Source organism: Plesiomonas sp. ZOR0011 (assembly GCF_000800945.1).
In the GTDB taxonomy this organism is placed as follows: domain Bacteria; phylum Pseudomonadota; class Gammaproteobacteria; order Enterobacterales; family CAMTGL01; genus Plesiomonas; species Plesiomonas shigelloides.
This window is the reverse complement of the sequence record NZ_JRKB01000021.1, coordinates 57,672-115,342: the sequence shown is the minus strand read 5'-3', so window position 1 is coordinate 115,342 and position 57,671 is coordinate 57,672. Positions and strand designations below refer to the sequence as shown.

Sequence of the window (57,671 nt, the reverse complement as noted above, 5' to 3'; positions counted from 1 at the left end):
TTTGCTGACTTATTCTGGGGTTTTTGTTTTCCCGAGCGGTTTCCCATTATGGATGGTGACGGTTTGGGTCGGGTTTATTCTGGCGCTGCCACATGGGTTGGGCTGGTTATTTGAATTTCACCTAGGCTGGCAAATCCTTTTTGGCGCACTCGGGGGCGCACTCTCCTATTTTTCTGCATATGCTTTGGGAGTAGTCCGTTTTGGTTATCCGTTCATGCTGGTGATCATCGGCATTGCCGCCATCTGGGCGCTGCTGCTGCCGTTGCTGATTCACTTGGCCCGGATCATTTCAACGAGGTATCCCGATGCCGTCTCTGACTGATTATCGCCAAACGCTGTGTTTTCGATGCCAGTTTCGCTTCCTATCGATTAGCCTTTTGGCTCTGGGCTTGTTCGTGGTGTGCGGATTTAGCTCTGCGCTCTATGCATTACCCACGCAGCAATTAAAACCAGTAGGCCAAGGCACCATGAATTGGCTATGGGCCGATATTTACAGCGCAACCTTGCTCAATCGCAGCGGCGTTTACCAACCCAATGTCTATCCCGTTGCGTTATCCATTTCGTATTTCACGGATATCGATGATGAAGATTTGATCAGCGCTACCCGCGATGAATGGGAGCGCCTCGCGATCCAAACGCCAGCCGTGCGCGAGCGCTGGCTCACGCAACTGGAGCACATCTGGCCGGATATTCGCGCCTATGACACCCTCACGTTTTATGCCACTAGCGCGGATAGCGCTGAGTTCTACCATAACGCACAACGCATCGGCCAAGTTCGCTCACCACAATTTAGTCCCTCGTTTTTGGCTATCTGGTTATCGGACAACAGCTTAAAGCCGGCGTTAACCCGGCAACTTAAAGGAGAAAAACCATGAAAGCACTTTCCCTGTTGCTGGCAGCCGGAATGGTGGTCGGCTGCGGCGTCAAACCGGAGAACTATGCTGGCAAAGCGCCGGAGTGGGATCTGCCTACTTTCTTTAATGGCGACTTGGTCGGCTATGGCATCGTAACCGACCGCAGCGGTGAAGTGCAGCGGCGTTTTAGCGTTACCATGCAAGGGATCTGGAGCTCACCGGAAAAAGGAGAGCTGCATGAACAGTTTTTGTTTGATGACGGTAAAAAACAAGAGCGCATCTGGTATTTGCAGAAGGTCAATCAGAAGTGGCAAGGCACCGCAGGCGACATTGTCGGTACTGCTGGTGGTAGCACCTATGGGTTTGCCATGAACTGGAACTATACCCTAGCTCTGGAACTCAGCAGTGGTCAGCGTGTGAACGTGAAATTCGATGACTGGATGTATCTGATTGATCAGCAGCGGCTGATTAATAAAGCCGAAATCACCAAATTCGGTTTTAAAGTCGGCGAAGTGATTATCTATATAGAACAAAAGCCAAAAGCTTAAATAGATACATGACTTGCGAACGAAAAAAAGGAAAAGCCGCAACACCTGATGCGGTTTTTCCTTTTATACGCACATTTACGCGCATATACATGCAGCGCCCAAACAAACAGAAAGCGCATACATGCAAAGCAATAACATTTAGCATATAGAGCCGTAAGCAAATTAAAATAACCTGACTTACGGCGCTACTCTGACACTATTTATTTTTTACCGTTGCGATGCGTGAACATACTGGAATATTAGTCGCATCCAATCCTGGTTTTGTATTATGGAAATCGAATTCCAACTCAACACTTGGTTTAAATACCAAGCAGTGAGTAGAACCACCGAAGTGGAACATGCCTAACTCATCGCCTTTATTAATGTGCTGGCCTTCTTTAACGGTAACATCACAAGAAGATACTTCCGCCATACCGATAGCAATGAAACACATTAAACCAATTTTTGGATTATCCGACTCAATGAAGATCAACGAACGTGTCGCAACAGCAGATAAGAATGGCTGTGAATTATTTGGTGCACTGTCATCTGCGCCATTTTCATTCTCAAAACCTTGGTTACGGTTACCTAAATAGTAAGAGCCGTTCACCATTTTGACTTTTTTGACGATACCGCTTACCGGGCTATTCCAGCGGTGATAACTCAAGGCGCTCAAAAACGCTTGGTAAACAGTACCCCCAACAAACTCCGCTGCTTCTGGCTCGAAGTCCATCATGTTTTCCAGTGAATACTCTTGCCCTTTCAGCCAGAAATTCGATGACTGTTTAACATTTTTGACCACTTGCAACGGCGCGGATTCACAGGCATTGGCAATCACATCGTCACCTTCAGCGACCGGTCTTACGCCAGGCACAAAGGTACGGGTGAAGAAATCATCCCATGATTTAAAACCGTAGTACTTATCACTTGGATCGCAATTGAAGAAGTGTTCGAACGGTTTTTGACGATTTGGTGAGTTAGCCGGCTCAGCTTGGCAAGCCACAGAAATCATTTCGGTACGCGCATTTTCACTCAGCCAACCAAATACTTTTGGTGTCCGCTCAGGGAAATTATCGACCAATACAGAGCGAGATGCTTCGGATGATAAATACTCACTCCAATAAGTCAGGATTTTTTTGAACTGCTGGTTCACTAATTCATTCGCGAAAAATGCATAGCCGGAGTTAGTCGCCATCGGCCAATCCAGCAACGCGTTAATCGGGAAACCAATTAGACCACACGGCTCCAACGCACCGGTTTTAGGATCCAAATACTCAGTGCACTCAGGTGCTTGAGTCATAACTTGATTTAACAGTTGGATAAACTCGTTGAAGTCTTTAACTTCTGGGGTACCAATGGGTGTTAATTTTTTCTGCGCTAATGCTTCCGTGAACATGGCGGCAGCAAGACGGGAGAGTTCAGGATCACCTTGCACTAATTCTTGGAACTCTTTAACCGGCTGAACCAGCTCTGCATTTTTATCAATTCTGGTTTTTTGATCTTTTATCCATGCTGCGATGTGATTTTTGTTTTTTGGCAACCAGTTACCACTGTGACTTTTTTTATTAATGCTCATAACGATGCCTCTTCTGATGGCGCGTTTAATAACTGCGCCTCTATATGACGGTAAATACTAACTTTTAAGCAGTATAGGCACAGTGAACAAAAAGAAACCAAGCCAAAACAAACACGCATTGTATCTCTGTGTTTCGTGGTGTGTATATGAATGCAGCAGTCATAACTAAATATCAAATCATGAAAGCGGGCCGAATTTAGAGAATAAATCGGTGTGGGAGTTCTGCCGGTAGAGAGCGAGAGATCGGGATGAAGGGATAACACAGGCCCAACGCATGATGCGATGGGCCACAGAAGATCAGCGCTTTTTACGTCCGCCCGCTTTGCCCAGCGCTAACTGACGCGCGCGCTGTTTATCCGAGCCTCGGCGCCGCGCCGGCGCAACTTCGCGGGTTAAATCGGGTTCAAACCCCGGATACCACTGCTGTGGCAAACGTGTGTCGAGCAAGTCTTCGATCGCAGTCAACAAGCGCTGATCGGCATCATTGTATAAGCTGATCGCTAATCCGCTATGCCCTGCACGACCGGTACGGCCAATCCGGTGCACATAATCTTGCGCGCTAAACGGCAACTCCAAGTTGATCACACACGCTAACTGCGCAATATCTAAACCGCGCGCCGCCACATCGGTCGCCACCAGCACGCGAACCTCACCGGCTGCAAAATCGGCCAGCGCCTTGTCGCGCACCGCTTGTGATAAATCCGCATGCATTGGCCGCGCCGCAATAGACTGCTGTTGTAACCAAGTGGCCACTTTGTCACAGCCTTCACGTGTCCGGCTAAATACCAGCACTTGCGGCCAGCTCTCGGTTTGTAGCAAATGCGCCAGTAATCCCAACTTACGCTCTTGATCTACCACATACACGCGCTGCTCAATACGCTCGATTGGCGTGCTGTTATTGCTGATATCAATGCGCTGTGGTGAGCGCAGCATCTTACCGGCCATGCGATGAATATCATCACTCAGTGTGGCGGAAAACAGCAGTGTCTGACGCTCAGTAGAAACCTGACGAACCACATCACGGATTTCATCCCGAAAGCCCATATCGAGCATCCGATCGGCTTCATCAAACACCAAAAAGCGCACATCACGCAAATGCACCACACCCTGTCGTAGGTAATCCAGCAAACGTCCTGGCGTTGCAATCAGTATATCCGCGCCGGTTTTCAGCTCACGCGATTGCGTGGCCAAACATGCGCCGCCATACACCACCACACAGCGAAGCGCGGTATGTTGGGTAAAGGCTTCCATATTATCTTGCACTTGACGCGCCAGCTCACGGGTTGGCACCAAAATCAGCGCACGCGGCGCCTTAGCCGCCGGTTGTTCCAGTAATTGCTGAATAATCGGTAGCGCAAAGGCCGCCGTTTTACCGGTACCGGTTTGTGCGCTCGCGAGAATATCTTGCCCTTGTAAAATCAGCGGGATCGCCTGCTGCTGGATAGGCGTTGGTTGGTGATAGCCTAATTGCGTCAGCGTCTGCAATAAAGGAGCCACCAGATTCAGGGAGGAAAAAGACATGCGCACACTTCTCGGTCAGTAAAACAGCGCGCGATTGTACCTGTCTGCACGCTGCGATGCCACCGCTAGACACAGCGCACTCGGCCAGTATTCATTTGCAGATACATTTATTAGCATCTGTTTATTTGCTATTACGCTAACAGATTATGATACTTTCCGATCTGTTTGTTTGCCGATATTCAGCATGAATTTTATCTCCTTTCGTGAGGAGTTCGCCGTTATCCGGCGTGAACTGCTCATCTCCTGTGAAAAAATAAAAGCCCTCGACTTTTCCTACAGCAACGTATTATCGGCGGTCTTGTCGGTCGGATTGGCTATCTTGATCTGCCATCTTCTGCGCATGGAATATTCCACGTGGGCGGCCTTCAGTGCCTATGTGATCATGCGGCCAGTCTTTAAGCAAACCTGGCACCGCGGGCTGCTGCGAATCGCCGGTACCTTACTCGGTGCGCTGTGCGCAATTGGCTTTTTACTGTTGTGCCGCACCGAGTTGAGCTTGGCTCTGTTATGTGCTGCCATTTTGCTGGTCAATACCGCAACGGCCTATTACACCAATGTGGCGTCTGATGAGTACAATTACGCGATTTTGTTTTTTGGGCTGACCTTTACCCTGATTGTCAGCTATGCCTATGTTTATCCAGATACGGACATTTTCCATATTGGCATGATGCGTACTGGTGATGTGATGATTGGCTCACTCTCTACCATTGCGGTGGGCATGCTGATCCAACGTATTTGGCCGGATCCGGCTCCAACTGCAACTAACACGAAGCCGCATTCCGAATCCACAACTTCGGCGCCCAAAAACACCGCCGTGATTACCTCTGTCAGCGCGCCAACTAAAGTGGTGAGCTGGCCGTTTTGCCATTTGCACTTTTTGTTTGCCCTACTGGCTGGCGTCACTATTACACTGATGCCGCTATCGACTCTGATACATCACAACTCGCTGTTTATTCAAGCGGCGGTGAGTATTTTGGCGGTATCCAACCAGCCACGCTCGGTACAAGCCGATGATTTGCCGATCTCTACAGCACGCAAGCTGATTTACCGAGCAACCGGCTGCTTTTTAGGTGGGGTTGCCGGCATTATCTGTAACCTGATCAGCGTGGCCGCCGACTCGTATGCCCTGTTGGTATTCTTGACCTTACTGGGAACTGCCTTTGGCCGCATCATTCAAGACAGCAGCAAAACGGCCTCGTATGTCGGTACCCAATTTACCGTAGGTTTGCTGATGGTGTGCGTGCATGACACCACCCAATTAGTGAATGACAGTTACGGGGTATACCGCTTCGCCGGTGTCTTTATGGGCTTCCTGATTTTTGTCCCTGCGCTGTTTATTCTGGCCAGTCTGTTTTACCGCTACGGCAGCAAACCGCAGCACCCCACAGAGGCGTAACACCTCAGCTGACGGCGTGCAAAGCGCCGTCATTTCCCCGCACTCAAAACCTATCTCGGTTCAAAATTCAAAAACAGCGCGATTCACTGTTATTCAATAACCGTCTATTCAATAAACGTCGCTTAGTCCTTGTCGCCACGCCGGCTGCTCATCGGCAAATGCCCAGTAAGTGGTAATGGCACAAATCTGATTGGCGCGAAACGCAAACAACGAAGTGGCAAAAAAATGGTCATCACAATCTGGGCTAATCACATGCGTAATGCTCAAAACCTGCCCGTTATCCAATGCATTGATAGTATGCGGCAAGAAGCGCCACTGTCCGGGGAATTGCTCATTCACGTGGATAAAAGGCGCGCGACCGGCAAACAATTCGCGGCTAGTAGGCCAAATCACACTCACATCGTCGGTTAATAGCGTTCCGGCTAAGTGAAATTGTCCGTGGTCAAACGCATCCCAAAACTGCGTGACTAACGCCACTTTCTGCGTTGCATCCAGCATTATCTTTCCTTCCCTGTCCTTAATCGCGCCTAGTATTTCTCGCTGATTGTGGCACAGCACTCACGGCCTTGCTCAAGCAGGATTCCGCTTTGTTTTGTCGCTCCCAAAAAAGCGCTCCGAAAATAGCGCCAGCGCACATAGCCATTCTCTCTGTTTATTGGCGCAAGAGCCGCAGACTCATCTGCATGAAAACGCGACATGTATTTTTATCCTGTATATCCCTGCCTGTTAAAGGGAGATAAGCTGTATTCGTACCTTATTGACGATCAATGAATTACCACCTGACCGCGCATTTTATCTACGGTCACTAGCACGGATATCTTATGGATAAGCATTACTCTGCCGCGTTAACCACTCACTCGCCGACACACAGCACCAGCGCTGAGCATACTCACCTGAAATTTTTGGGATGCTTACTTGGCGGCGCGATCGGCGATGCGTTGGGTGCGCCGGTCGAGTTTATGAAACGCAGCGCTATCTTGTCGCAATTTGGCCCAGAAGGGATCACCACCTACGCCCCAGCATTCGGCGGCTTAGGGCGCATAACTGACGATACGCAAATGACTTTGTTTACCGGCGAGGGATTACTGCGTGGTTGGGTGCGCAGTTGTCTGCGCGGTATCAGCGCTGATCTGCCGGCCATTACCGCGCACGCCTATCTGCGCTGGTTGCAAACACAAGGTGAGCGCCCGTATTGTCAAAGCGATCTGGGCACGGAGTATTCCGGTTGGCTGGTCACTCACCATGACCTGCATGCACAGCGCGCCCCAGGACATACCTGCATTTCAGCGCTACGCCTGATGACCGGTTTTGGACAACCGGCACAAAATAACAGCAAAGGATGTGGAGGCGTCATGCGCGTCGCGCCTGTCGGTTTGTATATGCAGCGCTTACATCAAGCACAGCATCCAGCCCAGACATTTGAGCTTGGCAGCCAACTGGCAGCACTGACCCACGGGCATCCCACAGGCATCTTATCCGCTGGCGTATTTGCGTTATTAATCGAGCAATTAGCCAATGGCGCAACGCTGTCAGAAGCATTAACCGTGGCCATGACGCACCTTTGCCAACACGCCGGACATGAAGAAACGTTGCATGCCTTGCTGCGCGCCCAGCAGCTGACGGCACAACCGCTCGCTGCAGCGGAGGCCATCGCACAATTAGGCGAAGGCTGGGTGGCCGAAGAAGCGCTGGCGATCGCCGTGTATTGCGCTCTGACCGCCGAGAGTTTCACGCAAGGGATAATCCACGCGGCTAATCATGACGGTGACTCTAACTCCACCGCCGCCATGACCGGCAATTTACTGGGCACGCTGTATGGCGCGCAAGCACTGCCTTCGGCGTGGTTAGAACCGCTTGAGTTGCATGATGTGATAGCCGAGCTGGCCGAGGATTTGTACCACTTTCCGACTTGGCCATTAACTGATACGTATTCATCTGCGCAAGAGCAAACCCAATGTGATTATTTGTGGCAGAAATACCCTGGCTACTAGCTGTATAAGCGGCTCGCCATAAAAAAAGAAACTCCCTATACCGACACATTTTTTCACGCTTACTTGCAGAGAAAAACGGTAGGGTTCGGTATAACGCTCCACTCGGATTGGTTGCCTCTTAACACGAGCCTTAACACGAGCATTGGCTATGCAAGACATTTACATCGCGACTTTTATTTTTCAGAAAAAAGAGTATGACGACGAGTTTTACGCGCTAGACGATAAAATCGCCGACTATGCCAAGCAAAGCGAAGGTTATCTTGGCGACGAGAGCTATGAAAATCCACAAACCGGACAGCTGATTAACCTGTATTACTGGCAGGGTAAACAAGGCATGGAAGATGTCATTCACAACAAGCTGCACGGTGAAGCGAAATCCAAGCAAGCTCGCTGGTTAAATGGCTATCAGGTCACCATTTCCAAGTTGGAAGCCGCTTACAATGATGGCGTATTGCCACATCCTCTGGCGCATATCAAACCGCGCTAATCGGTATGTATGAGATCGCATGCAAAAAGGCGCCATGTAGGCGCCTTTTGTCTTGATTACACGACTATTTACGCTTTGAACACAATGTCATGCAATTCATGTAAGCTGCGAACTTGGTAATTTGGCGTGATATGCGTCGGTTGCGCTTGCTCGGTGCGGTTCAACCAGCAAGTATGCAGGCCCGCATTCAGACCGCCAAGAATATCCGAGTCAGGGTTATCACCCACCATCAGAACTTTGTCGCGTAGCGGATCACCCATCAGTCGCAAAGCATGGTCAAAAATTTTACGGTCAGGTTTCGCTACGCCCACCTCTTCCGACACCACCAAAATATCAAAGTGATCCTGCAAACCGGTATTTTGCAGGCGTACCTGCTGTAACTCGGTAAAGCCGTTAGTAATGATGCCTAAATTAACGCGCCCTTTTAGGGTATCCAGCAGCTGAACCGCCCCCTCTAGCGGCGTGCAGATTGTTGCCATCGCTTGCTGGAAAGCATCATTCAGCGTCTGCGGAGTCACGTCTAACCGCTCAGCCCATTGTGAGAAACGGCGCGTTTGTAAATCCATCGACGTGATCGTACCGTTTTGGTATTCCACCCACAGCGGCTTATTGCGTAACTCATACTCGGCATAATCTTCACGGGAAAAATCAACACCGAAACCGGCGAACATCTGTTTCAGTCCGCTGAATGAATCAAAATGAAACAAGGTTTCATCAGCATCAAACAACACCCATTCATACTCAGCAACCATGATCTTTTCCTACTTCGCCGCGCTCTTCGCTAAAGCCGTGAGGATATGTCAACCCACACGGAAATTCAAACCGTGCCTCACAGCAAAACATGTGATTAGCAACCGGTTGCCTAACTTACTGTGATGCGTCTAACACTACCTGCGCACTAACATACGGCATAGCCTGCAATCCACCCATCAGCTGCGCCACTACGGCATGTAGCGTTTCGCGCTCAGGATGACATTTGGCGACCGTCACCAAGCCTTGAATGCCAGTCATCAAATACAAGGTTAATACCTCGATATCTCGCTCGAGCGGCACTTCACCTAACTTTTGCGCGCGTAGCAGCAATGCACGAAAATCGTGCTCCATATGGTGATAAATCAGCGCTAGCTGAGCGCGCAAATCCGCATCTTCGCCGAGCTCCAATAAGCTGCGAGTCACCAGACACACACCCTGCACCATCTCACCGGCCACCAAATTTAAATAATGATGCAGCGCCGCAAGCGGCGAAGGATCCGCCGTCAGCATCTGCTGGCGAAAACGGCTACGTTCAGCCACATAATGTTCAATCGCAGCCAAAAACAGACCGCGCTTATTCCCAAACGCGGCATAAATACTGCCCGGGTGCAGGCCGGTGGCAGCCACCAGCTGCTGCATCGTGGTTTTGCTGTAACCATGGGCGCGAAAAGTTTCCATCGCCTGAACTAACACGGCATCGCGATCAAATTCAGCACTGCGCATTGATCCCTATCCTTCCATTCACTTATCGGTATGGGGTTTCGCTTTCAGTTTTGAGTCAACATTGAAGCAAAATGTGATGGTGATTTAGCCAGTTACGCCTGCAGGCGGTTCTCGCGCTCACCGCCTGCGCCTTAACCCAGACGATGTAGCTCTGCATCAACCATTCAAGAGCCTTAGTTTACTCCAGCCGCATAGCCAAACCAACCTATCTTGAACAATCATTCAAAAATCACTTGCGCGATATCAAAAAAAGATCTTGAATATACGTTCAAGAAAGGTAACCCATCCTGAATGGATGAAGAATTGCGAGTGATAGACAATGAATATGCTGCTAGAACCCTACACACTGAACGCCAGCCTGACTCTGGCCAACCGTTTTGTGATGGCGCCAATGACCCGTTGTATGGCCGCTGAAGGTTTACTGGCCACTCCTGAAATGGCGGCTTACTACGCCCGCCGCGCAGACATGGGGTTAATCATTTCGGAAGCAGTGCTGATCCGCCCTGATGCGCAAGGCTACCCTAATATGCCGGGGATTTTTACTGACGAACAGATCTCAGCTTGGCATGCCGTGACCGATGCCGTACATGCGCGCAACGGTAAAATCATGGCGCAATTGCTCCATGTCGGACGCGTATCGCACAGCTATTTCCACGGTCAAACCCCGGTCGCCCCTTCCGCGATAGCATTAGAAGGCACGCTGCCACGGATGCGTGAGCTGACCTATCCGGTTCCACGCGCCTTAACCGCCGATGACATTGTACAGTTGGTCGAAGATTTTGCTGTGGCAGCCGAAAATGCCATCGCCGCCGGTTTTGATGGCGTTGAAATTCACGGTGCCAATGGCTATCTGATTGATCAATTCCTGCACTATGACACCAACCACCGTGACGATGCATACGGCCAAACACCTGAGAACATGAGCCGCTTTGTGTTGGAAATTATCGATGCGGTCAGTGCACGGATCGGCGGTGAACGGGTCGGGCTGCGATTGGCACCTGCTGCGTTCGTACTGATTAAACCGGATGCTCGCGATCGCGCGGTGTTCGATCACTTGTTACACGAGTTGGATCAGCGTCCACTGGCCTACTTGCACGCTGCCATCAACGATGACACCGCAGAAATCGATTATCTGGGTGGGCGTGTTAGCGATTATCTGCGTGCCCGCTATCACGGCACCCTGATTGCCGTCGGCAACCTAACCCCTGAAGCAGCCGAGCGCGCCGTGGATAGAGGCCGTTTTGATCTGGCAGCAATCGGTCGCCCGGTGCTGGCAAACCCTGACTACATTGATCGTCTGCGTAGCCAAGCGCCACTGGCCGACTTCCAAGATAGCATGCTGGCCACCTTATACTGAGTGCGGCTTCAGCGTGAGTCGGTATGACTAAGGCTCAACGCACGTATACCCAGCAATGAAAATCGGCAGACCGGTTATTCCCCGGCCTGCCGATTTAAGTTCACTTAACGTGCGTGACAATGTGGGCAACACGAACGGTATACCGTACCCAACAGGTTTAACGCCCAGCTCGCATCAAGGTTGTAGCGTTTGCAAGCAGGTGGCATTTTCCTTATTCACCGCAATCACTTTGCCATTTGCGGAAATTTTCAGGTATTCGGTCAACAAAGCGGCATCACCGGCCCGACATTGGTTGCCTGCCGCAGAGAGCTGGTTATCACGCAAAATCATGACTGGATAGCCTTGTTCCACATCTTGCACAAAGAGCGCACTGGTAGCAGCATCGCGACTGGTTCCCCCTAATACGAGCTCTTCTGGCTCGCTCGGCATTTCATGCAATGCAGCATCCACCAGCAATACGGTCCGTGATTCGGTATCCCCATTCACCGATAACCAAATACGGCTGCCATCCTCAGACATGCCATAAATTGGCAAATAGACATCCGGCTCAGCAATCACATCATGCAGATTTTTGCGCCCCTTGGCATTAAAGCGCCACAATTGCGGCATCTCAAATGATTGCCCGGGCTTCAGCGCGCTATAAGCGAAAGCTTGTTTACCGTCTCGCGATAACCCCGCAGAAGACTCCATCCCATCCAGCAACTCAACGCCTTTGCCAACTTGCCATAAGACCGCTTGCGTGCTCAACGGCGTAAAAGCCTCGCTGGCCGACATGCCTGCCGCCTTAATAATACGCTGGCGGAACGCCGCAAAATCGGGCTCAGCGCCATTTTGTGGTTTTTCCAACAACCCGGCACTGTCCAAGTCAGCAAAACCATTATCGGCTATCCACAAAAACGGCTGCCAGACCGGCTCGGCGGTATGCGCGACATAACCGGCAATCCGTTGGCCATCATGGCTAACCGCGACCACTTCGTAATAGCCGAACTCGTCTTGGCCATCAAACGGCATACTGTTCATGAATGCCTGCGCCTGCTGATTTTGCTGCAACGATTTCAACGTCGCACGGTAATGCTCACCGAGAACCACGTTACCATCGCCGCTGGTAAACACCGGTTCATTGAGCGTCGCCGGCAATGGCGTAAAGCCGCCGACTTCTGTCCACATAAAACCACGGGTCAGATCACTGGGTGAACCCTGATACCAACCGATGATCGTCCGGCCATCATTGCTCATATCCGAAACCCCAGAGATATGAGCCTTTCCTGCAGGAATTAACGGCTGTAAACCCTTCGTGGTTTGCCAACGCATTGCGTGTAATTGGCCGTTATGCCCCGCGGCTAACGCCAATACCGTACCATCATCGGACAAACGTGCCGTACTGGGTACATAGTAGCTACCCGCCGGCAATCCCAGTTTGCTCTCTTTGCCTTGCGCGCGAATCGCCAACTGTTCCGCGCCGCGCAATACCCACTGCTCATGCAGCGGCAACAATGTACGTAGCGTATTGGCTAAGGTAACCACTCCTGAAGACTGTGGCGCATTATTTCCCGGCGTATTAAGCAGTTGCACTGCTCCATCGTACGATAGCAGTTCGACTTGCCGGTCTTGCAGTACAGCGTCCACCGGTTTCACCACAGCGGTAGTGTCAGGGGTTTCTGACGCCGCCCATGCCACCGAATTGAGACTCAGCAGCAACGCCATGGCGAATGGCTTACGCGAAAAATGCAGCATATGAAAATCCATTTATTAATTAGTAATATAAATACACGCGTATTCTAACTGAGAAGCCACAGCCAGCAAGTGAACAATTTTGCGATTTGCAGATATACATCACGCCATCAGCCAAGAAAATTGCGAAAAAATCACGTGAATAAATAGCATCATCAGATTTCCATGCTGACAAGGTGTGAAGACCTTCTCAACATAATAAAAATGAATACTTTCTTTAATTCTTCGTTATAAAATAAATCACAGGAATTACCATTACCAGCAAGCGCTGACTGAAAATAACTCCCCCCTCATACTGACCCACCATATTAACAGCTGTTCACGCTCAACCATGCAGCATGAGAGGCGAAGAGCACGACAAACACACTCATCTGATTTCCCTATTACTATGATAGGTATTATTTATTATGCTTTGATATTACAAAATGTATAGTTGATGAGGTTTTATGGCTTTTACATTAAAAACAATAAAATAAGAATGGTAGTATGAAGGTTATCAAAAAAGTTTACTGCGGTTTCGCAATCCTCTCGTTAGTCATGGTAGGAGTTACCTTATTTGGTTTTTTCAAGATCAGCATTGCCGATAAAAATTTAGTTCAACTATCGGAAAACACCTCGATAGAACAAAAACGGGCGGTCGATTTACGTGGCTCGGTACATGACCGAGCCATTCTCATCAGAGATTTGGTGCTATCCAGTACCCCTAAAGAGCAAGCTTCGATAATAGAAAAGATCAATGCGCTTGCATTGATCTATCAGAAAGCCGATCAAGCACTTGATGTAAAATATGCGCAATACAGACATAGCGACAATGAAGTCTATTATCTGCAACAAATTAAAGAAACAAGCAAAATAGCTAGCCAACAAACTGCCCATCTCATCACATTAGTCGATAATCGAGAGATGCACAGCGCTATACCGTACCTATCCTCTGACACAGCTCAAACATACATTGAATGGTTAAAAAGAATCAATCAACTCATTGACTTGAAAGAAGATCTCATTCATTACGAAGTAACAAACTCATTAGCAGAAACTCATGGTTTTAAAAATGTAATGCTATTTGTAACGTTCTTCTCATTACTGATTAGCTTTATCGTAGCAAGGCATGTGGTAAAAAACTTAAACTCATTACTCGGTGGAGAACCTGAATATGCTTATGCCGTTATTACGTCCATTGCCTCAGGTGATTTAACCACGCAGGTGCAGTCTAATGGGAAAAACAACTTACTCGCCGCATTAAATAATCTTGTTGAAAACTGGGGTGACATAACACACAGATCAATACTTACCGCCAATGCTGTACTCACATCCTCTGAAGAGTTATTGGCTGGAGCAAAAAACAATCAACATCTAGCCGCTAAGCAAAAAAAAGCAACGGAACAAGGTGCACACTCGGTTTATCAAATGTCCACTACGGTAGCAGAGGTTGCTCGACACACCACCGAAGCCGCAATGCTTGCCAATATGGCGATTAACGATGTTAGGAAAGGGCAGGATGAAGTTCTTAAAACACAAAACAACATGAATGCATTAGCTCTTCAAGTTTCTGAAGCCACACAAGTGATAAACAGTCTTTCTCAAGACAGTAATCGCATTAGCTTTGTCATGGAAATTATCCAAAATATCGCTGAACAAACTAATTTATTGGCATTGAATGCCGCAATAGAAGCAGCAAGGGCTGGTGAGCATGGGAGAGGGTTTGCAGTAGTTGCCGATGAAGTCCGCAATTTGGCGCAGCGCACCCAAGACTCAACACAAGAAATCAAAACGATCATCGAAAGCATGCAGAAAAACTCATTGGTAGCGGTCGATGTGATGAATACAGGAAGTAAACAAGCCCAATTAAGTGTCGAGCAAGCAAAAGCAGCCGAGTTATCGCTGCGTGAGATTAATCAAGCCGTATCAAAAATAGATGAAATGAACACCTATATAGCAACCGCAGCAGAACAACAAGCCAGTGTGGCGGCAGAGATTAATAATAACTTCTCACAGATAACGCAATCAGCTGCCAGTACAGAACAAGAGGCTGCATTACTGACAACCGCCAGCCAACATCTTGAATCACTAGCTAAAGAACTAGAACTAACATTTAAACGTTTTACTGTTTAAGTGTAATGTGTAGAGCTGCCTTTTATGCAAGCGACTCAATATACAAGTATCAAGTAAAAAAGCTCTATGTCTTAACTATTCAAGGTAAACCAACAAAAAAGGCCGCAAATGCGGCCTTTTTAAGCTTACGTTCTAACTCAGATATCACGCTTATGCCAAGCACGCTGAGCATAAGTTCAGTGTGGGATTAGTTACCCATTTGCGGCAGTGGCTGACGGAAACGGCGCGTCAACACGGCCATATACACGACGCCCACCAGCGCCCATGTCAGACCCAGCACCAATGAGCTTTCTTCCAGATTCATCCACAACACCCCTACGGTCATCGCACCGAGCAGTGGCAGGATCAAATACTGAACAGTCTCTTTCATGGTTTTGTTGCGCTTTTCACGAATGTAAAACTGCGCTACAACGGCCAAGTTAACGAACGTAAAGGCCACCAACGCACCGAAGTTAACCAATGCGGTTGCTGTCACCAAGTCAAATGATACGGCTGACAGCGCTATAGCCCCCACCAGTAACACGTTAATCGCTGGGGTGTGCCATTTCGAGTGTACGAAACCAAACACTTTTTCCGGCAGCACCGCATCACGGCCCATCACGTATAACAAGCGCGAAACCCCCGCATGGGAAGCCATGCCAGAAGCCAGTACCGCCACCGTGGTCAAACACAACACCACTGACTGGAACAGCTTGCCGCCTACATACAATGCAATTTCCGGCAATACCGCATCAGGATCGTGGAAACGTGAAATGTCCGGAAAATACAGCTGCAAGAAGTATGACACGGAGATAAAAATCACCCCGCCAATCAACGCCGTCAGGAAAATGGCCTTCGGCACCACACGTTCAGCGTTTGGCGTCTCTTCCGACAACGAACTGATGCCATCAAAACCGAGGAACGAGAAACATAAGATCGTCGCGCCTGTCAGCATTGGCAGCAAATGTGCATTTTCCGAGAAGAATGGCTTAGTACTGGCAACCGTTCCAAGGCCTTCACCTTGGTACACGCCATACGCTACCAACGATATAAACACCACGATAATGGCAATTTGTAACGTCACAATCATGCTGTTGAGATTTGCCACAACATTAATACCACGCAAGTTCATGAACGTCATAAGGCTCACGAAACCGAAAATAAAGATCCATGGCTCTACATTCGGGAACAGCGCAGTTAAATAAATCTTTGCCAACAAGGCATTGATCATCGGCATAAATAGGTAGTCAAGTAACGATGACCAGCCCACCATGAAGCCGATATAGGGGTTAAATGCCTTCTGCGCATAGGTATATGCCGATCCAGCAGAAGGAAAACGTCGCACCAGTTTTCCGTAACTGAGCGCAGTAAATAGCACACCAATCAGTGCAATCAGATACGATGAGGGTACATGACCATCAGTAATATCTGTCACGATACCAAACGTATCAAACACGGCCATAGGCGTAAGGTATGCCAAACCCATCATGACAACTTGCCATAATGAGAGCGTCTTTTTTAATTGTGGTTTTTGAGTCGCGCAGGTATTAGATGCCACGGACGTGTCCTCCTATCCGCTCAACTTTTTGGGTACTAACGACAGCCAAAAGCTGGGTGAACAAGAGAATACTTCGTTGCAGATCAGAAACAGAAAAACAAGAAAGGATACGGGAGAAAACACGGGAGCAGGTTACGTTCAGTCCTGCTCCGGCCCCATAATCGCTGCTGGTGCAGCGCATGAATGCGAATAATTGCATTACAGGTTCCTCGTACGGCGTTTTGGCGCACTAAATCAGATTATCATGTCCGGATGAACTCCGGCCTCGTCAACAAATTAAAAGCAAAAAAATAACCGACGCCTTACAACGTCGGTTATTTACGTGCGCATTTTGCACTAACTATTATATCGTTACAATCCCTTCGATACACTTATATAGCAACATGTTGATATTAAATAGAATATTTTGGATTTGCCGTTTTTTTGAACCAAAACATAACAACATCTAACTCATTGAGTTAGCGAAGAAAAAAATACGCCTTTAGCATGCATTTCTGGTGATTTATGATGGCATTGAACAGAACACCATGATCTATCACTTCACCCGACTTTTATCTTTTTATAAACAAACCAATTTGTTAAAACGTGCCGTATCACCCATCTTACTTTTCGAAACCTGTGCGACAAAAAATATGCCGCACAGGTTTGTTTTTTCACCGAATGCTTATTGCGCAGGATACTCCGCCCGTTTTTGTCCCGCCAAAACATCCATCAGCGAATAACGAGCTTCACTGCCTAAACCATCCGGTAGCCACTCCAGTACCAATATCTTCCAGTTAGGGCTAAAGGTAACCGATTTGGGCAGATCATCAGCCGAGAACGTCCCGATCAAGGTGCTGTAATCTGGCCGGATCATGGGAGCGATGGTGGTACTGTCTGCGGCTGAATACACATTCACACGCACCGCGTCAGGGCCTTTGAAATACAAGGTCAGCGGCTTATCAGTGGCCAAAGTAAAATTATCCGGTACCACTATGTCTGATGAGCTGGTTACTGGCGTAACCGGAACGGGCACTGGCACGGGTACAGGAACCGGAATTGGCGCTACCGGCGTGGGTTCCGGTTTCACAACAGGCTCCGGCGCGACTGGTGCTGGTGCTGGTTTAACAGTCTCCGGCACCGGCTTTACTACTACCACTGGTTTCGCCGTCACCGGTTTGGTCACAGGAGCAGGCTTGGTTGGCGTAGGTTTAACCACGGTCACGGGCTTTGCCGGTACGGGAGCAGGTTTAACCACCACAGCGGGTTTGACCGGCGTGGGCGCAGGCTTACTGGTTGTCGCAGGCTTTGCCGAGACAGACGCCGGTTTAGTGGCTGCCGCTGGTTTTGTCGACGGCGGTACAGGTTTGACGACCGGCGCAGATTTCACCGACGGCGTAGACGCCGATTTAACGCTTACCGCCTGCTTGGCGGGTGCAGATTTGCTTGGCGCGGTCGACGCTGGCTTAACGGGCGCCGTACTTTCTGCGGCGAGAGCAAACATAGCGCCACATGACATTATGAGTGCAACAATCTTAGGGATCAGCTTCATCATCGGCTCCTCTACTATTCCTGCCCTTGATACAAGCGATCAACTATCGCTCGCAAAAAGTGATACCAATCAGTGTCTTTTAGACCACTCGACTGGATCCATGAAGGAAACGCAGGGTAACTCAGCGTAATATCAATACGCTCGGCACTTTGTGACCAGCCATCAATGAAATTCATGGCCCATGGGAAACCGCGACTATCCACAAACTTCGATGTGGAGAAGATCGCCGAGTTATCATCTAATCGTCCATACAACGTGGTATCAAACAGCTCGGTACCGCCAAATTGCGGTAAATGCACCTGCCACTTCAGGCCTGGCTGGAAACCAATATTCTCACCGTGATAAATACCAGGGGTGGCGAAAATGAAAGGATCGTACGGTGCGCTGCCTAAACGCGCGCGGGCTATCGGTTTATCAAACTCCACCACCAACTGATACTGTGTATTAATATCCTCACGGCAATCTGGTTTAGTGCGGAAATATTCACACCGTGTCGGTACGGCATCTTTTAAATCATAGCTGAAGACAAATACAGCCTCTCGGTGACTCGGATCGAGCGCTAGTTTGTTCACCACCTCGCCATTCTTGGTTAACAGCGCGGATTTTACTTCGCTGGCTTGAACGCCCGGAAGCCGCCATGCAAAACCATTATGATACCCCGCCCCCAGTGATTGCACCTTGGCGTCAATCGTCAATTGCTTCAACGCATTAACGTTATTGGACACTTCATGCATCTGATAGGAAATGGCGACGTCATTAAAATCATAATCACCTTGTTGCGGCCACAGATCTTCAAAAGCCACCGTTGCCCAGCGATTCTGCCCTGGATAATAGCTATCAAATTCGATATTTGGATTATCAATCTGCACCAGTTGTTTAAAGCGCGTTGAATCCACACTGTAGTTAGGATTTTCATCCGTGCCCTGATTACTGATACCTTTTACCGCCTCAATAGGCGTTAATACCATTTCAGCAATCACATCGTTGAAATCATGATCGCCACCGGTGCGGAATATATCTTCAAAACCGATAATTAAACTTTTCCCCGGTTGGTTAAAGAGCACTACATTATGGAATTTTAAATCCGCAGCGGCTTCAGTATTCAGTTGGCTCAGGTTATAAAACGGGCCTTGGTAGATGGGGCTATTGGTGACTTTGCCATAGCTGCCCCCCCATCCCCAGCCATTTGGCACAACAAAGAGTCCAATCCCTTGATTAGCGGTCAGCTCTACCCCTTTAAGGGCTACCGTATCACCGGTGACCATCTCCCCATCGGGCGGTAATGACGCATTGGGAAATACAATGACGTGATTTTCAATATCTGCAGAAGTCTTAGGTGGGTTGTTCACATCATAAATAAAATAGCCCAAGCTATTTCGATATCCAGCACCTTCGCGCAAAAAACGCAGCTTAACGGTAGCAATACCCTTGAAATCGGGGTCTAGCTCAATTTTGGTATAATCGTCACTGGCAATAAATTCAGGTTTGACCCGAATCCCTTCCGGTAACATCGAGTAGACATTGTCCAGAATTTTCGCTGGAGGGGGTTCGTTAACGACCGCTACAGGCTTCCCTTTCTGACTATAACCCACATCCGGCGAGCCGGTCATCCAGCTAAAGTCTACCGCACTGGCCGGTACCGCTAGCATCAGACTTGACAGAGAGATCAGTGTACTGAGTGATCGCATCACACTACTCCTCGTTTACATTACTTACTGTAAAGCGTAGATGAGGATCACAAAGGTGCTTAAGTCTAAATCATCATATATCTCGACATTATCGTGCCGAATACTTAGGCTCAGGGCGAAAATCAGGTTGTATCAACAACGTTCGTCTCTATCTTTATCTTCCCTCTCCCGCTCTCTCCTCGCCGCCCAATCGCACTGTGACAATTGGCTACATTCCTAAAACTCGACCAGACTGAATAGGTTAAGTTACGTTGGCAGGAATCGAAGATGAAACAATACAAAATTTTTCGCAATGCCTCGGGCCAAGTTGAAGCGGTGAAACAGGGCTGGTCTTGGCCGGCCTTCTTTTTCAGTGTGATCTGGGCCATTGCTAAACGGCTGTGGATCATTGCGATTTGGGCCATCCTGATTGTCATGGCGATAGGTACGTTTTTAAGCCTGAATGTCGGTTATGAATATAGCTATGAAATTACCAACATCATTTCCCTGTTGGTTTATGTCGTGTTCGGGGTATATGGCAACCGCTGGCGCGAAAAACATTTGCTCACCCGCGGATTTAAACATGTCGAAACCTTAACCGCTGCCAATCCCGCCGGTGCAGTTGCCCTGTATTCAAAAGCAACCAGCGAAGCGGCATGACCGCTTTGTTTTGCTTAGGCTCGGCGCATATCCACCAATACGGCAACGACACGGCAGTTTTAAGCTCACATTTTACTGACTGACCAATGAAGAGGGATGCATGAAAAGATCGCAATATATCGCGCTGTTGATAATCGCACTCAGTTCAACAACCGCTATCGGTAAAGAAACGTTGGTGATCAATCGCACGATTACCGAACCAGAAGTTCTGGCGGCACAAAAAGCATGGTGCGCCGCCTTAGTCGATATCAGTAACACCTACCAAAAAGAAGGGCTAGCTGCAGCCAAAGCCTTAGCGGGAAAAGTGATCGACAGCGCCTATGGCTATCAAATGGGGGGAGTGCTGTTTAAGCCTACGTTAACGGTCAACCCGCAAACATTTCGTACCACTCGGGCCGGTGCGTTAGCCTATTTTGTTGGGGATGATCCTGCATTTCCAAACGACACCGGCTTTGCACTCAAAAACTGGAAAAACTGCGCCATTGATAACGCCGCGATTCTCATCACCGGTGATAGTGCCACGACGATGGGCAAAGTGAATCTCACCAATGCTCAGGGCCAAGTCACTACCGTCGACAAAACCTGGCAGTTTGTTAAAGACGACAATGGCGCACTGCGAATCGTTGTGCACCATTCATCATTAGAGCATCAAGCCAAATAGCCACCTATACGGTCTTAGCGATGTGCTGCACGATCAAATTCTCGGCGGATTGACGTTGTTAGCGCAATAAAAAAGGGAGCAAAAATGCTCCCTTTTTTTACATACGACCACATAAAACAAACCAAGAGTCACGTATTAATTTGCTAGCACAGCGGCCTATTCTTGTTAATCAACAGCCAACCAAATCCCGACAAAAATCATCAAACTGCCTGCGATTCGGTTCAACCACTGAACATTACCGCTTTTTTGCAAAAAATAACGTAGGCTCTGACCACCACCGGCATATGCCAGCAAACAGGCAAACTCAGTAAACAGAATAATACTGATCAGCACGCTAAGTTGCGGCGCCAATGTTTTAGCCGGATTCACAAACGGTGGAAGCAAAGACACCATGAATACCCAGCCTTTAGGATTGGAGATTGCCGTCATAAATCCCTGCATCGCTAAGCTGCGCGCCGACACCATGGGTTTCTCTTCATTTTGTGTCAACTGCATAGCGCCACTGCTGAGCCACATCCGTACTCCGAGATAAATCAGATACGCACCACCCGCATATTTGAGCAACTGAAACAGTGTTGGATAGTTCAGCATCAAGCTAGCGACGCCAATCACCGAAGACACCGCCACCACCGCAACACCGATTAGCTCGCCCCACATCATCGGCAGCGTTCTGCGTACCCCGATTGACATTCCCAGAGTCATCGCCAATGTCATACACATCCCTGGCGTAAAAGAGACAAAAAAGAAGGTCGGAATAAATAACATCAGCGATGTCATATCAATATAAGCGGACAACATCATTCCCCTGACAAGCGATAAAAATTAGGTCGACTCGTTACAGTAAGCCAGCGCTAAACTAAATGCCATACCACGCACGTATAAACATTCCGGCCACTGCAAGCCCTGCAAACAATTCGTGCGCCAATGCACAGTTTGCAATTAAAATATGATTATCCGTGATCATTCCGCCGGATTTAAACCGGTACGACTCCACTCTCACGCCGGTTTAGCAAACGAGGCAATCAGCTGAGTCACAGCGGCTCGCCACGCATTGGCATGAATGCGCGTACAGACAAAACAGGCTACCCAAAGGTAGCCTGTCACTGCGGTTAGGCGCAGGTCGCAAAGTACAACTCGCAGTATCCAAATCAACCCGAGACTTGATCCGCAATACGCACCTGGCGATTTTTGCGGTAGATTTTTACCTGACTCATGGTGATATAAGCCGCACCCGTGATGAAGATGATCCCCGCCGGGATCAGTAACGCGGTATATTTCAACGCGGTATACAAAAAGGTACCCAGCACACCGCCGCAGAAGAACCCGCCCACCAGCATGCTGTGAATCAAAATTTTCTTCTTACTGTGCTGCTTACCTGCGAGCCAATGCCCTACCGAGGCCCCCAGATCAGAGATGATCCCTGTTAGGTGGGTTGTTCGAATAATTGCTCCACTGTAAGTGGTGACCATCGCATTTTGCAGACCACAAGCCGCCGCCGCCAGTAACTCGCCAACGAAATATTCTCGGCTAAAAAAGAGGTAGGCAAAAAATAGCAGCGTACTTTCCAGCAGCAACCCAACGCCATAACTGCGGCTTTGACACAGACTCTGATTTTTGACCACAAAACCACTTAACATCGCACCAACAAAAAATGCGGTGATGATAGAAATCGTCGGAATGAGCGCCTGTAGATTTGCCTGAGCCAGTTCGATGGATGATTTTGCGACCATGCCGGTCAGATAAGAAATTGCATTGTGTGTGAATCCCAGTACAGCAATCGCGTTGGTCAAACCGGCGCATGCTGCAAGGATAAAACCCCCATACCACACTACACGGGGTAACTTGCCAATCACAACCTTGTCCTGATAGCTAACAACAGAAGACGCTACTATAAACCTAATTTTTTCTAATGGAATAGAGCAAATAGACTACTCACCAAATCTTTGCGCTGTATTAATTTTTACCGCTTTCACTCCCCACGTTCTGTGACCTTGCGCCATAGGAAAACACCGAAAACACTTTTCTGCGGCACAAGATCATCACGATGCAATAAAAAACGCCCCGCACAACAAGTATAAATTCTGAATACCTGTCTTATTTATAGAAATCCATAACGAATCGGTCTTAACAGTGGCGTAGCATTTGGGTGACTTGGTTGTTACCTTTAATTAAGTGTCAGGACGAAGGCTACTAGGACAATGGAATTACAACCGGGTCTGATGACCTCACACCAAAGTTATAAAAAGCGCCGTCTCGGGTTGAGCTTTGGATTGGGCATACTGACGTTCTGTTTATCGCTCGGTGCAGATATCCTGTTGGCGCATTACAAAGTGGAAAAGGCCCAGTGGCAATATAGTCAGCAAATCCTGCAGCAGTTTTCCGCCGATCTGAACAAACTAGCCGTAGTTGGACAAACACTGAGCCCCCTATTAGAGCAACCTTGCGCTCAGGTTGAAGCCCGCCTACAACAGCAAGGTGCCATCTCCACCACGCTGCGTTCAATCATGCTGATTGATAACCAACAATTGTATTGCTCTTCCACTCTCGGCACCCAGCAGCATGATGTCAGCCAACGCTTTCCTGAAGTGCAACACGCCACTCCACATCTGCGTTTATTGTCTGGTTCGCTCGATTTAGGCACACGACCATTGATGGCGCTATGGCTGCCACAACCCGGGCAAACCGGTAAAGGCATTATGCTGCTGTTTGATTTGCAGCAAGCGATCCGCTTTCAGTTACAACTCTCACACCCTTATCTATCGCGCGCGGCATTACAAATTGAGCAGCAGGCAATTGTCGGGGGGACCTACAAAATCCTCAGCCAAGAGATGTTAGCGGAAACCGGCATCACCAGTAACGGGCATGTACTGAGTACCCCAGTCAAAGTCCATGTCTACGCACGTCCAATGCGAGATATCATCTGGGATAATGCCACCAGTCACATTGCCGTCGCCCTATTGCTTGCGCTCATGGTGGGTACCCTCACCTTCTCGTTCAGCCGTAAACATTTCAGTGTGCATAACGATCTGATCCTTGCGATGCAGCGCAATGAATTTATCATCAAGTATCAGCCGATTATTCAAAGCGATAATTTGCATTGTGTTGGCGCGGAAGTTTTGGTGCGCTGGCAAACCGCTAAACGTATCATTCCGCCGGATGTCTTTATTCCTTTGGTGGAAGAGCTAGGGCTGATCGTTCCCTTTACCCGTTATGTCATCGCCCATGTTGCCGACGAACTGCCGAAAAGCGCACAGCTGCCCAAAGACTTCAAAATCAGTATTAATGTCGGCTCAGAGCACCTGAATAATGAACAGCTGTTTGCTGATATGCTGAAGTTCAAACATGCGCTGCCGGCGAATCTACAGTTGGTGGTCGAACTCACCGAACGAACCCCCATCGACATCGACGAACATGCCGAACAGTTGCAGCAGCTGCAACGTCATGCCATCAAAATTGCCTTGGATGATTTTGGCTCCGGTCACAGCTCACTGTCTTATCTTAAAAAACTACATCCTGATTACATCAAGATTGATAAAACCTTTACCGCGACCATCGGCACTGAAGCCATCACCGCTACCGTGCTTAATATGATCATCGATTTAGGTCAGAAGCTGAATATCGCGGTAGTCGCTGAAGGCGTGGAAACCGAAGAGCAAGCTAACTACCTGCTACAACGCGGGGTGCAGTTTTTACAAGGGTTCTATTTTGCCCGCCCTATCTCGATGTCCGAACTGCAGCAGTGGCTCAATAGCAAAATTATCTACCCTCCGGCACATGTGCCGCGGATTATGCCCATCGCTAAAACCGCCGATTCAGCAAATGTCAGGCACAAAAAAGCGGACTAGGTTGCCCTAGCCCGCTTACTGATTGATGACAAATGCTCAGTGCATATTTCTTACTGAATACAGTACACCGGATATTTTGTGTTACTCAGCGCTGACAGAGTCCGATAAGCGGCTGATCAATACTTTGTCGACCTTAGTACCATCCATGTCCACCACTTCAAACTCATAATCCTGCCACTGACACTTATCCCCGGTACGTGGCACATTACCCAGTAGCAACATGACCAAGCCCGCTAAAGTGTGGTAGCGATAGGAGCGGTCTTCCGGTAATACCTCCAGCCCCAACAGCTCTTTAAGCTCAGCGGTTGGGATCAACCCATCCACCAACCAAGAGCCGTCACTGCGCTGGACTATCCATGCCTCTTCATCCGGCGATTTAAACTCACCAGTGATCGCCTCAATAATATCTTTTTGCGTCACGATCCCCTGCAAGTCACCGTACTCATCCACCACAAACGCCAGCTTAGTATCAAAGGTTTGGAACTGTGCCAGCAAGTCCATGCCATTGATGGTTTCGGGTAAAAACACCGGCTCAAACATACCGTGGAACAAACTGACGCCATCACGATTGAGGTAGGTATTCTTTAGCAGCTGCTGCGCGGTGATCACCCCCACAATGTTATGCAAGCCACCATCTGTCACAGGGTATTTGCTAAAATCGGTATGTTGGATACGCGCGATATTCTCTTCGTAGCTCAGACGCGTGTTCAAATAGACGACTTCGCTACGGGGTACCATCACCGAGGAGATTTGCCGCGCATCGAGGCGAAAAACATTCTTCACCATCTTATTTTCCTGCGGCTCAATCACCCCCGCACTGGCCCCTTCATCCAGCATGTAGTGAATATCCTCCTCAATGGAGGCGCTACCATCTTTTTCCCGGATCCCGAGTAAAGACAAAATGGCCGTAGTAGAGACCGAGAGTAAACGCACAAAAGGGCTGGTTAAGGTCGCGAGCAGCAGCATCAGACGCGCAACCAGACAGGCAATCCGCTCGGGATCTATCTGCCCAATACGCTTGGGAACCAACTCACCGATGACGATAGAAACGTAGGTTATGATGACAACCACCAGAACGGTGGAGAGATAATCGCTGTGGGCTTCACTGATCCCGATCCACCCCAGCAATGCTTTGATATAGATAGATAAAACCGACTGCCCGACAATACCGCTTAGAATACCAATAGAGGTAATACCGATTTGTACCGTGGACAAGAGCTTATTTGGATCTTGTCCCAATTCCATGGCGACTTTGGCTGATTTGCTGCCGGCTTTATATTTGTGGGCTAACTTTCCTTTCTTGGCGGTAATCAGAGCTATCTCTGACATGGCGAACACACCATTCAAAATGACCAACGCAAGAAGCGCCACTATGTCCATATATTCCTCAGGTTAATGTTATTGAGTACGTGGTTTGAACTTCTTATATACCAATAAACATAAGCCTGATACCAGTAAAACTGCGGGTACGGAGATGACAACTTTAAAAAAGACAGTTTCGTACTCCGTCGCCCATTGGGTATTACTGACGAAATATCCCAATGTCACAATCGGCACTACCCACAACACGGAACTAATCAGGTTGATGATGAAAAAACGCCACTGTGAATAGGCGGTGATCCCAATCATAGAAGGATAGATAGTGCGTACAAATGCGATGTAACGCGCAATCAGCAACGTCAACGCGCCGTGACGTTCGATCAAGGCAAAGGTACGTTGCCGATACTTATCATCCAGACTTTGTACTAAGCGGTTGAATAACCGTGTATGCCCAAACAATCGACCTTGTAGATAGCTGAGCCATGAGCCCACACAGGCGGCAATCACCAAAACCACTGCAAAGCCGGCGGGTAACACATCCAATTGAATCAAGGTACCGGTTAAAAATAACAAACTGTCGCCCGGTAAAAACGCAGTAGGAATAAACCCATTCTCCAGCACAATAAATGCCACTAAGATGGTACACACAAGTACCGAAATACTGGGATCCGAAAGGGTTTGCACATCCATATGGATGAGAGCAGTAAATAACTCAGACAATGACGACATGATAAGCTCATATAATTAGCGCACAACGAATGCATAAAACTACGCTCATCGCTGCAAGATGATACAGAGTGATTAAGCATACCACCCCCGGCGTCCCTTGAAAGCTACTATTACTTTACCAAATATGATTATTCAGCTATGTTCAGCGTTTATTTAGTTATGCGATAGAGGGCATAATGACGCCAAGCTTGAAGCATCGCTCTTTTTCTCGCGCCCTGCTGGCAAGTGCGCTGATTTGTAGTTTGTCCGTAACCTCCGTGTGGGCCGATCCGCCAGAAGGCAAAGGCCATGGTAAAGGCAACAGTCACCACGGCCATAAATCTAAACACCACAAATCTGAATACAAGTCTGATTTCTCTACGACGGATGCCTTGATTGCCGCCGGCATTACTGTTGCTGCAGCACGTTCGCTCGCACTGAATAATCAGCTGATTCAATTTAGTCCGTTGCCGCCAGGGATTCAGAAAAACCTGATGCGCGGAAAGCCGTTACCGCCGGGAATAGCAAAGAAAATGTTACCCGTACCGTTTATTAAACAGCTGCCACACCATCCAGGTTATGAATGGCGCGCGGTGGGCAGTGACTTAGTACTGGTTGCACTCTCTACTGCAATTGTGGTTGATGTGCTGAAAAACGTCTTCGATTGATTTTGCTACCGGTAGCGGAAATCCACCAATTTCACTATGAAATTCACCGCTACCGGTTTCATCACTGTTCATCTTTTTACTCCGCTTGATCTTCCTGCCGCACTCATCACGATCCATACTCTCAGCCTTCTTCCTCTACATCGGTGCAAATACAATCCACCAATTTCACCATGAAATTCATGTAGGCTCCCTTGCCCCCGTCAGTGCAATCAGCCGGAATCGCTTCGGATGTCTCGCGCTTAAACATGAAACTTTATTCGTAACTGACTGAGAATAGGTCAATCGAGATGTCACACCCTCCCTAATCCGTATGCCATACCAAACAGGTCTCGCGCATCGTGCAACCTATGACAGTACTCGCTAGTATAAATCTGGCGGATTTATCTCGGATGTCACATGCTTAATGGCGGTTTTGGGGCTTGTCACTCGATAGCAAAGACGCACACGTCTACGTTATCAGAGCTTAAATAGACTCGCTGAGGTATGGAGGACTTCGCTCAGGCACGTACTTCCCATGCGCAACGTATGATAATCATGCCTAGGCGGGTTGTTATCGCGTTAATAACGCCGGCGTTAAATCCAGCGGAATCGCCTCGGATGTCACACGTTTAAATGCATCATTCGCGACAGCAATGCAGAGTCAAAGCCCCTCATCGATTAGCCGCGTACGCGCAAACAAGCAGAGCTAACCGTAACGTGAAGCATCAAGCACGGATGACACCGCTAAATAATCTGGCGGAATCACCTCGGATGTCACACGGTTAAATATGCCAATTCTAATCACCCAGACTCCCCATCCACCAATTTCACTGTGAAATTGCCGGTTTCCACAACGACGTAGCCACTGCAGCTTGGCATAGCCAATTTGACAATCACCTTGTCCACGACAAGACTTCTCATATACGCCCCCACATAGCAAACAGGTTGCCTATGCGTCATTTTCTTACCGGCCTTGGCTTACTGTTACTCTTGTCAACGGCTAACGTTCAAGCCACAACACCGACAGAGCAAAATCTTCATTGGTGGGATACCTTCACCAACAACATCGTACAAACATGGGAAGAGCCACAACACTACGATCTGTATTTGCCGTTTCTGAGTTGGCATAACCGCTGGCTCTACGATGAGACAGACCACTACAATGAAATGCCATGGGGTGGCGGGTTCGGCGTATCACGCTACAACGAAGAAGGTAATTGGCATGCCTTATATGCCATGATGTTTAAAGACTCGCATAACCACTGGCAACCGATTGTTGGCTATGGTTGGGAAAAGGGTTGGTACATGGATGACGACGAAGATGTGCGGCTTGGACTCGGCTTTACCGCCGGGATCACCGCACGTAAAGATATGGGTAACTACATTCCGTTACCCCTCGTATTACCGCTTTTCTCCGCCAGCTATAAACAAATGAACCTCCAGTTCACCTATATTCCGGGCACCAAAAATAACGGCAACGTCCTGTTTGCTTGGCTACGCTACACATTTTAGCATGCGTGGTTCACCCAATAGTGGGGACTGAAAGTCACGCTCTTATGACGAGCCTAAAAAGTATTATGAAAATGAAGGCGAAAGAGAGTAAATCATCAACCGGTGTAAGATCTTGCCGTAGAATCGCCGTCAGTATTCTCACAATACGAACGGCGTATTCTAGGTTAGCCAGCGAGCACTTATGCCTGCAAGGCCTGCTCCAAATCAGCCAGTAAATCCTCGATGGCTTCAATACCAACGGATAAACGGATCATCTCTGGCTTCACGCCCGCACGCCGTTGCTCCGTCTCCGTGAGCTGCCGGTGTGTCGTAGATGCTGGATGACACGCCAACGACTTAGCATCGCCAATATTAACTAAGCGTTTGAAAATTTGCAGCGCGTCATAGAAACGGATACCGGCTTCGTAACCTTGTGCCAAACCGAATGAAAGCAATGCCGAAGGTTGGCCCTGCATATAACGCTGCGCCAATTGATAATGCGGGTGAGATGGTAAGCCTGCGTAACTTACCCACGCTACCTTCGGATGCGCTAACAAAAAATCAGCCACTTTACGCGCATTATCCACATGACGCTCCATCCGCAGCGCCAACGTTTCTAATCCTTGTAAAATCAAAAAGGCATTCATCGGCGATAATGCTGCCCCAGTATTGCGCAAAAGCACCGTGCGTACGCGACCAATAAACGCCGCCGCCCCAAACGCCTGCGTATAGACCACGCCATGATATGAAGGCTCCGGCTGGCTAAACTGAGGAAAGCGCGTAGCATTCGCCGCCCAGTCAAACTGACCTGAATCCACGATAACGCCACCCAGTGAGGTTCCGTGTCCACCAACATACTTGGTCAAGCTATGCACCACTATATCGGCACCAAACGAAATGGGCTTACAGAGAATCGGACTCGCCACCGTGTTATCCACAATCAGCGGCACGCCCTGTGCGTGTGCAACATCCGCCAGCCCAGCTAAATCAGCGATATTGCCCGCTGGATTACCTATACTTTCGCAGTACACCGCTTTGGTTTTTGCATCTATTAACTTCGCGACCGACTCCGGTCGGTCATCCGCGGCAAAACGCACTTCAATACCGGCATTGGGTAACATGTGAGCAAAGAGGGTGTAGGTGCCCCCGTATAACTGCGGCGTAGCAACAATGTTGTCGCCAACCCCAGCAAGCGTCTGAATAGCATAGGTGATGGCTGCCGCGCCAGACGACACCGCTAAACCGGCGATCCCGCCTTCCAATGCGGCCATGCGTTTTTCTAACACATCGGTGGTCGGATTCATGATGCGCGTATAAATATTGCCTGGAACTTCCAGATTGAACAGCGCAGCACCATGTTCAGCACTGTCAAACTCATAGGCAACAGTTTGATAAATCGGTACCGCCACCGCTTGCGTTGCACTATCGCAAGCAAAACCGTGGTGTAGGGCGAGGGTAGCATCACGCATGAAACACTCCTTGTTTCGAACAATACAGTCAGATCAATAATTATCCACTGTATGTCAGATAAGCCCGTGGCTCAAGCATCATATGCTACACAGAAAATGGGACAGGACAGGACAGGACAGGACAGGACAGGACAGGACAGGACAGGACAGGAAAATATATCGCGTACACTTAATCGCTTCTAGGGGAGACTAATAGACTCTCATACAGCGTATGATATAGGTTTAAATATAGATAATAGAAAAGGTGCCGACAGGCACCTTTTTCTACATCACAAATATTCAATAAAGCCTAACCAAACCCTGTGCAAGAGATGAAATCCACCAATTTCACCGTGAAATCGCATCCCTTATTATTAAAGAGAGCGGAGCTCTTGCCGGCAGTTAGTCATGTACCAGCGACTGCATTTCATCGGCCGCTAACATCAAATGTTTCATCAAAATATCAACTTGCTGCTTAGACAAATCCGTACCAGATACTTGCAATTTACGTCGGTAGTTATCACCTTGCGAAATGGTGGCAATCACCGAAGAGGTACCCACTTTAAACAGCGTTTCTTTCTGTTTAATTTCGCGTACTGTCTCGCCTTTTTGCTTTAACTGCCGTGCGGCTTTGCTGGCCTGATTTACCACTTCCGCCACCAGCTCTTCGTTTGAGGCATGGCCAAAACGCTGTGTTTGACGGATATCGGCCAACTCATGGGCAATCAGCATCTGATCATCTTCGGTCAACGCCTGTGCTGCCGTCACCAGATTATTGATCTGGGCATAGGACAGGGCATACACGTCCGGAACTTGCAGTAACCAAGGGCGAGGAATACGCGCCGCTTTTAAGATTCGCGTAACTGTCGCCGGTGAACGGCCTAATGCGGCGGATAACCCTTTCTGATCGGGGTACAGCCCCTCATCCAGCATTTGCTGCCAACGCTGAGCTAACTCCACCACTGACAACTCTTTCTGAGCATTCGTTGCTTCTGCAATAAACTCCGCATCCGCCAATGAGATCGGGCTTTCTGGCAGCAGGATCTTAAAATCACACCCCGCGTAAATACAGGCTTTACGGCGGCGCGAACCGGCTAACACATCTATCTTACCATCCGCATTCAAATTACCGATTGCAGGATAATACTGGCCCGACACGGTTAGCGATTGCAAAATATCTCGCACTGACTCACGCGTCAGCAAAGATTGATCGCGGCCATTGATCGCCGGCACATCCGTCAATGCTTCAATGTCGTCATGTGGGATCACCCGCAACATAAAACGGCGTTGTGAACCATCTTTGAGATGCAGCATGCTGCCTTCACCCGGCTTTTGCTGCTCCAGCAAACGGCGGTTTTCCTCCGTCAATGCATCCAGCTTTTTCTCCAACGTCTCGAGCGGAGACTCGGTAACCACTGGCGTGCTATTGGTGGCAAAAGATGCCAAATCAAAGGAAGGACGTACACGTGCATTCTTAACCATGGTTTGCCTCTTTACGCCATATATTCTGCATAATCTCTTCGAACTCAAATACCGCCTGCAAGCATTCCGCCTGCGCATTAATCAATGATGCTCGTCCGCCCGGATATTCACTCGGGCTCAATTCATAAATCGAAGACATCAAGCTGGAGCAATGCTTGATAGCCTCAGAGTGGGGGATCTGCCCTAACATCAAATCTTGACCAAACAGCTCACGTAAAATCGCCGCTTTCTGCTGATTCGGCACCGAACGCTTATCCAAATCAGTCATAATTAGCTTAATCTCAGACCAATGCAGTGGGCAATGCGCTTCAATGGCCGCCTTGATTTGCGGTAACACCGATAAGAAATCGCCAGTCGCATCAGTATCATTATGATCTGGCTTCACCGGCACAATCAGCACATCTGACGCGGCCAGTACGTTATAGAGCAAGAAGTTCAGTGCCGGCGAAGTATCAATCAACACCACATCATAATAAGGCGAGATCACCGATAACAGACGTGACAGCAGGGAATACGGCGAAGTAATTTTCCCATCGGCCAAACCGCGTTGCACCCAAGCTTCAAATAACTTGTCAGCAACCCCACCTGGCAACAGATCCAAATTAGGAATATTGGTCTTTTTCAGTGCGGCAGTCACTTGCTGCGCCAACTCGCTATCCGGCAACGTGGGATCGCCGGCCAACGTCAGCAATTCCGATAATACGGTATCCTCGGTATCAATCTGCGGCGCCATATAGCCGGTGCACATATTGGTTTGACCATCCGCATCCACCACCAAAATCCGGTACTGGGTTTTCGCTTCAATCGCCAAACCGGTTGCCAGCGTCATTGCCGTAGTGGTTTTGCCCACACCACCTTTAATATTCAACACAGAAGAGACAATCATTCGCGAGGCATTGGCTTTGGCCTGCTGACCGACAGCTTCACGTAAACGGAACAAATCAGGTAAAGGCAACGACCAACGGCAACCCACCATAGGCACATCTAAGCCATGCTGTTCACAAAGTTTCACCAATTGGCGATTATTGATCCCCAGCGCCTTAGCGGCTTCATTTTGCGTATAGGTTCGAAACGGCTTGCCGTTATGGGTCTGTTCATCGACAAACGCCGCAGATTTACGACAGGCAATCCGATAACGCGCTCCATTTTGCTCCAAGCGCTGCAGTTTTGAGTCCATCGCCTTCCTCGTCAAAGTGTCATCCTCTTTAATAAGGATAATGATTACAACACTTAAAGCACATTGCAACACTTTTAGATTATTTTATCGCATTTTCATTGCAGATTCGTTTTTTTGTAATCTGCATCACTTATTGATTCAAGTAATCAAAAATTACGTCTGATATAGCCAAGCGTTCTATTTCCATCAAAGCAAGGCAAGGCAAGGCAAGGCAAGGCAAGGCAACCTACATTAGCAGCTTGATAACATCACTTAGCACGAACATCAGCAGCAAACAGCAAAGCACGCTAAGCCGACACGGGTTAATCGACTGTCTCCATCACCCATTCAGCCGGAACAGCCTCGGACGGATCGCAATCAAAATAGCCTCACCCACCAGCAAATCAGGCGGAATCACTTCGGATGGATCATGATTAAATTGGCTAACGTTAGCGAATGATAAAACCTGCGGAATGCACTCGGATGGATCGAAGTTAAACCCAGCCATCCATGGTACAAAGGTCGTGCCCAGATAAAGCAAGACTCCACTCCATACACAGCCCGAGAGCGGCAATATAGCTGCAGTCGTGGTTAAAAAATCATCCACTCGTGCTGTATATAGGCATATCGCGCTCAATTTAGCCCAACAAGGCCATCGCTAACCACAATGTACGCCACATCGCGCGGGGCATGCTCGGATGGATCGTCGCCAAATTGACGAATATTGCAGAACAAACAGGCGGAATAGTGTCGGATGGATCGCGATTAAATGGAGAGGGATAGGAAATACATCACATCTGTATCAAGCCCTCGCCATGACAAACCAGAGAAATGGGCTGGCTTTAGCCATTATTTACAAACAACTTCACATTGCCATACGTGAAATTCACCAAGTTAAAACTAATAATATTTTATAACTCAATGCATTACTGTTATCAGAGTGACATTAACCATACTCGTCATCACATCAGATCGTGCGGAATAGCTACGGACGGATCGCAGTTAAAATAACGCTCAAAATCATCAGCGGATCACCCCGCGCACAAGATCCTGCCGCGGATATACACCGATCCCTCCGCTAACACATCGAACAGGCACCACGCTTTGCACGCAACCAGACGCATAATCGCGCCAAACACCGGCAAAAATGCGACCGCCATCAAATCCGCCGGTTCAATCAGCAATGACTTTGAAATTAAAAATGTCACACAGGCGGAGCAACTGCTAGACTACGCCGGTAACACCTAGCAACAAGCTCGCAGATCGCGTTTGATTGATGAAAAAAACAGCGTTATTCACACCCATATCGCAGCGTGAAACATGGCAGCCGCCGCCAAGGTGAAAAGGTTGGACACCGTCGTCAATAACCTGTTTACAGGCTGTGATACTTACGAATGGATCGTTTTTAACGTAGGGTGGATCGTTCAAGGAACAGAAGTGGATCGTCAGTTAAACAACGCGTGGATCGTTGCTAACAAAGGGTGGATCGTTAACTAAACAGGCGGTTTTTATTTGGATCGCAGTTTTTAATGCATTGAATAACTTAGCTTTTTAACGGTTACCCACAGTACCCATGATCTAAGATAAATAAGATATAAAGAAAAAAAGAATCAGGATATAAACAAACAATAAGTTTTTTTGGATTTCTAAAATGCTGATATACGACAACACACACTGGATTGAGCATGATCGGAGTACAAGTGAAGGTTCGCTGATCAAAGTGGAGCAGACGGATGCCGTATATGACGCGCTTAACCTGCCTAAATCAGCACAAACCTTTATCCAAACTATCTTGCAGCAGGCAAAACAACATCAGGATCACTGCGTCAGTGTTGCGGTGTTAACAGACAGCATGGCATTGACACGCGCCAGTGTGCGACAAGCTATTTCGCGCTTAAAAGAGCGCGGTTTGCTCATTGAGCAAGATAATTTTCAATACGCCACCCAGAAAAAATCCAAAAACAAACTGTATTTGCTACCGGCGCCGAAAAATGCACTGACCGATCAGCAAAATATGCTAGCCAAGAGCACCACGCCTTCTGCGGCACGTAAATATCCAGTTTCAACCTCACCGGTATACCCAGTGCGTCCACTGGACTTGAAACTAGAAAGCGTTTCGGTTATCCCCGATCATTCATTTTTTGGCTCGCTGTTTGGTATGCCTGATAGCCAAAAAATCAATTTAATGAATAACTTACCGCCAAATGGCTTCAACGAGCGCTACTTTGAAAAGCCCATCACGCTATTAAGCGATGATGATGCCATTACGGCAAAACTGTTTTTAACCACCGAATCGATGGATGGGGTATTTAACCGTTCACATATCCGTTTTTTGTATGCGCTGGTTTTTTTAAGTATTCGCTATCACATGGATATGAGTGGGATTTACGAATCCTCTAATGGGACCATCAAAAATATCACTCCTATCCACACTGATCACTTGCTGAGCTTGTTAGGGAAATCCGGTAACAAAGAAACCCGTGATGAAATCGTTAACTTATTTAAAAGAATAGAAAATACCAAAGTTGGGATTTCATGCGATCAAGATTTGGGCGACGATATCAACATTCATAACACCTTGGCCCGTTTCTTCGAGGTTGAAGGGGTACAGTTTGTTCGGCGCCGGATCCGCGGCGCGGATGGTGAATTTCTACGTAATACCAAAGGTGATTATGTCTATAAGGATATGGCACCTCATCGCTATGACATCAAATGGCGCGTTTCCGTTCTGAAATCGATTTTCGAGCGTAAAATGTTCTATTTATTGCCGGTCGAGGTGATCAGTTATCACGACTTAATGTTCCGTTTATACCTGTTTTGTCGTGGCCAAAGTACGCATCGCAATCGGCTGGATATGGATTTATCCCTTCTTAATGAGCTATTGGCCCCCGATCTGACTAGCAAAGTCTTTTTCAACACCTTTGAAAAAGTGGTGGTGGCGCATTTTAAAGCCCGTCCTGATGACGGCAGCATTGAGGTCACCTCATCCGGTACCGGTCGAGGGCTGGAAAAGCGCACCTATATCCGTGGTGAATTTTCTGGGATCAGCGGTTACTTTATCTTTGAGCGCATTAAAGGTGTCTACTATATCAATTGCGCACTGGAGCTGGATGAAGACAAAATCTTCTTTTATTCCCATTCGGAAGGAACCCGCGCTAAGCTCAGCACCTTGTCTGGCGTGGAGAAACAATCGTTCCTGTCTATGCAAAAATTGGGGAATAAAGCGCCGGTACAGTTTAATAATCAACTGCCCGGCATTTCACATCGTTTAGAAGATGACGTTATTCAGCTCAATCCGTTGCCAGAGGATCTGAAGTTTAAAGCCAAACCCATCCAGAAAATCCGAATTGATAAGCGCCGCTTTTCACTGGCGATCACCGTGGGTAATGCGAAATTCAGTGTCTCGCGTTACAGCAGTGCAGAGACTCTACTAGCGGTGTGTGACCAAATTCACCGCTTGTCATTAACGCCGGTGGTGGAGATTAAAGAGCGCATTGATAATGCGATGACGGAAGTGGAAATGTTTGAGTCGAGCCAAGGGCTGATCCAGCCACAGGATCTGGAACAGTTGGTTTATCACGTGAGCCAAAAGGCGCAAAAAACCATTTCATTGGATGATATGGTCAGTGTCTTAACCACCAATACGCGTTTGCGTAAACAAGCGCACAATATGGATGAACAGATCTTTTCTGCGTTGGTGGGGAAATTTTAATCGATAAGCCATAACGAGCGGTTATCACTTTCTCTTTAGACATGACTTTTTACTGATAATACCCATCTGTATACAGATGGGTATTTTTCATTGCGGCTAGCGATCGCTATAGTTATCTACATCAAAAAGTTTATGTAGATAGCTATTATGCAAACAAAATGGATTTTTCGCGTCGCGCTCTCTAGCTCTATGGCGGTTATGCTTTCCGCTTGTGTTGGCCCAACGCAGTTGGAAGGGCAGTGGAAAAATCCGCAATGCAGCGAATGTTTCCCTGCTAAATCCGCGTTAGTGGTCGTCGCAACGCCGAATGTGGTGGCGCGCCGTTTATTAGAAGATGAGTTGGCCAAACAACTACGCCAACATCAAGTTCAGGCAGTGGTGTCATACCTGTATTTCTCTGCGCCAACGAGCAATACAGCCGATAACCATAGCCAAGAGGTGTTAGCGCTGGCCAAGCAGCTACATCTGGATAATATTCTAACGACCCAAGTCATGAAAGTGACGCAGCCACAGGTTTACAGCGCGCCGGCTCCGGTTTGGGGATGGAACAACTTCCCAGGTTATTATCAAGGCTTGTGGGCACCGACCTATGATTTCCCTGCTACCGTTTATGTAGCACCAGAAATCTATGCGCAAACCACGCTCTACAATGTGCCGCATCAGAAATTTAGCTGGATGGGCAGTACGCAAACAACCCCAGTGGGTTATTCGATGGCGGCATTAGCTCAGCAAATGGTGGGGTTATTGGTTGGCGAAATGGCTACGCAAAATGTGATTGGGCCACAGCAAGCCGATAGCTTGGCATTAAGCGCGCCGTAATGACGGAGAGAGAAACTATAAAATGTGATTAATGTCATCTTTTATGGCTTCATTTGCGGCTTTTTTGCGCAGAAAGTGCTTTACAAGTCATAAAAATCTGCTAGCATCGGGAGATATTGAAGGTTGATATTAAGTCATTATTGAGGTTGCTTTACGGAATACAGCTGCTTTGCCCTCTCTCTTACAGCGTTGTTTTTTCCTCTCCTACACTAATACCTGATATCAATCTGAGCTGACTGAGTTAACCGCCGCTAATAAGTTAAGCGTGTTTTCAGCCGGCTGAGCGTCTTTTTAGACTACAACAGCATTACTGAAGTCACACGTTACATTAGCCCGGTTCTGTCTCCTGATAAGGAATTCAAGAGTATGGTACATACAGGCATTGTCCGGAGTTTTAGTCCGGAAACCCGGCAGGGGGTAATAACCTGCGATTTAGGGGGCGATGTTCATTTTTCTGCAGAACACGTCCATTGTAAAAAGTTGCCACAAACCGGTTATATGGTGGAATTCAAATACGATGAATCTGCCGCGGGGATGTGGGCTATGGATATCAGATTCCTTTAATTTTTACCTGTATTCATCAGGTTAGGTATACGATCGCGGTACAACGATTAACACCGGATCATGTTAACCCTATAGTGAATAACAACCGTCCAGTAAAAAAACAAAGGTGGCTGATAGAATAAAAATTGTGAGGTAACATTATGAAACGTTCACGTTTAAGAACAAATTGGTTTTATTATCTGAAACAAGGTGCACCGACCAGTTGCACTGAAAACAAAGCATAAAAATAACATCGTGTTATAAAAAGTCTGCGTCGTAGAACGGTTTGGGCGACTCTAGCTTGCGCTAAGCCAATGCGAGATAACCTAAGCATCAAGCGTAATTGTCCGAAGACAATTAACGACGCAGACCTAAATCTTTGTCTTCCTCAGTTTTTCTTTTCACACTCCTTTCTCTGCATTGATTTTCTTTCGGTACGGGCACTTATTTCTCCGCTGCGGTTATGCGGCGCAATGGCCATGGCTGTTTTATTTCGACTTCGCTGGTATATGACGCAGTGTTTGCCGTAAGATCCTGATTTATGATCTTTTGTGTTGTTCCTATAAATAAGACAGGTAGCAATCATGCGCATCGAACCTTCTTCCCGTTACTCTTGGTGGGTGAGACCTTTACTCTGGTTACAGAAACGTCATTACGGTGAAATCCTTAATCCTGCCCGCTTATGGGGGCGTAAGCCGGTATTGTTTTACTTGGTCGCCGGGTTTTTTGGCTTTTTAGATCGCAAATCTTCCCCCTTATCTGCGGAATTACGCTCCTTGGTCTGTGTTCGCGTATCGCAACTCAATGATTGTGCGTTTTGTGTGGATGCAAATGGCCTGAAGTTGGCGCAGCGGTGTGGATGCGAAGAAAAAGCGCTGGCATTATCGCAATGGCATGACAGTGATTTATTTGATGAGCAGGAAAAAGCGGTATTTACTTATCTGGAAGCGATGACGATAACCGGACGTAAAGTTAGCGCCGAAATGATTGCGCAGCTGCAAACTTTTTTCGATGAGGATACCCTGATTGAGTTAACCGCGCTGATTGCTTTTCAGAATTTATCCGCCAAGTTTAATACAGCTTTAGATGTACCCGCGCAGGGACTGTGCCGTTTACCGCTATCAAGCTCGGCCGTGCCACAAACCGCAGCTGATGCGCTCAACAGCGATTCTGCTGACGAGGCTAATCGACCCAAGTAATGGGTAGACTATGTATAAACTATGTATTAATTACCGCGCCACTCGCTTGCTGGCGCGAGGTCTTGCTGAAAACTTAGGTAGAAAATGAAAGGGATAGGGGAAAAATAAATCCGCCATTCCTTTCTTACTGGATATGCCGTAGTGTTACAGCCAAGTCTTAAACGCTTTTCGGATGGATATGCAATTGTGCTACTGGCCTTATTCAACCTATAGCCAGCTACGCCTGATATCATGCATAATCCTGTATAAGCCAGACGGGATTTACCGTTACAGCCAGATAAAGAACGCCACACTTTGATTCAAAATAAGAAAAATTCGCAGCTCTATGTTTAATGGCTATTTAATCTGGCTCACTTGCATTTACGCAGATTGCGTAGAATAATAAATTAATGCGATAGAGTTATCGTTATTTCTTCAATGTGGCTTCTTAGGCTATGTTTTTGAGCTCAGTTACTGTTTAATATACGATAAAAATTACTCACTATTACGCGTAGGATGAATCAAAATGAGTGAACAAGTTATCAAGTTGCTTTCTAATATCCGCTCATTGCGGGCATTCGCCCGTGAGCAGTGCACGTTAAGTGAGCTGGAGGATATGCTGGAAAAACTGTCTACCGTGGTAAATGAAAAGCGCGAAGAAATCGCCGCCAAGGAAGCAGAAGAAGCAGAGAAAAAAGCGAAGCTGGAAGCCTACAAGAAAATGTTGGCTGATGATGGTATTGATCTGAATGACTTGCTGGATATTGCGAGCAAAACTACCGTTAAAACAGCGAAGAGCAAGCGTGCCCCACGCCCAGCAAAATATGAGTTCTCTGATGAGAACGGCAATACCAAAACGTGGACAGGTCAAGGCCGTATGCCACTGGCTCTGACCAAGGCAATTGAAGCGGGTGCCAACCTGGATGATTTCCTGATTAAAGTTCAGCTGTAATCGCTAGGTGGTTTTTAGCCGTGAAAGGCCTTTTTATCGGTTAAGACAGATGACTTTTTGCGATCTGTTTTGAAAATAGCCCGGTAATTTGCACAGATATTTACAAACGCCCTGACATTTTTTAATGTACAGGGCGTTTTTATTTTCCGCGGTTGTTTCTCTGGCTGAACGAAACAATGGGGAAAGCCCAGACTGACAACGTGCTGAGGAGATATTCCTGCGCAGGTCAGCATACAGTCTACTGAGGGATCTGATGCAGACTTACGAATTTACGCTTCACTTGATGCCAACGGGTTTACCGACCGATGAAGAATTTGAACTGTTTGATCGCCAGCTAAGCCGAGTCTGTTCAGATGCGTTATTAGTCTCCTATCAAGATCGTTGTTTTCTCAATTTTTTGCGTTTAGCGGAAAATGAATGCGAAGCAGTACTCTCTGCTCTTGAGGATATCCAACAAGCCGGGTTTCATGTGTTGGAAGAAGATGCGCCTGAACAGGTGATAGTGAGCTATCTTCCTTGTCCTGCCTATTAGCACTTTGTAGCGTCTGATTGAGCCTAACGTTAGCTTGTCTCCCCACTGACGGCGCGGCCTTAAGATTGGGTGGGGCTCAGAGGCTAGCGTGAGAGATCTTTGCACAGCCCGATAAGCAAACCGCCGGATTCATTTCGGATGGATCGCCATTAACGGTGATATACGCTCAATGAAATGGCCTGCGAACCGCCTGTTCCGCTGCATTATTCTCCTGGGTTTACCCCATAAGCGCATTCTGCTGGCTGATATTCCACACTTTCTGGCGCTGCAAGCCTCTACGATCAGAACCAAGAAAACCGGCGGATTATCTTCGGATGGATCGTGATTATCTATAGATTGCGTGTCACAAGGTGAGGGGGTGGGTATAAGAATGTGCGTCTGAGCAGTATGTACGTACCGGCTTGTTGGGTAAGGCAAGCGTAGCCATAAACCGTAACATCCGCATCGTGTGCAGTAATCCATTCTTGGTATAGGCTTTAGAAAGTGAATTGGTAGATCTATAGCAAAGCCGTTTCGCTAGATGAGGGCGATTTGCTGGCGCGAACAGAGACTTCAGGCTGCACCAGACGCGTTCTTCAACATGATATTCAAGGAGTGACACCATGGGTTCGGTTAAATTTTTGGGTATTTCAGGCAGTTTGCGTCGTGCATCGTGTAACTCAGGCCTGTTACGCGCGGTGGCTAATGCGCTACCCGCAGAGGTGGAGTTTGAAATTGTGGATCTGCACGATATCCCGTTTTATAACGCGGATGTGACAGAAAAGCCGGCTGCCGTACAGCGGGTGTTGGCTCAAATTGGTGCGGCGGATGCGTTAGTGCTGGCTTGTCCGGAATATAACTATTCGATAGCGCCGGCGTTGAAGAATATCTTGGATTGGGCGTCTCGTGAGCCGGATAACTCCTTACTCGCGGGTAAACCGGTGGCCTTGATGGGGGCGGGCGGAGGGATGGGTACATCACGCGCGCAGTATCATTTGCGTCAGGTGTGCGTGTTCTTGAATCTGTTCCCACTCAATCGCCCAGAAGTGTTTTCTAATGCTTTTACCGACAGCTTTGACGGTGACGGTAATTTGCAAGATCAGCGCATCCAGCAGCTGATCACTGATCAAATGCAAGCGCTGCTGGCGGATGTGAAATTACGCCGCGGCTAAGTCTGCCGGTTCTGGCAAGAAGTTGGAGAGACCAGTCGATTAACTGAGCGTGGCACTTAATGAGTTGTTGTGAGTGCCGCGCTGGTTTTGGTGGTGAATCGGTTGGCTGATTAGTATCGTTCAGCGCTCAGTTTTATGTCTTTAGTTATGGGTTATAGTTATGGCCTATGCTGCGTCATGAAGGTTAATGTCCGTTTGCGGGTTGCCAGAGTGGATCGTCGGCCATGCTTTGATATAAGAAATCGAGAAAGTGACGTAGCAACGGCGACATCTGTTTGCGGGTACTGTAGACCGCATGCACATCCAGCTGTTTGGGTTCCCATGCGGTGAGCAAGGCGGTGAGTTGACCGTTCGCCAGATAAGGCGCAGCACTGACCAGCGGTTGCAAGCTAATCCCACTGCCTAGCACAGCGGCATCCAGCAACAGCGTTGAGATATTGCAACTTAAGTTGCCACTGACGGCAACGCTGCACGGCCCATCAATGCCGCTAAATTCCCACACACTTTTACCAAAGTAGGTGTAAGTCAGGCAATTGTGCTGTGTCAGCGCCGGCGGGGAGAGCGGCGAGCCTTGGCGACGTAAGTAATCGGGGCTAGCACAAACGACCGAGCGACACACGCCGAGCCGACGAGCCACCAAATTAGGATCGAGTTCGGCTGTGATGCGCAGCGCCACATCGATACGCTCTTCCACTAGATTAACGGCTTTATCTTGCAGCAGGATATCGACCGAAACCTCGGGCCATTGCGCTTGATAGGCGCTGACGGCGGGGATCAGAAAATGTTGTGCCAGCGAATAGCTGCAAGTGACGCGCAGTTGCCCACGCGGTGCGGAGTTGGCATGTTGGCTCACTTGCTCTAAGGAGTCCGATAACGCAACCATCTGCCGAGCATAGCGCAAGGCTTCTTCGCCGGCGGTAGTCAAGCTTTGGCGCCGCGTCGTTCGGTGTAGTAGACGCGCGCCCATCCAACGTTCCAACTCGGCCAGATAGCGAGTGACCATCGCGCGTGACATATCCAGTCGTTCAGCGCCGGCGCTTAAACTGCCTTGCTCTACGACGGCAATAAATACCTGCAGTGCGGTTAGCCGATCCATGAGGCTCCATCGTCATGTTGTGGGGGCAATATCGGTACGTGCTAATACCCGTGCAATAATATAAGAGCACCGAAATTAAGTGCCTAATATAAGCAGCCGCACCGCATCTCACCATCGCTGCGAATTGGCGGCCATTGTGGCGATTCGCTCGTGGTTATTCAATGCCTTCGCATCTTGTTGCTTGGTGATCAGTGCCGGTTTGACACCGGTGGTTAGATGGCTCTTTTTAGCTGATGCTTTTTCGTTGATACCGATCGCGCTAAGCTGATCGCCATGGCTATGGCATCAAGCGGCATCAAAGCGTTGATGCTGGCAGTGTTGTTGGGGTCACACATCCTTGGAGGGATTATGTTGTATTGTAATACATTAGTGCTGCGCGCTGTTGCAAGGCGCTCGGTGTTTATGCGAGCGCGTGAATGGCTAACGGCGAGCCTACTGTTGGCAGGGATGGCGGTGATGCCTGTGGCGTACGGGGCGTCAGCCGCTGCATCAACACCTGAGCAAGATTGTGGTAATGCGGCCAATACGCTGGAAATTAATGCTTGCCTGCAAAAGCAGCAGGAGCAAACGGAAGCGCAATTAAATCAGGTTTATCGTGAGGTGCTGGCGCAAATCAGTGCTGAAAGTGCGCAACCCGATAGCCCTGCGCAGATGAAACAGCAGTTTATTGCTGCGCAGCGGGCTTGGATCAGTTTTCGCGAAAAAGATTGTCAGGCGGTGTATACCTTCTGGTCACAAGGCACCATTCGTAATGCAATGTACTTAGGGTGTATGCGTTCACGCGCTGAGCAGCGCATTAAGGAGTTGCAAGAATATACCCAACCCTAGCCAGTAAACGCAGGGTTGCTGCGAATAGGAGGCTGCGAATAGGGATGTGGAGAGTGTCAGAATTATGATGAATACAGGCATGCCGGTTGAGGCATCTATTGCGCAGGTACAGCGCCTGTGTGAAGCCTTGTCAGATATTTTTGTCGATAATGTGGTGGATTACCACGCCATCGCCGCTCAAGCGCGAGCTTTCCCTACGAGACATGTTGAGCAGCTCTTTTTTGAGTGGGTCGCGCCGGTATGCTATGCCAATGCGTTAGCGCCGGTGCCGAGCGTGTGGGCGGGGTTTGAACCGCAGCTGCTGTGGCAGGATATTTGTCATTATCGGCAGTATGTCACGGGTGGTGGCTGGCTACGCCGGCAGCGAGTGGCGCTGCATGTCTTTTTCTTACGTCAGCGCTTTGCTGCTGATTGGCGTCAATTACGGGGCTATTTGCCGTAACGGCAGCGTTAGCTCGCTATTTCCCTGCGAATTTTATTGTCTCCATATCCTTTCACTCTTTTCCCTTTATGTATCGTTGCTCATCTTGCGTGCCGCATTGGCGGCGCGACGCTTTGTGCTGCTGATCCCTGCGTCATGTTCCTCTTCTCTTTAATTTTCTTTCTGGAGTGGTTTTGCGCTGTGGTTTTTGGGCTTGCTTAGTCGAGATAACCTGCCTGATTTCACCGCCAGAAGCCCCATCGCGCCTACGTTTGTTGCACGCTTAAGGCAGACGGCTTGATGTATAGGCGTAAAGACCACGCTGAGGACGATATGCAAAAGTATTAATACCGTTTTTTTTAATTCATAAAAAAGCATGATTGAAGAATAGATAGGGCCGACCATGATTAGCTGTATGGCCTAAAAAGAATCGTCCATTCAACAGCTAATAAAAACGACACCATGTAAGTCCGGTTAGTGCAGGAAAACCTTGTATTTTCTTTCATTCCTTGCGGTGAAAGCGAGCGAGGTTACACCTAGTACTTTTGCATCAGTATATCGTCGTGGGCCATATCAAATGGAATTAAAGCCCATATTAATCATGCAATTAACTCGGCATGATTCGGGTCATTCCTTTCCTGTGCGTAAACCAACGGGGAGTGAATGGGAGTAAATCATTGAAGTGAAAAGGTAATGACGCATGGCCTCACAGTATGATTTTACCGTTACGCTGCATGATCTGGCGTTTATTCTGCAGCAAATCAAGATATCCGAGGCTGCCACCAACAGTGATGGCAGTGTTAATGGCGATGTATTACGCGAGTTAGTCACCAGCCCACTGTTGCCGTATGGCATTCGTACCGTGGATGGGTCGTGGAATAACCTGTTACCGGGGCAAGAGTTGTTTGGCTCAGCCGATCAGACCATGCCGCGGCTCACCGCACTAAACTGGCAAAGCGCCGATGCGATGACCAGCTACACCCAGCTGGGGGGGATGGTGATTGACGCCGATCCGCGCATCATCAGTAACTTGATTTCCGACCAAACCGCATCCAATCCCGCGGCGCTGGATGCGTATAACACGCTGGCAGAGGCGCCCGGTGGCGGTACGATTTCCGGCAATGGCAGTTTGTCTATCCCCAACTTGTCGCCGGATATTGGTTTGTCGCCTGCCTTTAACGGCTGGATGACGCTGTTTGGGCAATTCTTCGACCACGGTTTGGATCTGATCCCCAAAGGCGGTAACGGCATTGTGTTTATTCCCCTACAGCCGGATGATCCTTTGTATGTGGCAGGCTCGAATACCAATTTTATGGTATTAACCCGCGCCGAAGTGGATGCCAACCATGAAACCAAAAACCTAACCACCCCGTTTGTTGACCAAAACCAGACCTACACCTCCCATCCTTCGCATCAAATTTTCCTGCGAGAGTTTACCGTGGTGGATGGCAAACCTGAGCCTACTGGTCATCTGCTGGGTGGTGCCAATGGCGGATTAGCCACATGGGCCGATGTGAAAGCGCAAGCGCAGTTGCTACTCGGCATTACGCTGACCGATCAGGATATTTTTAATGTGCCGTTACTGGCCACTGACCGCTATGGCAACTTACTGTTGAGCGAAAACGGCAAAGTACAGATCGTGACGGTCTCTGGGCTGGTGGAGGCCAACGGTGGCTTGTTACCGGCAGATACGCTGCGTACAGGACATGCGTTTTTAGATGATATTGCCCATAGCGCGGTGCCGAAAGCGGGGCTGGTGGCCGATGCTGATGATGTGATTGGCGGTGTGCAAGCACCCGGCACCTACGATGATGAGTTATTGGCGCGCCATTTTATTACTGGTGATGGCCGGGGTAACGAAAACATTGGCTTAACGGCGGTGCATGCGGTCTTCCACGGCGAGCATAATCGGCTGGTGGAGCAGTACAAAACCACCCTACTGCAAAGTAATGATGTCAATTTGATTAACCAGTGGTTGCTGCCAAATCACCAGATCACGGAGATCCCGGTGGACCCTAGCACCTTGCAATGGAACGGCGAATATCTGTTCCAAGCCGGGCGTTTTGCCACCGAGATGCAATACCAACATCTGGCGTTTGAAGAGTTTGCCCGTACCGTACAACCGGCGGTAGACCCGTTTGTATTCTCGAACAGCGCCGATATTAATCCGGCTATTTTCGCTGAATTTGCCCATGTGGTGTACCGCTTTGGTCACTCGATGCTGACGGAAACGGTCGCTCGTACCGACATGGCGATGCAAAGCGATGATATTGGGCTGATTCAAGCGTTCCTCAATCCGGTAGCGTTCAATCAGCTTAATGGCGCGACCGTGACCGATGAGCAGGCGATCGGGGCGATTGTACGTGGTATGTCACGGCAAGTCGGTAATGAAATTGACGAGTTTATTACCGAGGCGCTGCGCAATAATTTGGTGGGATTACCGCTGGATTTGGGCGCGCTTAACATTGCCCGTGGTCGCGATACGGCCATGCCGACACTGAATCAGGCCCGTGAGCAATTTTTCGAGCTAACCGGTAACAGTCAATTGCGCCCGTACAGCAGTTGGGCTGATTTTGCGTCGTTCTTGAAAAATCCCGCTTCCATCATCAACTTTATCGCCGCTTATGGTCAGCATGATCTGATCCTCAATGCCACCTCGTTGGCAGGTAAGCGCGACGCAGTTAATTTCTTACTGTTTGGGGATGGGGTATCGGCACCGCCTGCTGATGCGGTTGATTTTTTCAACAGCACCGGAGAGTGGGCGAGTCGTGAGTCAGGCCTGAATATGGTCGATTTTTGGATTGGTGGGCTGGCGGAGCGGAAAAATCAGTTTGGCGGTATGTTGGGCTCTACCTTCAACTTTGTGTTTGAAACCCAGATGGAAATGTTGCAAGACGGCGATCGCTTCTATTACCTGAGCCGTACGCAAGGTTTAAACATGCTCAATGAGCTGGAGGCCAACTCCTTTACGGCCTTGGTCATGCGCAACAGCGATCTGGGCCAAGATGGCTCGTCGCACTTGCCGGCGCACCTGTTCCAGACACCGGATCACATTTTTGAGGTCAATCGGGCGCTGCAAACCGAAGCCGATCCCACTTGGGGTAATGCTCTCAAAGATCTGCTGTTCCCTCTGTTGGTGCGCCGCGCGGCCACCACGGATGTTAACGGCGATGGGGCCGCGGATGGCGCTTACCTGAAATATACCGGACAAGGGCATGTGGTGCTGGGCGGCTCGGCGGGTAACGATACTCTGATTGGCGGCGAGGGCATTGACAGCCTGTGGGGGGATGGCGGCGATGATCGCCTCGACGGCGGTGATGAGGCCGACGTGGTACATGGTGGCGATGGCAATGACATCATCACCGATACCGGTACCCCGGTCGGCGGGGCGGATTTCCTGCACGGCGATGCCGGTCATGATGTCATCTTCTCTGGCAACGGTAACGATCTGGTGTTCGGCGGTAGCGGTAGCGACTTTGTGGTGGTAGGCGAAGATGCTCAGGAAGTGTTTGCCGGGCGCGATAATGACTTTGTGCTGGGCGGCTCCGGCGGTGATCTGCTGCTGGGTAACGAAGGTGATGACTGGATGGAGGGCGGTGACGGCTTCGACACCTTAGCCGGTGAAAACTCGGAGTTGTTCTTTAACAGCACCATCATTGGTCACGATGTGTTGAACGGTCAAGGTAACGATACCGATTATGATGCCGAAGCCGGTGATGACATCATGTTCCAAGGTGTCGGCATTCAGCGCAATAACGGTATGGCCGGTTTTGACTGGGCCATTCACAAAGGCGATCCGAATGCCGCGAACTCTGACTTGGGCATTCCGATTTTCGTCAATCAGCCAGACTTTATTCTGCGTGACCGCTTTGACTTGGTCGAGGGATTGTCGGGCTGGAGCCACAACGATGTGCTGACCGGCACTGATCGGCCATTGGGTACCGCACCGGTGCAGGGGGTACCGTTATCCAATAACTTGACCCAAGCCGGCGCCGATCGGATCAGTGGCTTGCAAGCTATTCTCGGCGTGACGCCAGCGGCTAATGCTGATGCGGTACTGTTCAACCCCGATGACGGCAGCGATATCTTGCTCGGCGGTGGCGGCAGCGATCGCATTACCGGTAAAGCGGGCAATGACATCATCGATGGCGATGCTTGGCTGAATGTGCGTATTGCCGTTAGCGGCTTTCCGAGCATTACCAGTGCTGACAGTATGAATGAGCTGAAATCGTTCATGCTGGCCGGTACGCTCAAGCCACATCAGTTGTCTATCGTGCGTGAGATTTTGCATGACGGAGCGAGCGGTGAAACGGATATCGCGGTGTACCGAGATCTCAGCACCAACTATCAATTCACTCGCATGGCAGATGGCAGTGTCCGGGTTGAGCATGCGACACCGGATGCCGCGCTGGGTCTCAATGATGGTACTGACCGCTTGCTCAACATGGAAAAAATGGAATTTGGCAACGGTGAACAGCTCTGGATCACCGCGCAAGCGGCAACCGGTAACCTCACCATTGATAACCCATCTCCGGCAGTAGGTGATGTGCTACGCGTCAATCTGACCAATTTGCAAGATGGTAACGGGATTGCGGCGGCCGCGGTGATTACCTTGACCTGGCAGGCCTTGATTGCCGGTGAATGGCAAAATCAAGGCGTCGGGACGGAATTTACCGTGGTCGATGCCGTACTGGGTGCGCCGCTGCGGGTGGTGGCTAGCTTCACTGACCGGATGGGCGATGCGGAAACCCTGACATCAGGGCAAACCAGCGCCGTTCTGCCTAAAGATCAGGCCACTACCGGTGCGCCACTGATTAATGATCTGACCCCAACCGAAAGCCTGATGCTGACCGCCGTGGTCAGCGGCATTGCCGATGCGGATGGTTTAACCGGCGGGAATTTCAGCTACCAGTGGCAGATGAGTACCGTGAATGGCTTTGTCGATATTCTCGGTGCTACATCGGCAACCTTCACGCCAGGGCAGTCCGTGGTGGGCAGCCAGCTGCAAGTGGTAGTGACGGTGGTGGATGATGAAGGGAATGCTCCGGTGGTGCTGACCTCCGCGCCGACCCAACCGGTGGGCGATCTGCTAGTCGGTAACAACTTAGCCAATACCCTGACCGGTACCGCATGGAGCGATATTCTGCGCGGTGAAGGCAGCAATGATGTACTGAACGGTTTGGCCGGTGACGATTTGCTGGTGGGGGGCGCGGGTAATGACACCCTAAATGGCGGTGATGGCCAAGATACCTTGCAAGGCGATGCCGGTAACGATCGTCTGGATGGTGGACTGGGCGCCGACGCGATGGCGGGCGGCAGCGGTGACGATACCTACCTTGTCGATCACGTTGGCGATCTGGTCACTGAAGCGCTCAATGGCGGCACTGACGTCGTGCAAACCACCCTTGGCAGCTATGTCCTGACCGACAATGTCGAGCAGCTGGTGTTCTCCGGTCTTGGCGATTTCAGTGGGACCGGTAACGGGCTGGCCAACACCCTCACCGGTGGCGCGGGTAACGATGCGTTGTTCGGCTTAGGCGGTAATGATCGGTTGCTTGGCGGAAACGGTAATGACCTGCTGGATGGTGGAGACGGCGTCGATAACCTGCAAGGGGGTAGTGGAAATGACACTCTCGTCGGCGGTGCGGGTGCGGATACCTTACTGGGCGGTGCCGGTGACGACATACTGGTCGGCAGCGCGGGTAACGACCTGATGGATGGTAATGCCGGTAGCGATATCTTCCAGTTTGGCGCTGGATTTGGTCGTGACACCATTGCGGGCTTCGACAGTAATCCCGTGGGGCGTCAGGATTATCTTGATATCAGCCTGCTGGGGATCAATGCCGGTAACTTTGCCAGCAGTGTTGGGATTGCCGCTAACGGTGGTGATGCGCTGATTAACATCGGCAGTAATAGCATCACGCTGGTGGGGGTTAATTCTACCACGATCTCCATTGATGACTTTATTCTGGAGATCCCAGCGCCTCCGGTCATCAATACCAGTGGAACGACCTTGATCTGAGTCTGTCTCTAGCCAACCAGCCCGTTGAGTGTTGCTCAACGGGCTGGATCTCTGACTTTTTGAGGAGAACAGCATGTCGCGACAGCATACACCGACCGAGCTCAAAGAGGCTCTGAAGGGGACCAAGCCCGCTTTTGTTCTGCTGTTGGTGTTCAGCTGTGTGATAAACCTGCTGATGTTGGCGCCGGCTATTTACATGTTGCAAGTCTACGATCGGGTGCTGGTCAGCAAGAACACCACCACCTTGCTGATGCTCACCTTGTTGGTGATCGGGTTGTATATCCTGATTGCCATGATTGAATCGGCCCGTGCCAGTGTGATGATCCGGCTCGGGAATCGCTTAGATGTGAATTTGAATCAGTTGGTGTTCAGTGCGGCCTTCAAACGCAAAATTGCCACCGGTGATAACAATCCGGCGCAAGCGTTGGCCGAGTTGGCGCAAATCCGGCAATTCCTCAGTGGTAACAGCCTGTTTGCCCTGTTGGATATTCCGTGGACGCCTATTTACCTGCTGATTGCATTTATTGTGCATCCGCTGCTCGGTTATTTGACCGCCGGTGGGATCGCAATTCTCTTTACCTTGACGCTTATCTCCGAGCTGGTGACTAAACGGCCTATCCAGCAAGCGCACGCCTTGACCATTAACAATGCGGGCAAACTCAATAAGCAATTACAAAACTCCGACGCGATTGAAGCGATGGGGATGTTGTCGGCGCTGCGTCATCACTGGCTGGAGCAACACAATAAAGTGCTGTTACTGCAAACCCAAGCCGCGGATAAAACGGCCAGCCTTAGCAGTATCAGCCGGTTCGTGCGGATCTTGTTGCAGTCTGTGGCATTAGGCGCCGGGGCATTACTGGTGATTGGCGGCTATATCACGCCGGGCTTAATGATTGCAGCCTCAATCATTTTAGGGCGGGCGTTGAATCCGGTAGAGCAAATTATTGGTAGCTGGAAGCAGTTCATCCAGTTTCGTAGTGCTTGGCAGCAATTGTCCACCTTGTTGCAAGAGTACCCGCAGCCCAAAGAGGTGCTGACGCTGCCGCGCCCGAAAGGCCAAATCAGCGTGGAAGGGTTGTTTGCTGCGCCTCCCGGTCAGCATACGCCATCGCTGCGTAATATCTCGCTCAACTTAGAGCCGGGTGAGGTGTTGGGGATTATTGGGCCATCGGCCTCGGGGAAAACATCGCTGGCCAAATTGTTGGTGGGAGTCTGGACTCCGCTGTCGGGCAAAGTACGTATCGATGGCGCGGATATTTGTCAGTGGGACAAAGCGCTGCTCGGGCCCTCTATCGGCTACTTGCCACAAGATGTGGAGCTGTTTGATGGCTCGATCGCGCAGAACATTGCCCGTTTTGGCCACACTGATAGCGAATTGGTGGTGGCTGCGGCGCAATTGGCGGGGGTGCATGAGATGATTTTGCGCATGCCGCACGGCTACGACACCTTACTCGGGGCTGGTGGCCACCAGCTTTCGGGCGGCCAGCGTCAGCGAATTGGCTTGGCGCGTGCGGTGTATAACAACCCCGCTTTTATTGTGCTCGATGAGCCGAATGCCAATTTGGATGACGCAGGGGAGTTTGCGCTGATCAACGCCATCAAGACCTTGCGTTCACAAGGGCAAACCACGGTGATTATCTCGCATCGTCCGACGCTGTTGGGGGTAGTCGATAAAGTGCTGTTACTGCGCGAAGGCGCGGTGCAGGAGTTTGGTCCGCGCGATCAGGTGTTCGCTAATTTGCGGCAGGCCAATATTCTCAAGCCGGTCGCCAGCGCGAGCGCCGGCAATGAACAGCAGCGGGAGGCCTGAACATGAAAAAGACCCATCCGAAAACGACTGGCCCAGTGGATACCAATATTTGGGCGCCGCTGTGGCGTGGCATTATCGTGATAGTGCTCGGTGTTGGGGGCTTTGTGCTGTGGTCGGCGCTGGCGCCGTTGGATGCGGGCGTTGTGGCCGATGGCACGGTGACGGTTTCCAGTAATCGCAAAACCATTCAGCATTTAAGTGGCGGTCGCGTTACCGATATTTTCATCGGTGAGGGGGAGGCGGTTAAAAAAGATCAGGTCTTATTGCGCTTAGATAAAACCCAGCTCGACATGCGTTACAGCGCCTTGGTGGCGCAATATGTGCTGGCGAAAAGCATTGAGGATCGGCTATTAGCCGAGCGTGATGGGTTAGCGCAGATCCCATTCAGTGATGCGCTAACGCAGCAATACTCCGGTTATAAGCGGCTAGCGGAAATTCGCCGTTTGCAGGCCAAATTGTTCGATACGCGGCGCCAAACCGTGCAGGGTGAGCTGTCGATGATCCAAGAAACGCTCGATGGTTTGCAAGGGCAAATTGATAACCTCAATAAAATCAAAGGGTATCGTGAGCATCAATTCAGTTTGATCAATAAAGAACTGGGCGCGGTGCGCGCGTTGAGTGAGAAGAAATACTACCCGAAAGCGCAGTTGCTGGTGTTAGAGCGCGAGGCGGCGGAAATCTCGGGCAGTGTGTCTGAAGATATTTTAAATATCGCCAAGCTCAAATCCCAACATAATGAGCTGAAAATTAAGGCCTATCAGGTACATCATGAATATATTCGTGAAGTAGAATCGGAGCTGACCTTAAAACAAAAAGAGATTGCGATGCTCGAGGATGAATTGGTGTCTACCAAACATGAGTTGGACAACACCGAGATCCGCTCACCCACCGATGGTATTGTGCTGGATGTGAAAGTCAGCACCGTGGGCGGGGTGATCCAGCCCGGGGAGCATTTGATGGATATCGTGGCCGCCGATCAGCCGCTGCAAATCGATGCTAAAGTGCCGGTGCATGCCATCGATAAATTGGTCCCGGGTTTGACCGTCGATGTACTGTTTCCTGCGCTCAACCATGCCTTGCTGCCGTCTATTCCGGCGCAGGTGTTGACGGTGTCGGCTGACCGCTTGACGGATGAACTGACCCAACAACCGTATTACTTGGCGGAAGTGCAAATCTCGCCAGAAGGTCAACATTTGCTGGGCGATTACAAAATCAAAGCCGGTATGCCGGCCAGTGTGACCATTAAAACCGGTGAACGTACCTTGATGAGTTATCTCTTTAAGCCGATGCTAGCGCGTTTGGAGTTGGCGTTTAAAGAGTATTGATGACGCGTGTTTGTATACTCATTGGCGGTATTTTTTCAGGCGCTGAAGGTCGGTTGACCGGCTTTCGGCGCATTCTGCGTTTTGGGCGTTATCTTTTGCTCGATCCCTCCCATTAAAAAATAACGCAACGGCTCACTGGTGGCGATTTATCGCATTCATTGAGCTGTTGTGTTACTTTTTTCGCGGGCCGGAACGCTAGACTGAGCTTCGTTAACTGATAACGGAGAATCATCATGAAAGCAGTTTCCTTACTCACATTAATGGCCGCGGTCTCTTTTGGCGCTTCTGCCATGACCTTGAACAGTAGCGATATTCAAGAAGGCTCTCGGATGGCAGAGACCTTTGCCTTCAACGGGATGGGTTGTAACGGTGAAAACCAATCACCACAGCTGACTTGGCGTGATGCGCCTGCCGGTACGCGCAGTTTTGCGATCACTGCGCACGATCCGGATGCACCAACCGGCAGCGGCTGGTGGCACTGGGTGGCGGTAGATATTCCGGCGACGCTGCATGCGTTAGCGCGCGGCGCTTCTGGGCACATTAAAGGCGCGCGGGAAATGCGTAACGATTATGGCTTTGTCGGTTACGGTGGCGCGTGCCCACCAAAAGGCGAGGGCATGCACCGCTATGAGTTTACGGTTTGGGCGTTGCCAACGGAAAAATTGGAATTGCCGGAAAACGCGTCCAATGCGTTGGTGGGCTTTATGCTGAACAGCTCGGCGTTAGGTAAAGCCACCCTGACTGCCACTTATGTAAATGAATAATTGATTGGGCACCTTCTTGTGTGCCGCGGAGTGATGATGATGCGCCGGACACTGATCCAAGCCTCGGAATTCAAAGGGGTACGTAAACAACCTTTGCATAATGTGCTGATTGGGACACCGGCGATCATCTGGGTGACGCAGGGGGAAAAGCAGTTGTGGTGGCATGACCAAACCTTGAGTTTTGCCGCTGATCATTGGCTGCTGATCCCCGCCAGTCAGTATTTGACCTTCGTCAACATGCCGCAGGCGGGACAGTTTTATTCGCGGATGCTGACCTTACATGCGGCGCCGCCCGCGGAGTGGTTGACGGACGCACCCTCGGCGCTCGATGCGCCGCGGGTGGCCGTGACGCCGCAGTTAGCCTATTGCTTTGATTTGCTCTGGCAGATGCCCAAGCAAAATCTGGCTCCGGCCACACAAGCTTGTCTGCTACAGGCGCTGTATGCCGAATTACATGCGGCGGGCGCATTGTCGCAATTGTTTCCAACGCGTGTCGATTCAGTACGCGAGCGCTTGGTGACCTATCTGGGAGTGAATCCGGGGGATGAGCACCGGATTGAAACGGTGGCCGCGCATTTTGCCATGAGCCGCGCGACCTTGATCCGCCGCTTGGCCGCCGAAGGCACGACCTTCCGTCAAGTGCTGACGGAGGTGCGTATGGGCTATGCGTTGGGTTTGCTGCAGCAGGCGCATAGCCAAACCGAGGTAGCGGTGGCGTGCGGTTATCAGTCGGCGGCGCGTTTTTCCTCGCGTTTTCGCCAGCAATTTGGTTTAACGCCACGCCAATATGTGCAGACGCTCAACTGAGGCTGCCGAGTGGTGGTTTACTCGGAGCGTAACGTCGGCAACTTGGGTGATAAAACGACAGTAAGTAGTATATCCTTATACTTTAGCGGTGTTTGTCTGCTAACGCAGTGCTTATACTCGAAGCAAACTACGCTAATAATCTGGGATGGTTATGTCTTCAACCCCATCGAACGCTTCATCGACAACCCAGCCGAGTAAAACCGCGGCTTACTCCATTCTGGTTTTGATCATCGCAACGCTGGCCGCTGGTATGCCGTATCAGGTGGATATTAAGATCCTGTTGCTGCTGGCGTTAACCGTCACGGTGCTGATTGCGATGCTCGATGGTTGGCGCTTTACGCTGATCATGGACAAAATGCGCAGCGGGATCGTGCGCGCATTTCCCGCGCTGTGTATTTTTATTCTGATTGGTGCATTGATCGGCAGTTGGATCCAAGGCGGGATCATCCAAACCCTGATTTTCTATGGCTTACAGATTTTAAGCCCAGCCTTCTTTTTACCGGCCGGTTTGCTGGTTTGTAGCGTAGTCTCGCTGGCGACCGGCACCTCATGGGGCACTGCCGGTACCATGGGGGTGGCGTTTATGGCGATGGGACAAGTGCTGGGGATCCCCGCGCCCATCACCGCAGGCATGGTCGTTTCTGGCGCGTTTTTTGGCGACAAACTCTCTCCGCTTTCGGATACCACCAATCTGGCCGCTGCCGCCACCGGTGCCGATTTATTTGCGCATATTCGTTCGATGTTACTCACCACGGTGCCTTCTTATTTGCTGAGTTTGGTCGCGTTTTATGCGGTCGGGCGGCATTACCATCTGGCGCAGAGCGCCAGCAGTACGCAGGTCAGCGAATTGTTGCAGGCGCTGCAACAGCATTTTGTGATTAGCCCATGGTTGTTGCTGCCGATTGTGGCGGTGTTGCTGATGAGTGTGTTGCGGGTGCCAGCCTTGATTGCGCTGATGGGCGGCGCCTTACTGGGCGTACTGTGCAGTGTGGTGGGGCAAGGTGACGCGGTGGCCAGTGCGCTCAACGCCATGAATAGTGGCTATGTCAGCCACAGTGGTTTGGCAACGCTGGATACGCTGCTCAATCGCGGTGGCATTATCAATATGATGGGCACCTTTGCGCTGTCATTTATGGCGCTGTGTTTGGGCGCACTATTGGATGAGTTGGGCTATTTGCGGGTGGCCATGCAGGGATTATTGCAGCAGGTGAAACGGCTGGGCTCGCTGGTGGCGTTGGTGATTGGCGCGTGCTTTGTCACCAATGGCTTGATGGGCGAGGTGTATCTGTCGATTATCGTGAACGGTAATCTTTTTCGCCAAGAGTTTGCCCAGCGCGGTTTGCAGCCGGCCATGCTTAGTCGCACCTTGGAAGAAGGGGCGACTTTAACTGGGCCGTTGATCCCGTGGACCACCGCTGGCGCCTTCATGGGCGGAGTGTTGGGGGTGTCGGCATTCGATTATGCGCCGTATACCTTTTTGAATCTGATTAATCCGTTGTTGGCGATTGTATTTGCCTTTGGCGGGTTAGCGGTGCTGCACGCTCCCGCTAAGCCGATACCCTCTGAGCCAACAAAATCGAAGCTGCATTCCGCCGAGTAAGCGTTTTTATCTATGGCGGTCTATGGCGGTTCATAAAAAGCCGGTCAGAGACTCTGACCGGCTTTTTTGTTGGCTAAGAGCGGTATCGGTTGTTGCACAGCGAACAGACTGACTAGTAGTGCGAGCGCGACGACTAACATGCCGTATTCCGCATGCGCGATGTGGGTAGCACAAGCGCCGAGCATAAGGGCGCTTAATCCCCAACAGGCCGCGCGGCGAGTGATGGCAAGCAGCAAACCTAACGCGCCCGCCACTTCGAGTACGCCAATCACATACATCAATTCGTGCGGATAACCCCAGCGGTTAAAGGCCGCAATTTCAAAGGGCAAGCCAAGCAGTTTTGCGGCGCCCGAGGCGAAAAATACGGCCAGTAATAGATAGAGTAAACTTCGCTGTCGTGTCATAAACGGGGCCTCTTATGGCGTTAACCATTTGCTTATCACGGGTTAACAACAGGTGGTGCGGAGTCTGCGTATTGGCGAGAGCGAAGACTCCGCGCCTTATGCTTATTGTGGGTTTAGCGCAGCTGCACACGTGTGCTGAGTGCGGCGGTGTAATGTGATGGTTTGTATCGCCACGCCCAAGAACACCAAGTCTTTAAAGATGAAAAACTCGGTGGTGAGAACACCATCGACCACTTTCCATGCCCCCGGTAAGGTGAATAAAAAGCTGAGAGTCACTAAAAACGTGATGGTTGCTGCCCAACCGCTCCAGTAACCAATCACCGGTTTCCATAACCCCACCACTAGGCCAACGGCGGTTAGGATCTCCAGCGTACCTATCAGGTTGGATACGGCTTGTTCAGAGGCAAAGTGATACATCCAGCTCATTAGCGGGTGGCTGGCGACCAGCGGTTTAATGGCCTGCGCTTCGGTTGGGGTGAACTTAAAAATACCGATCCACACCAAGGTGAGTACGACCCCCAGTAGC

Annotated in this window: 47 protein-coding genes (2 of these 47 cut by a window edge); 27 read left to right on the top strand and 20 right to left on the bottom strand. The window is 49.6% G+C overall.

All coding sequences use genetic code 11. The features are described 5' to 3' along the window. The 3 genes in view from L975_RS03845 to L975_RS03835 are tightly spaced (each overlapping or abutting the next) and all read left to right on the top strand, a layout consistent with a single transcriptional unit that may run on beyond the window. Window positions 1–322, top strand: the 3' portion of a protein-coding gene (locus tag L975_RS03845; RefSeq protein WP_047707278.1) for a DUF2878 domain-containing protein. 194 nt of this gene lie to the left of the window's left edge; 322 of the gene's 516 nt are visible here — the last part of the coding sequence; the start codon falls outside the window, past its left edge; its stop codon occupies window positions 320–322. Continuing rightward, entirely contained in the window at window positions 306–875 is a 570-nt protein-coding gene (locus L975_RS03840) for a chalcone isomerase family protein (protein ID WP_081995594.1), read from the top strand. Before L975_RS03845 ends, L975_RS03840 begins: the two co-directional genes overlap by 17 nt. Continuing rightward, window positions 872–1,402, top strand: a complete 531-nt coding sequence (locus tag L975_RS03835) for a DUF3833 domain-containing protein (protein ID WP_047707277.1) — start codon at window positions 872–874, stop codon at window positions 1,400–1,402. Before L975_RS03840 ends, L975_RS03835 begins: the two co-directional genes overlap by 4 nt. Window positions 1,403–1,598: 196 nt before the next feature. Here the strand turns inward: L975_RS03835 and L975_RS03830 are convergent, their stop codons facing one another. Continuing rightward, a complete protein-coding gene (locus L975_RS03830; RefSeq protein WP_047707276.1) occupies window positions 1,599–2,957 on the bottom strand; it encodes a phosphatidylserine decarboxylase family protein in 1,359 nt (452 codons plus the stop codon). Window positions 2,958–3,254: 297 nt separating this feature from the next. Continuing rightward, window positions 3,255–4,478, bottom strand: coding sequence for a DEAD/DEAH box helicase (locus tag L975_RS03825; protein ID WP_047707275.1), 1,224 nt, complete (start codon window positions 4,476–4,478; stop codon window positions 3,255–3,257). Between the two features lie 184 nt (window positions 4,479–4,662). Here L975_RS03825 and L975_RS03820 point away from each other — a divergent pair, with 184 nt between their 5' ends. After that, the gene (locus L975_RS03820; protein ID WP_047707274.1) at window positions 4,663–5,874 is read left to right on the top strand and encodes an FUSC family protein; all 1,212 of its coding nucleotides are present in this window, start codon (window positions 4,663–4,665) and stop codon (window positions 5,872–5,874) included. A gap of 108 nt (window positions 5,875–5,982) precedes the next feature. Here the strand turns inward: L975_RS03820 and L975_RS03815 are convergent, their stop codons facing one another. Next, window positions 5,983–6,372, bottom strand: a complete 390-nt coding sequence (locus tag L975_RS03815; protein ID WP_047707272.1) for a nuclear transport factor 2 family protein — start codon at window positions 6,370–6,372, stop codon at window positions 5,983–5,985. Between the two features lie 323 nt (window positions 6,373–6,695). Between L975_RS03815 and L975_RS03810 the strand changes: the two genes are divergently transcribed. Continuing rightward, entirely contained in the window at window positions 6,696–7,865 is a 1,170-nt protein-coding gene (locus tag L975_RS03810) for an ADP-ribosylglycohydrolase family protein (RefSeq protein WP_081995593.1), read from the top strand. Between the two features lie 148 nt (window positions 7,866–8,013). After that, window positions 8,014–8,352 carry an antibiotic biosynthesis monooxygenase gene (locus L975_RS03805; RefSeq protein ID WP_052181253.1) on the top strand — a complete coding sequence of 113 codons (339 nt, stop codon included), beginning with the start codon at window positions 8,014–8,016 and terminating at the stop codon, window positions 8,350–8,352. 68 nt (window positions 8,353–8,420) lie between these two features. On the opposite strand, the gene yjjG is transcribed toward L975_RS03805, so the two are convergent. After that, the gene (gene yjjG, locus L975_RS03800; protein WP_047707270.1) at window positions 8,421–9,104 is read right to left on the bottom strand and encodes a pyrimidine 5'-nucleotidase; all 684 of its coding nucleotides are present in this window, start codon (window positions 9,102–9,104) and stop codon (window positions 8,421–8,423) included. Window positions 9,105–9,219: 115 nt separating this feature from the next. Further along, window positions 9,220–9,828, bottom strand: coding sequence for a TetR/AcrR family transcriptional regulator (locus tag L975_RS03795; RefSeq protein ID WP_052181252.1), 609 nt, complete (start codon window positions 9,826–9,828; stop codon window positions 9,220–9,222). A 319-nt stretch (window positions 9,829–10,147) separates the two neighbouring features. Between L975_RS03795 and L975_RS03790 the strand changes: the two genes are divergently transcribed. Beyond that, the gene (locus L975_RS03790; protein WP_010863356.1) at window positions 10,148–11,185 is read left to right on the top strand and encodes an alkene reductase; all 1,038 of its coding nucleotides are present in this window, start codon (window positions 10,148–10,150) and stop codon (window positions 11,183–11,185) included. 174 nt (window positions 11,186–11,359) lie between these two features. On the opposite strand, the gene L975_RS03785 is transcribed toward L975_RS03790, so the two are convergent. Then, the gene (locus tag L975_RS03785; RefSeq protein WP_047707268.1) at window positions 11,360–12,919 is read right to left on the bottom strand and encodes a hypothetical protein; all 1,560 of its coding nucleotides are present in this window, start codon (window positions 12,917–12,919) and stop codon (window positions 11,360–11,362) included. Window positions 12,920–13,402: 483 nt separating this feature from the next. Between L975_RS03785 and L975_RS03780 the strand changes: the two genes are divergently transcribed. After that, the gene (locus L975_RS03780; RefSeq protein WP_047707266.1) at window positions 13,403–15,028 is read left to right on the top strand and encodes a methyl-accepting chemotaxis protein; all 1,626 of its coding nucleotides are present in this window, start codon (window positions 13,403–13,405) and stop codon (window positions 15,026–15,028) included. 187 nt (window positions 15,029–15,215) lie between these two features. On the opposite strand, the gene L975_RS03775 is transcribed toward L975_RS03780, so the two are convergent. The 3 genes from L975_RS03775 to L975_RS03765 all read right to left on the bottom strand — a co-directional run bounded on the left by L975_RS03775 (window position 15,216) and on the right by L975_RS03765 (window position 19,706). Next, on the bottom strand, window positions 15,216–16,565 hold the full coding sequence (locus L975_RS03775) for an APC family permease (protein ID WP_010863353.1): 1,350 nt from the start codon (window positions 16,563–16,565) through the stop codon (window positions 15,216–15,218). Between the two features lie 664 nt (window positions 16,566–17,229). After that, window positions 17,230–18,099: a hypothetical protein gene (locus L975_RS03770; protein WP_156121088.1), complete on the bottom strand. Its 870-nt coding sequence runs from the start codon at window positions 18,097–18,099 to the stop codon at window positions 17,230–17,232. Between the two features lie 11 nt (window positions 18,100–18,110). After that, on the bottom strand, window positions 18,111–19,706 hold the full coding sequence (locus L975_RS03765; protein ID WP_177326616.1) for an LruC domain-containing protein: 1,596 nt from the start codon (window positions 19,704–19,706) through the stop codon (window positions 18,111–18,113). 345 nt (window positions 19,707–20,051) lie between these two features. Between L975_RS03765 and L975_RS03760 the strand changes: the two genes are divergently transcribed. Together L975_RS03760 and L975_RS03755 are read left to right on the top strand one after the other, a co-directional pair. After that, entirely contained in the window at window positions 20,052–20,423 is a 372-nt protein-coding gene (locus tag L975_RS03760) for a DUF2628 domain-containing protein (protein ID WP_047707260.1), read from the top strand. 100 nt (window positions 20,424–20,523) lie between these two features. Next, on the top strand, window positions 20,524–21,084 hold the full coding sequence (locus L975_RS03755; protein ID WP_047707259.1) for a hypothetical protein: 561 nt from the start codon (window positions 20,524–20,526) through the stop codon (window positions 21,082–21,084). Window positions 21,085–21,249: 165 nt separating this feature from the next. Here the strand turns inward: L975_RS03755 and L975_RS03750 are convergent, their stop codons facing one another. Further along, window positions 21,250–21,849: a LysE family translocator gene (locus L975_RS03750; RefSeq protein WP_218185550.1), complete on the bottom strand. Its 600-nt coding sequence runs from the start codon at window positions 21,847–21,849 to the stop codon at window positions 21,250–21,252. Between the two features lie 383 nt (window positions 21,850–22,232). Beyond that, window positions 22,233–22,937: a YoaK family protein gene (locus tag L975_RS03745; protein ID WP_010863287.1), complete on the bottom strand. Its 705-nt coding sequence runs from the start codon at window positions 22,935–22,937 to the stop codon at window positions 22,233–22,235. Window positions 22,938–23,282: 345 nt separating this feature from the next. On the opposite strand from L975_RS03745, the gene L975_RS03740 reads away from it, so the two are divergent. Further along, window positions 23,283–24,929, top strand: coding sequence for an EAL domain-containing protein (locus L975_RS03740; protein WP_047707258.1), 1,647 nt, complete (start codon window positions 23,283–23,285; stop codon window positions 24,927–24,929). A gap of 81 nt (window positions 24,930–25,010) precedes the next feature. Here L975_RS03740 and L975_RS03735 read toward each other — a convergent pair whose 3' ends face one another. Continuing rightward, window positions 25,011–26,309: a hemolysin family protein gene (locus L975_RS03735; RefSeq protein WP_047707257.1), complete on the bottom strand. Its 1,299-nt coding sequence runs from the start codon at window positions 26,307–26,309 to the stop codon at window positions 25,011–25,013. A gap of 18 nt (window positions 26,310–26,327) precedes the next feature. Next, the gene (locus L975_RS03730) at window positions 26,328–26,978 is read right to left on the bottom strand and encodes a DedA family protein (protein ID WP_010863284.1); all 651 of its coding nucleotides are present in this window, start codon (window positions 26,976–26,978) and stop codon (window positions 26,328–26,330) included. A gap of 176 nt (window positions 26,979–27,154) precedes the next feature. Between L975_RS03730 and L975_RS03725 the strand changes: the two genes are divergently transcribed. Together L975_RS03725 and pagP are read left to right on the top strand one after the other, a co-directional pair. Continuing rightward, window positions 27,155–27,625: an anti-virulence regulator CigR family protein gene (locus tag L975_RS03725; RefSeq protein ID WP_052181251.1), complete on the top strand. Its 471-nt coding sequence runs from the start codon at window positions 27,155–27,157 to the stop codon at window positions 27,623–27,625. Between the two features lie 930 nt (window positions 27,626–28,555). After that, window positions 28,556–29,116, top strand: a complete 561-nt coding sequence (gene pagP / locus L975_RS03720) for a lipid IV(A) palmitoyltransferase PagP (protein ID WP_047707255.1) — start codon at window positions 28,556–28,558, stop codon at window positions 29,114–29,116. Between the two features lie 179 nt (window positions 29,117–29,295). On the opposite strand, the gene L975_RS03715 is transcribed toward pagP, so the two are convergent. From L975_RS03715 to L975_RS18045, 4 genes are all read right to left on the bottom strand, one after another. Then, window positions 29,296–30,564: an O-acetylhomoserine aminocarboxypropyltransferase/cysteine synthase family protein gene (locus L975_RS03715; RefSeq protein ID WP_047707254.1), complete on the bottom strand. Its 1,269-nt coding sequence runs from the start codon at window positions 30,562–30,564 to the stop codon at window positions 29,296–29,298. A 381-nt stretch (window positions 30,565–30,945) separates the two neighbouring features. Beyond that, window positions 30,946–32,025, bottom strand: a complete 1,080-nt coding sequence (locus tag L975_RS17170; RefSeq protein WP_010863280.1) for a ParB/RepB/Spo0J family partition protein — start codon at window positions 32,023–32,025, stop codon at window positions 30,946–30,948. Further along, window positions 32,018–33,202: a ParA family protein gene (locus L975_RS03705; protein WP_047707253.1), complete on the bottom strand. Its 1,185-nt coding sequence runs from the start codon at window positions 33,200–33,202 to the stop codon at window positions 32,018–32,020. Before L975_RS03705 ends, L975_RS17170 begins: the two co-directional genes overlap by 8 nt. A gap of 1,010 nt (window positions 33,203–34,212) precedes the next feature. Further along, window positions 34,213–34,389 (bottom strand): hypothetical protein, encoded by a 177-nt coding sequence (locus L975_RS18045; protein ID WP_156121086.1) that lies wholly within the window; start codon window positions 34,387–34,389, stop codon window positions 34,213–34,215. Window positions 34,390–34,832: 443 nt separating this feature from the next. Between L975_RS18045 and L975_RS03695 the strand changes: the two genes are divergently transcribed. The 6 genes from L975_RS03695 to L975_RS03665 all read left to right on the top strand — a co-directional run bounded on the left by L975_RS03695 (window position 34,833) and on the right by L975_RS03665 (window position 42,068). Continuing rightward, on the top strand, window positions 34,833–36,893 hold the full coding sequence (locus L975_RS03695) for a replication initiator protein RctB domain-containing protein (RefSeq protein WP_047707248.1): 2,061 nt from the start codon (window positions 34,833–34,835) through the stop codon (window positions 36,891–36,893). A gap of 147 nt (window positions 36,894–37,040) precedes the next feature. Further along, complete coding sequence (locus L975_RS03690) at window positions 37,041–37,712, top strand: hypothetical protein (RefSeq protein ID WP_156121085.1); 672 nt, start codon at window positions 37,041–37,043, stop codon at window positions 37,710–37,712. Window positions 37,713–38,839: 1,127 nt separating this feature from the next. Next, window positions 38,840–39,454, top strand: coding sequence for a carboxymuconolactone decarboxylase family protein (locus tag L975_RS03680; protein ID WP_047707245.1), 615 nt, complete (start codon window positions 38,840–38,842; stop codon window positions 39,452–39,454). Window positions 39,455–39,959: 505 nt separating this feature from the next. After that, window positions 39,960–40,385, top strand: coding sequence for an H-NS family nucleoid-associated regulatory protein (locus L975_RS03675; RefSeq protein ID WP_010863271.1), 426 nt, complete (start codon window positions 39,960–39,962; stop codon window positions 40,383–40,385). Window positions 40,386–40,638: 253 nt separating this feature from the next. After that, window positions 40,639–40,917: a hypothetical protein gene (locus L975_RS03670; RefSeq protein WP_047707244.1), complete on the top strand. Its 279-nt coding sequence runs from the start codon at window positions 40,639–40,641 to the stop codon at window positions 40,915–40,917. A 602-nt stretch (window positions 40,918–41,519) separates the two neighbouring features. Then, window positions 41,520–42,068, top strand: coding sequence for an NADPH-dependent FMN reductase (locus L975_RS03665; protein WP_047707242.1), 549 nt, complete (start codon window positions 41,520–41,522; stop codon window positions 42,066–42,068). 184 nt (window positions 42,069–42,252) lie between these two features. Here L975_RS03665 and L975_RS03660 read toward each other — a convergent pair whose 3' ends face one another. Next, on the bottom strand, window positions 42,253–43,164 hold the full coding sequence (locus tag L975_RS03660; protein WP_047707240.1) for a LysR family transcriptional regulator: 912 nt from the start codon (window positions 43,162–43,164) through the stop codon (window positions 42,253–42,255). Between the two features lie 273 nt (window positions 43,165–43,437). Between L975_RS03660 and L975_RS03655 the strand changes: the two genes are divergently transcribed. The 8 genes from L975_RS03655 to nhaC all read left to right on the top strand — a co-directional run bounded on the left by L975_RS03655 (window position 43,438) and on the right by nhaC (window position 56,741). Then, window positions 43,438–43,992 carry a lysozyme inhibitor LprI family protein gene (locus L975_RS03655; protein ID WP_047707239.1) on the top strand — a complete coding sequence of 185 codons (555 nt, stop codon included), beginning with the start codon at window positions 43,438–43,440 and terminating at the stop codon, window positions 43,990–43,992. Between the two features lie 64 nt (window positions 43,993–44,056). Further along, the gene (locus L975_RS03650; RefSeq protein WP_218185548.1) at window positions 44,057–44,434 is read left to right on the top strand and encodes a hypothetical protein; all 378 of its coding nucleotides are present in this window, start codon (window positions 44,057–44,059) and stop codon (window positions 44,432–44,434) included. Between the two features lie 679 nt (window positions 44,435–45,113). Further along, window positions 45,114–50,435: a peroxidase family protein gene (locus L975_RS03645; protein ID WP_052181250.1), complete on the top strand. Its 5,322-nt coding sequence runs from the start codon at window positions 45,114–45,116 to the stop codon at window positions 50,433–50,435. A gap of 73 nt (window positions 50,436–50,508) precedes the next feature. Beyond that, entirely contained in the window at window positions 50,509–52,245 is a 1,737-nt protein-coding gene (locus L975_RS03640; protein WP_047707238.1) for a type I secretion system permease/ATPase, read from the top strand. 2 nt (window positions 52,246–52,247) lie between these two features. After that, on the top strand, window positions 52,248–53,570 hold the full coding sequence (locus L975_RS03635; protein ID WP_010863263.1) for an HlyD family type I secretion periplasmic adaptor subunit: 1,323 nt from the start codon (window positions 52,248–52,250) through the stop codon (window positions 53,568–53,570). Between the two features lie 233 nt (window positions 53,571–53,803). Next, on the top strand, window positions 53,804–54,334 hold the full coding sequence (locus L975_RS03630; RefSeq protein ID WP_047707237.1) for a YbhB/YbcL family Raf kinase inhibitor-like protein: 531 nt from the start codon (window positions 53,804–53,806) through the stop codon (window positions 54,332–54,334). 39 nt (window positions 54,335–54,373) lie between these two features. Beyond that, window positions 54,374–55,141: an AraC family transcriptional regulator gene (locus tag L975_RS03625; protein ID WP_047707302.1), complete on the top strand. Its 768-nt coding sequence runs from the start codon at window positions 54,374–54,376 to the stop codon at window positions 55,139–55,141. Between the two features lie 151 nt (window positions 55,142–55,292). Further along, entirely contained in the window at window positions 55,293–56,741 is a 1,449-nt protein-coding gene (nhaC, locus tag L975_RS03620) for a Na+/H+ antiporter NhaC (RefSeq protein WP_052181249.1), read from the top strand. Between the two features lie 44 nt (window positions 56,742–56,785). Here nhaC and L975_RS03615 read toward each other — a convergent pair whose 3' ends face one another. Continuing rightward, on the bottom strand, window positions 56,786–57,145 hold the full coding sequence (locus L975_RS03615; RefSeq protein ID WP_047707234.1) for a DoxX family protein: 360 nt from the start codon (window positions 57,143–57,145) through the stop codon (window positions 56,786–56,788). Between the two features lie 102 nt (window positions 57,146–57,247). Continuing rightward, window positions 57,248–57,671 carry the 3' portion of a DUF417 family protein gene (locus L975_RS03610; RefSeq protein WP_047707232.1) on the bottom strand. It continues 50 nt past the right edge of the window, so only the last 424 of its 474 coding nucleotides appear in the window; its start codon lies off the right edge, out of view; the stop codon is at window positions 57,248–57,250.

Bases quoted from the DNA above. Each gene is read 5' to 3' on its own strand.
- L975_RS03840 (WP_081995594.1), top strand. From the start codon at position 306: ATGCCGTCTCTGACTGATTATCGCCAAACGCTGTGTTTTCGATGCCAG.
- L975_RS03835 (WP_047707277.1), top strand. From the start codon at position 872: ATGAAAGCACTTTCCCTGTTGCTGGCAGCCGGAATGGTGGTCGGCTGC.
- L975_RS03830 (WP_047707276.1), bottom strand. From the start codon at position 2,957: ATGAGCATTAATAAAAAAAGTCACAGTGGTAACTGGTTGCCAAAAAAC.
- L975_RS03825 (WP_047707275.1), bottom strand. From the start codon at position 4,478: ATGTCTTTTTCCTCCCTGAATCTGGTGGCTCCTTTATTGCAGACGCTG.
- L975_RS03820 (WP_047707274.1), top strand. From the start codon at position 4,663: ATGAATTTTATCTCCTTTCGTGAGGAGTTCGCCGTTATCCGGCGTGAA.
- L975_RS03815 (WP_047707272.1), bottom strand. From the start codon at position 6,372: ATGCTGGATGCAACGCAGAAAGTGGCGTTAGTCACGCAGTTTTGGGAT.
- L975_RS03810 (WP_081995593.1), top strand. From the start codon at position 6,696: ATGGATAAGCATTACTCTGCCGCGTTAACCACTCACTCGCCGACACAC.
- L975_RS03805 (WP_052181253.1), top strand. From the start codon at position 8,014: ATGCAAGACATTTACATCGCGACTTTTATTTTTCAGAAAAAAGAGTAT.
- yjjG (WP_047707270.1), bottom strand. From the start codon at position 9,104: ATGGTTGCTGAGTATGAATGGGTGTTGTTTGATGCTGATGAAACCTTG.
- L975_RS03795 (WP_052181252.1), bottom strand. From the start codon at position 9,828: ATGCGCAGTGCTGAATTTGATCGCGATGCCGTGTTAGTTCAGGCGATG.
- L975_RS03790 (WP_010863356.1), top strand. From the start codon at position 10,148: ATGAATATGCTGCTAGAACCCTACACACTGAACGCCAGCCTGACTCTG.
- L975_RS03785 (WP_047707268.1), bottom strand. From the start codon at position 12,919: ATGCTGCATTTTTCGCGTAAGCCATTCGCCATGGCGTTGCTGCTGAGT.
- L975_RS03780 (WP_047707266.1), top strand. From the start codon at position 13,403: ATGAAGGTTATCAAAAAAGTTTACTGCGGTTTCGCAATCCTCTCGTTA.
- L975_RS03770 (WP_156121088.1), bottom strand. From the start codon at position 18,099: ATGATGAAGCTGATCCCTAAGATTGTTGCACTCATAATGTCATGTGGC.
- L975_RS03765 (WP_177326616.1), bottom strand. From the start codon at position 19,706: ATGACCGGCTCGCCGGATGTGGGTTATAGTCAGAAAGGGAAGCCTGTA.
- L975_RS03760 (WP_047707260.1), top strand. From the start codon at position 20,052: ATGAAACAATACAAAATTTTTCGCAATGCCTCGGGCCAAGTTGAAGCG.
- L975_RS03755 (WP_047707259.1), top strand. From the start codon at position 20,524: ATGAAAAGATCGCAATATATCGCGCTGTTGATAATCGCACTCAGTTCA.
- L975_RS03750 (WP_218185550.1), bottom strand. From the start codon at position 21,849: ATGTTATTTATTCCGACCTTCTTTTTTGTCTCTTTTACGCCAGGGATG.
- L975_RS03740 (WP_047707258.1), top strand. From the start codon at position 23,283: ATGGAATTACAACCGGGTCTGATGACCTCACACCAAAGTTATAAAAAG.
- L975_RS03735 (WP_047707257.1), bottom strand. From the start codon at position 26,309: ATGGACATAGTGGCGCTTCTTGCGTTGGTCATTTTGAATGGTGTGTTC.
- L975_RS03730 (WP_010863284.1), bottom strand. From the start codon at position 26,978: ATGTCGTCATTGTCTGAGTTATTTACTGCTCTCATCCATATGGATGTG.
- L975_RS03725 (WP_052181251.1), top strand. From the start codon at position 27,155: ATGACGCCAAGCTTGAAGCATCGCTCTTTTTCTCGCGCCCTGCTGGCA.
- pagP (WP_047707255.1), top strand. From the start codon at position 28,556: ATGCGTCATTTTCTTACCGGCCTTGGCTTACTGTTACTCTTGTCAACG.
- L975_RS03715 (WP_047707254.1), bottom strand. From the start codon at position 30,564: ATGCGTGATGCTACCCTCGCCCTACACCACGGTTTTGCTTGCGATAGT.
- L975_RS17170 (WP_010863280.1), bottom strand. From the start codon at position 32,025: ATGGTTAAGAATGCACGTGTACGTCCTTCCTTTGATTTGGCATCTTTT.
- L975_RS03705 (WP_047707253.1), bottom strand. From the start codon at position 33,202: ATGGACTCAAAACTGCAGCGCTTGGAGCAAAATGGAGCGCGTTATCGG.
- L975_RS03695 (WP_047707248.1), top strand. From the start codon at position 34,833: ATGCTGATATACGACAACACACACTGGATTGAGCATGATCGGAGTACA.
- L975_RS03690 (WP_156121085.1), top strand. From the start codon at position 37,041: ATGCAAACAAAATGGATTTTTCGCGTCGCGCTCTCTAGCTCTATGGCG.
- L975_RS03680 (WP_047707245.1), top strand. From the start codon at position 38,840: ATGCGCATCGAACCTTCTTCCCGTTACTCTTGGTGGGTGAGACCTTTA.
- L975_RS03675 (WP_010863271.1), top strand. From the start codon at position 39,960: ATGAGTGAACAAGTTATCAAGTTGCTTTCTAATATCCGCTCATTGCGG.
- L975_RS03670 (WP_047707244.1), top strand. From the start codon at position 40,639: ATGCAGACTTACGAATTTACGCTTCACTTGATGCCAACGGGTTTACCG.
- L975_RS03665 (WP_047707242.1), top strand. From the start codon at position 41,520: ATGGGTTCGGTTAAATTTTTGGGTATTTCAGGCAGTTTGCGTCGTGCA.
- L975_RS03660 (WP_047707240.1), bottom strand. From the start codon at position 43,164: ATGGATCGGCTAACCGCACTGCAGGTATTTATTGCCGTCGTAGAGCAA.
- L975_RS03655 (WP_047707239.1), top strand. From the start codon at position 43,438: ATGGCTATGGCATCAAGCGGCATCAAAGCGTTGATGCTGGCAGTGTTG.
- L975_RS03650 (WP_218185548.1), top strand. From the start codon at position 44,057: ATGATGAATACAGGCATGCCGGTTGAGGCATCTATTGCGCAGGTACAG.
- L975_RS03645 (WP_052181250.1), top strand. From the start codon at position 45,114: ATGGCCTCACAGTATGATTTTACCGTTACGCTGCATGATCTGGCGTTT.
- L975_RS03640 (WP_047707238.1), top strand. From the start codon at position 50,509: ATGTCGCGACAGCATACACCGACCGAGCTCAAAGAGGCTCTGAAGGGG.
- L975_RS03635 (WP_010863263.1), top strand. From the start codon at position 52,248: ATGAAAAAGACCCATCCGAAAACGACTGGCCCAGTGGATACCAATATT.
- L975_RS03630 (WP_047707237.1), top strand. From the start codon at position 53,804: ATGAAAGCAGTTTCCTTACTCACATTAATGGCCGCGGTCTCTTTTGGC.
- L975_RS03625 (WP_047707302.1), top strand. From the start codon at position 54,374: ATGCGCCGGACACTGATCCAAGCCTCGGAATTCAAAGGGGTACGTAAA.
- nhaC (WP_052181249.1), top strand. From the start codon at position 55,293: ATGTCTTCAACCCCATCGAACGCTTCATCGACAACCCAGCCGAGTAAA.
- L975_RS03615 (WP_047707234.1), bottom strand. From the start codon at position 57,145: ATGACACGACAGCGAAGTTTACTCTATCTATTACTGGCCGTATTTTTC.